Below are 57,671 nucleotides of genomic sequence, written 5' to 3'. Positions count from 1 at the left end.
GCCCGGATCGCGGCCGCCGCCGCGGCGATCCGCGCATCCCGCATCACCGGCAGGGGAATGCTGGCCAGCTCGAGCAGCCGCTCGATATCGGGTTCGGGGTGCCGGCACAGTGCGACCAGTTCGTCCTCGTCCCGGTGGGTGTATACGAAGTCGCCGCAGGACCGGGTCATTCCGCCCAGGCAACGGGTCAGCCGTGCGCTCGTCGGGTCGAAGAAGCAGAACAGCATCCGGCCCTGCGTGCCGGTCACGTGATGGGTCACCCGCGCCCGGAACAGGAAACTGCGTGCGGTGATATCCACCGTTTCCCCGGCGCGCACCCGGAAAGGCGCGTCCACTCCCACCCCGAGCGAGGGAAGGGCGGTGGAATGCGGGGCCAGACCCAACCCGGGACCCAGGTAGACGGCGTGCCCGGAACGCACCCACAGCCGCGCCGTGGTCGTGGGCGCGGCGCACGTTTCCGGAAGTGCCGAGGTGGTCATACGGGCGACGATACCGGCGTGTGCCCAACCGGTTCGCCGGACCAAACCACCACCGAACCCCAGGAGACAGCCCATGACGACCGAACGGATCGACCCCTCCGTGCATCCGGTGCCGGCGCCGTACGAGACCACTCTGGACGGCGCCCGGCTGCGTTACGCCGCAGCGGGTTCCGGCGATCCGCTGGTGCTGCTGCACGGGTGGCCGCAGTCCCATCGTGCTTGGCGAGAGCAGATCGGGCCGCTGTCCGAGAGCCGGCGGGTGATCGCGCCGGATTGGCTCGGCTGGGGTGATTCCGCGCGCGATACGGCGTTGCCCTGCGATTACGACAGCGAGGTCGACCGGCTGGCGCGGCTGCTGGACGCACTCGAACTGGACCGCGTCGACCTGGCGTGTCACGACTACGGCGGCTTCCTGGGGCTGGGCCTGGTCCAGCGCCATCCGGGCCGGGTCCGGCGGCTGGCGATCCTCAACTCGCGGGCACACGCGACCTTCGTCGCGCGCTACGCGCTGCTGTTCGGCGCGTTCACCACCGCCGCCCGCCGCGGGCCCGGCCGGCGTGTGCTCGCGTCACCCCCCATCCATGCCGTGCACCGCTGGGGCCTGCACCGGTATGTACGCAACGGCACCTTCTCGCCCGAGCGGCTCGAGCAGTACCTCGGCATGCTGCGCACCCCCGAGGGACGCCGCTGGTACGCGCATTTCTGGGCCGGATACCAGGTCCGGGTCCGTCCGGAACTGCGTGCGCGCCTCTCCGAAATCGACTGTCCCACCACCATCGTCTGGGGCACCCGCGATCCGGCGATCCCGATGACCACCGCGGAGGAACTCGCGCGCTACATCCCGAACGCCGAACTGGTGCGTATCGACGCCGATCATTTCCTGATGGAACAGCGACCGGAGGAGGTCACCGCGGCGCTGCGGCACTGGCTGCGGCGGCCCGCGCGGTGACGGCGGGCAGCGAATCCCTGAACGTGGCATGGGCTCTCGAATCGACCGATGAGGAAAAGGAACACGCCGGCCACGGGCGCGCGTGGCGGCCGGGCCACGGGCGTGATCCGGGCCGTCGCGCGCCCTGTCGGTACCGTCGAGAGCATGAGCGCAGACCTTCGGGGTAGCCGCCGTTCATGAAACCACGCAGGCATCGGGTCCGGGTGGGTCGTGGGCCGCGGCAGTGCCCGGCCCCGGGCGGGGCCACCCGACGAAAGCCATGGGACCACGCCGCACCGGGCCGGTGACTCGGCGATGACGCTGCGCATCGGCACCTCCGGCTGGCAGTACCGCGATTGGCGCGGGGTCCTCTACCCGGACCGGTGTCCGCAGCGGCTGTGGCTGGAGCACTATGCCGCGGGTTTCGCGACCGTCGAGAACAACAACGCCTTCTACCGGCTGCCCACCCGGGAGACCTTCGAGGCGTGGCGCGAACGGACACCCGCCGATTTCATCGTGGCGGTCAAGGCCAGCCGTTTCCTGACCCATATGAAACGCCTGCGCGACCCCGAGGAACCGGTCGCCCGACTGCTGCGCCACGCGGGCGGCCTGGGACCGCGGCTCGGGCCGGTGCTACTGCAATTGCCCGGGACGCTGCGCGCCGACCCGGGCCTGCTCGACACCTGCCTGCGCTGTTTCCCCCGCGATATCCGCGTCGCGGTGGAGCCCCGGCACGAATCGTGGTGGTCGCCGCGTATCCACGGCGTGCTCGAGGACAACGGCGCCGCGCTCTGCTGGGCCGACGCCGGTTCGCGCCCGGTGACGCCGCGCTGGCGGACCACCGACTGGGGATACCTGCGATTGCATCGGGGCCGCGCGACTCCCGCGCCCCGTTACGGGGCGCGCGCCCTGCGTACCTGGGCCGAGCGCCTCACCGGGACGTGGTCCGACGCCGAGGATGTCTTCGTCTATTTCAACAACGACCCCGGTGGCGCGGCCGTCCGGGACGCCGTCGCGTTCGCGGCGATCGCCACCCGGGCCGGCGCCACCGTGACACGCACGCCCGCCGGCGTTCTCCCTGCTCCCTCCGCCTGACCGCGCGCCGCGCCGACCGTTCCGTTTCCCGAACGGCCCACCGGGTATCGCGCCCGAGTCCGACGCCATCCCCGCCGCGAGACCGAACTCGCGGAGGGCATCGACGACTACAGCGTTCGGAGGAACCATGCAGATCGGTTACAAACTCGCCGCCGAGGGCTTCGGCCCGGCCGAACTGGTCCGGCAGACCGTCCGCGCCGAAGCCGCGGGATTCGATTTCGTCGAGATCAGCGACCATTACCACCCGTGGCTGGACAACCAGGGCCACTCCCCCTTCGCCTGGACCGTCCTCGGCGCCATCGCCGCCGAGACCGAGCGGATCGGTCTCGCCACCGGGGTCACCTGTCCGACCGTGCGGTACCACCCCGCGATCATCGCGCAGGCGGCCGCCACGCTCGCGATCCTGTCCGAGAACCGGTTCACCCTGGGTCTCGGCGCCGGGGAACGTCTCAACGAACACATCGTGGGTGAGGGGTTCCCGGTCGATGTCGCCGGCCGCCACCAATTGCTGCGGGAGGCGCTGGAGATCATCCGGTCGCTGTAGGAGGGCGGATACCGCTCCTACGACGGCAAGTTCTTGAAACTATCCGATGCCCGCGTGTTCGATCTGCCCGACGAGTTGCCGGTGATCGCGGTGGCCGCCGGTGGCAGCCACGCCGCCGAGATCGCCGGCGAACTGGGTGACGGACTCTTCGCCACCGAACCGAAGCCGCACCTGGTTTCGGCCTACGAGGCGGCGGGCGGCACCGGCCCCCGCTACGCCGAAGTGCCGATGGCGTGGGCCCCGGACGAGCACACCGCGGCCCGGGCCGCCCTGGATACCTCGCGCTGGGCACTCACCGGCTGGAAGGTGATGAGCGAACTGCCGAATCCGGTGAATTTCGAGGCGGCCTCGGCCACGGTCCGCGAGGAGGACATTCTGGAGAAATTCGCCTGTGGGCCGGACCCGCAGCGCTACCTCGATGTCGCGCAGCCCTTCGTGGACGCCGGGTTCGATCATCTGGTGATGCAGAACGCGGGGCCGGATCCGGACGGGTTCATCGATTTCTACCGGGCGGAGCTGGACGAACCGCTGCGCAAACTGAGTCCGCAGCCGGCCTGACCGCCGCCGGGAACCGGCGGCCCGGCCGCCGCTGCGACCGGTCGCGGTGATTTCGCCGACCCCGGATTCGAACCGCTGTGGCCGGGTACGCGCCCGCCGTGAATGGCATGAGTATCAGAGAAGTAGCGCAACGACCCGGACCGTTCGCCTCGCTGTACATCGACGCCGAACACGACACCGAGGACGCCGAACGGCAACGCGCTCTGCGCTGGCGGGCGCTCGCCGAGCGGCTGGCCACCGCGGGCGCTTCGGAGCAGATGATCACGGTGCTCGGCGCCGCGATCACCGGAGGCCCGCCCGAGCCGGGCGGGGCCGGCCGGTTCCTCGTCGCCGACGCCGAGTCGGTGCTCATCGACCGGCGGCTACCTGGGCGTCCGCAGCCGGAGATCGTCCGGGTGTCACCACTGCCGTACCTGCTGCCGCTCATCGAACACGAGGCCGGCGAGGTTCCGCATGCGGTGGCGGTCGTGGACCGGGTCGGCTCGGATATGTACGGCGTCGACGAGCACGGCGAGGTGGTCGAGGAATCCGTCGAGGGCAGCGGGCATCCGCTGCACAAGGTGCGCCACGGTGGCGGCTGGTCGCATCGCTCGATGCAGCGGCGGGTGGAGGAGACGGCACGGCGCAACGCCGGCGAGGTCGCCGAGGAACTCACCCGTGTGGCCCAGCGCGTCCACGCGCAGGTGGTGGTGTTGGCGGGTGAGGCCGACACCCGCTCCGCTGTCCACAAGGCGCTGGGTTCCACCGGTGCGCGGGTGGTGGAGGTCGAGACCGGCAGCCGCGCCGAGGGCTCCGATGACCACGCACTCGACGACGCGGTCCGCGAACTCGTCGCCGAACAGGCCGACCGGCAACGCGCGGAGATCACGGCGCGCTTCGACAAGGCCCACGGCCGCGACGAAGGCCTGGCCGTGACGGGTTTGTCCGAAACGGTCTGCGCCCTGCTGGCCGCCAACGCGGAGAACGTGCTGATCAACGCCGACGCACTGGGCGATCGCACCGTACGCATGGACCCCGGATCGCTACGCGACCCGGCCGCGCTCGGCGCACCGGGCACAGGTACCGACGCCACCTGCCGCGCCGACGAGGCGCTGCCGGTGGCGGCGCTGGTCCGCGGCGGCACTGTGACCCCGATCGGCGCGGAGACCGCACCGCAGGAGGGAGTGGGGGCGCTGCTGCGCTACGCCTGACCCACTCGCAAACGACGCAGGAGGACGATATGGAACGAGGAAGTAGTAAGCACGGCCCGGCCCGCGACGACGAGCTGGCCCACGAACTGCAGGGCACCCTGCGCGGTAACCGGTCGAGCCGGGCCGAGGAATGGCACGACCCGGAACCGCCGGCCGACGACGACAACCTGGCCAACGAGCGCGTGGATCGAACCGAACGCCGCGACCGCGGCAACACCTGACCGTATCCGCCGGCACCGCGCGACGCCGATCCCGGTCGCGCGGTGCCGCCGACGCGCCCGACCCGTACGACGACCGAACCGGCCGCCCGGAAGAGGGCGGCCGGTTCGCTGCATATCCGCGGGCCGGCCGCTCCGGCAACCCGTCGGGCCGGCCCGCCGTGGGCGGCGGGCGCCGCGGTCAGGACGGCATCTCGGCGGCCTGCGCGGTATCGATCACACCGAAGGTCTCCCCCTGCGGCGCGGTGAGTACACCCATCCGGCCGAAGGGACTGTCGTCGGGGCCCATCAGCAAGGTCGCGCCCAGACCGGTCGCCGACGCGAGGACGGCGTCGGTGTCCTCGACCTGGAACCAGCTCAACCAGTACGAGGGCCCGGCGCCCGGATTCTTGGTGGAGTCGTTCAGTCCGCCCACCGGTTCCCCGTCGGGCGTGAGCGCGAAGGTCGCGTAGTCGACGTTCACCCCGTCACCGATCTCGGTGAACGTCCAGCCGAACACCTGGGTGTAGAACTCCTGCACGCGCCGATAGCCGTCGGTGTGCAGTTCGTTCCAGCAGTAGGCTCCCGGCTCGTTGTAGACCGCCGCGCCGAAATGCTGCTTCGCCTGCCACACCCCGAACGCCGCCCCGGTGGGATCGGTGGCCACCAGCATCCGCCCTACATCCAGCACATCGAACGGTGCCATGACCACCGTGCCGCCGGCCGCCACGATCGCGGCGGAGGTGTCGTCGGCATTGTCGGTGGCGATATAGGTGGTCCATGCCGAGGGCATCGGTTGCCCGGGTGGTTTGGGGCCGATTCCGGCGACCGGGCGACCGTTGCGCAGCGCCATCAGGTAGCCACCGGCCTCCGGCGCGCTTTCGGCGATCTCCCAGCCGAACAGGTCGCGGTAGAACTCACGGGCGCGGTTCGTATCGTCGACCTGGCAATCGGTCCAGCACGGGGTGCCGGCCGGCCAGGGAGTTTCACGTATCGGCATTGCGTGTCCTCCGTGTTCGGTTTCGGGTTCGCGCGAGTCGAGCGATAGCAGGCCGAGATGGCCGATGGAACAGACCCGGATGGGACAGACACCGCACGGCTCGCGGCGGTTCGCGCGCCGCGGTCCGTGGTGCGCCCACCGTATCCAGCGGGCGGCGGACGGGCAACAACCGCGCAGCGCACGCGGCCGCCGCGGCGCGATGGTTGCCTATATCGTGAGTCTGTGCTCATAATGTGAATCCGCTGTGGCCTGCGTCACGAGAGGCCTCCCGTGCCGCCAGCACGGGAGCAAACGTCCGGCCCGGTGCGAACTCGATGGGATATGCACATGTCAGACCTTGCAACGATGATCAACACAGGTGCCGCGGTCCTCGCGGTGGTCGTGCTGATCATCCGATTCAGAATCAACCCGGCCGTAGCACTGGTCCTCGGGTCGGCCTACCTCGGACTCACCGCGGGTCTGGGTACCGAGAAGACGGTCGAAACGATCGCCACCGGTTTCGGCGACATCATGGCCGAGGTCGGGTTGCTGATCGCCTTCGGCGTACTCACCGGCGCGATGCTGCAGGAGACCGGGGCCATCGAACGCCTCGTGCGCGCCTTGATCCGGGTCTTCGGTGTCAACCGGACACCATACGCGCTCTCGCTCACCATCGCCACCGCGCTGCAGTCGATCTACCTCGATGTACTGCTGGTCATCTCGGCACCGCTGGCGCGTACCGCCGCCGCCAAGATGGACAAGAAGGGCACTGCCCGGATGGCCACGGCGCTGGCGATCGGCGGCGAATGCGGCATCGTGCTCATGGTGCCCGGCGTCGGCGCGCTGGCCCTGGCCGGACTACTCGGTGTGCCGCTCGGCAAGATGCTGCTGTTCGGCCTGTTGCTCGTGATCCCCACGGTCACCATCGCGGTCGCCGTCATGAGCTTCCTGTTCGACCGCGGCTGGTGGGACTCCGAACGCGACGAGCAGCCCTACTCCGATGCCGACCGGCCTGCCGGTGACGGGCAAGTCCGCTCCGGCGACGGGCAGCCCGGCGCCGCCGGCACCGAACTCCGAAACGGCGACGAACAGCCCATTGCCGGCGACGGGGCATCCGGCGCCGCCGGTGAGCCGGCCGGTTCCGGCGGGGTGGCCGTGACGGCGGCCGCGCGGCCCCGGCCCGACACCCCGCTTCCGCTGCTGATGGCACCGCTGATCACCGCCCTGCTACTCATCGCCGTCGGCGCCGTCCTGGATGTCGCCGAAATCCACAATACGGTGATCGAATTCCTCGCCACTCCGGTCATCGCCCTGCTCATCGGACTCGTCGGCACCAGCATCGTGGGCCGCCGCAGCGTCGGCATCGATCGGATCCAGCGCTGTATCACCACCGGCTTCCAGGAGAGCGGGCAGATTCTCATCTTGACCGGGGTCGGCGGGTCGCTGGCCGCCACCATCACGGCCACCGGTGTCGGCGATATCCTCGGCGACTACTTCACCGCGAGCACCGCGGCACCACTGCTGATGGTGTGGGCGATCGCGGCGGTCCTGCACATCGCGGTCGGTTCGGTGACGCTGTCGGCGATCACCGCGGCAGGCATCCTGGCCCCGGTGGCCCCGGCGCTCGGGCTCGACCCGGTGCTCATCGCCCTGGCCGCCGGCGCCGGATCGCTGTTCGCCGTACACGTCACGAGCAATACCTTCTGGCTACTGCAGTCGCTGATGGGGCAGACCACCCGCGGCACGCTGAAAACGTGCTCGGTGGGGGTGTCCGTCGCCTCGGTGGTGGCGATCCTGCTCATCATGCCGCTGAGTCTGGTCCTGTGAACGTCGGAAACGATAGGGAAGATATGCGCAACGAGGCCGTCCGGCCGCTCGCCGGCATCCGGGTCCTGGAACTCGGCAACTACATCGCCGCCCCGACCGCGGGCCGCATGCTCGCCGATTTCGGCGCCGAGGTGATCAAGGTCGAACGCCCGGTGACCGGCGACGAACTGCGCCGCTGGCGGCTCTACGGCGGCGAGACCTCCATGCTGTATCGCACGGTGAACCGCAACAAGAAATCCATTGTGGTCGATCTGCGGACCGAGTCGGGTCGCGCCCTGATCCTCGACCTGGTCCGCGAATGCGATGTACTGCTGGAGAACTTCCGCCCGGGGACGCTGGAGAAATGGGGGCTCGGCCCCGAAGCACTGCAGGAAGCCAACCCGGAGGTGGTGATCACCCGGATCTCCGCGTACGGGCAGACCGGACCGCAGGCCGCCCGCCCCGGTTTCGCGGCGGTGGCCGAAGCGGTAGGCGGGCTGCGCGAACTCATCGGCGATCCGGACCGGCCGCCGGTGCGTACCGGTGTGTCCATCGGCGATTCCATCGCCGGTATCTACGCCGCGTTCGGCACCGTGATGGCCCTGTTCCAGCGGGCCCGCAGTGATACCCCGATCCCGTTGCCGGAACGCATCATCGATGTGGCGCTCAACGAATCGATCCTGTCGGTGATGGAGTCGCTGGTCCCCGACTATCTCGCCTACGGCGTGCGACGCGAACGTGTCGGCGGCCGGATGGAGGGCATCGCGCCCAGTAACGCCTACCCGTGCAGCGACGGCACCAGCATCATCGTCGCGGGCAACGGCGACGCCATCTTCGGGCGCTATATGGAGACCATCGGCCGCCCGGACCTCGCCGCCGACCCGGAGCTGAGCGACAACGCCGGGCGCTGGGCCCGCCGCGACGAATTGGATGCCGCGATCGCCGACTGGACGAGCCGGCACACCCGCGCGGAGGCGCTACGGCTTCTCGACGCGGCCGGCGTCCCGTCCGGTCCGATCTACACCGCGGCCGATATCTGCGCCGACGAGCAGTACGCCGCCCGGAACATGATCCAGCACTTCGAGGTGGACACGGGCGCGGACGAACCCGCCACGGTGGGCTTCCCCGGCATCGTCCCAGTGATCGGCGGGGCCTCGCTGCCGATCCGTACAATCGGCCCCGACCTGGGTGAACACACACGCGAAGTACTCGCCACGGTACTGCGCCTCACCGACGACGAGATCGACGCCGTCACAGGCGCTTCGGAAACAGGGGTTACGGTATGACCTACACCTACGCACCGGCAGCGCAGCTGCGCGATGTGACACTGCGCGACGGGCTGCAGCTCACCGGCAAACCGCTGGACACCGAACGGAAGGTCGGGCTGGTCCGCGAACTGCTCGCGCTCGGTGTCCCCGAACTCGAGATCGGCTCCATGGCCCGCCCGGACCTGGTGCCGCCGCTGGCCGATTCGCTCGACGTGATCGCCGCGCTGACGCCGGACGAACTCGCGAAATGCTGGGTGTGGGTGGCCACGCCGCGGCATATCGAGAAGGCGGCCGCGGTGGGTGCGCGTAATTTCCAGTACTGCCTGTCGGCGTCGGACTCGCACAACAAGGCCAATATCGGGCGCACCACCGAGGACAGCGTCGCCGCCATGCCCGCGGCGATCGAGCTGGCCCGGGACTGCGGGGGCACCATCCAGCTGTGTATCGCGACCGCCTTCACCTGCCCCTTCGAAGGGATTGTCGATCCGGCGCGGGTGCTCGGAATCGCCGCGGATCCACGAACCGACGGCGCCGCCGATATCGTCCTCGCCGACACCCTCGGACAGGCCGTCCCGGCCCAGGTACAGCAGCTCGTAGCCGGGGTCCGCGCGAACACTGCGCCGCGCCGGATCGTCTACCACGGTCACGACACCTGGGGGCTGGGCGTGGCGAACACACTGGCGGCCATCGATGCGGGCGCCACGCTGGTGGACGGATCGCTGGGCGGTCTCGGGGGCTGCCCGTTCGCCCCCGGGGCCAGCGGTAACACCTCGACCGAGGACCTGCTGTTCGCCACCCGCCCGGACTGGCTCACTCCCGCCATCCTGGCGACAGTGGTCGAAACCGGTGAGTCGCTGCTCGCCGACCTGGGCGAACCCAACCGGTCCAAGACCGCACAGGGCGCCCGCTCGAAAGCCCATGCCTTCGACTGGGTGATCGGCGGGCAGTCGTGACGGCCGCGGATTTCCTCGTCACCACGCCCCTACCCGATCCCGGTATGCGGCTGCTGGAAGCCGCCGGAGCGGTCACCGTGGCCGGGACTCGGATGAGCCGTGAGCAATTGGCCGACGCCTGCGCGTCCGGGGAATACCGGGTGGTGGTGGCACAGTTGCGCGACGAATTCGACGCGGAGCTGCTGGCCCGGGCGAAGATCACCGGCATCAGCAATTTCGCGGTGGGGTACAACAATATCGATATCGCGGCGGCGACCGCGAACTCCATCGTCGTGGGCAACACCCCCGGCGTCCTGACCGACGCGACCGCCGATATCGCCCTGCTGCTGATCCTGGCGGTCGCGCGCCGGTGTGTGGAGGCCGACAGTTTCGTCCGGGCCGGGAAATTCCAGGGCTGGCAACCGGAACTGCTTCTGGGCCACGATGTCAGCGGCCGGACCCTGGGCCTGGCCGGCTTCGGCCGGATCGCCCGCGCCACCGCGCGGCGCGCGCTCGCTTTCGGAATGACCGTGGTGTTCGCGCCACGTCCGCCCGGCGACCGGGTGGTGAGCCAGGACGAACTCGGCGAGTTCGCCGGACGGGTGCGGCAGCTGCCGTGGCCCGAGCTGGTCGCCACCAGCGATTACCTCTCGCTACACGTGCCGCTGAACGCCGAGACCCGCCATCTCGTGGACGAATCCGTGCTCCGGTCGATGAAACGGTCGGCGATTCTTATCAATACCGCGCGCGGGCCGATCGTCGACGAGCGGGCACTGGTCGCGGCATTGCGCGAAGGCACCATCGCGGGCGCGGGATTGGATGTGTACGAGGACGAACCACGGCTGGCGCCGGGCCTGGCCGAACTGCCCAACACCGTGCTGCTCCCCCATATCGGCAGCGCCACCGTCCCGGTGCGCGCCGAGATGGCCCGCCGCTGCGCGGAGAACGCCGTCGCCATGCTCCGCGGTGAACTCCCGCCGTATCCGGTCAACCCGGAGGCGCGGGCGCACTGACCACGCCGGGGCCGGGGTCGGCGACCGGAATGCGGCCGCCGAGGGTGCGGGTGACCCGTTCGGCGTAGCCGACGAGCAGATCCACCCACGCCTCGCACTGCGTCAGCGGCATCCGCAGGGTGGGGCCGCTGATCGTCAGCGCCGCCACCACCCGTCCGGCCGCGTCGAATATCGGCGCGGACAGCCCCGATGCCGAATCCTCCCGTTCTCCGGCGCTGATCGCGTAGCCGTCGGCCTTCGCCCGGGAGATGAGCGCCCGCAGTTCCCGTGGGCTGGTGACGGTGCCCTCGGTCAGCGGTTCCAGTGGTGCCGCCAGCACGCGCTCGGCGAGTTCGGGATCCCAGGCAAGCAGGATCCGGCCCGCCGACCCGGCGTAGAGCGGAATGATCTTGCCCACGTACATGTCCCGGCGCAGCGCGTGCCGGGTCTCGGCGATGGCCACGCATACGCGGAAACCGTGTTCGGCGCGGAAGACACATGCCGTCTCCCCTGTCTCGTCCCGGATCTCGCGCAGCACCGGGTCGACGATCGCCAGCAGGTCCAGCCCCTTGACCGCGGTCGCCGCCCAGTAGCTCATCCGCAGTCCGACCCTGATCCGGTCCCCCGCCCGATCCAGCAGGCCTTGCGCCACCATATTGGTGACCAGCCGCTGCACCGTGGAGGTCGGTAACCCGGTGGCCTGCTGGATCTCGCCCAGCGTCAACGACGGCCGCGCCAGGGAGAAGGCATCGAGGATCTCGGTGATCTTCCCCAGTACCAGCAGCGGCTGGTGGTTCGCGGCCGCACTGCCGTCTTGCCTCGACATATCGCCGAATCTACGCCGCGCCCGGCCCGCTCCGGCGCCGGACACCGCCGGTGGTCACAGGCACAGACCGCCCAGGGATAGTCCGGGGCGCGCGGTGACCTCGATGCCCGCCGAGACCGGCAGCAGGTCGGGCAGGCCGTCGGCGTAGCCGGGGCCGAGACCGTTCGCCCCATTCGCCGACCTTCGCCCGCATGGTCTCTGCCTTTCTGTCGCCGGTCGTCCGCGCCCATCCTCGCATCACCCGGACGACCCCGCCGCTATCGCGTCATATCGACGACGATCCGGCATCGATCGCAGCGGTGATCGCGAGGCTCCCGACGCCGGCGGCGGAGCGACGCCCCGCGCCGGACGAACCGCGAGCGGGGCGATCAGACGTGCACGAGCCGCGATCCGGGCTGCTCGGTGTCGCCGGTCTCACCGGAAGCACCGGACCGGCTGGGCAGCAGGATCGCCGTCACGATCACCACCAGCGACAGCGCCGCCGACACCACGAAGGCCAGCCGCATCCCGTCGAGTTGCGCGGTCAGCGTATCGACACCCCTGTCCTGTAGCGCACTGGTCCGGCTCGCCATCACGGTGACCACCAGAGCGGTACCCAGTGCGGCGGCGACCTGCTGCAGGGTGCCCAGCATGGAACTGCCGTGCGAGTAGAGGTCCTCCGGCAGAGCCCCGAGTGCGAGGGTGAACACCGGCGTGAAGGCCGCGGCCAGCGACAGCATGAGCAGGATGTGCAGGGCCAGCAGCTGCCAGTACGGCATGGTGACCGAGATCTGGGTGAAACCGGCCAGCGCGGCGGTGATCCCGATCGCCCCCGGGATCACCAGGACGCGGCCGCCGAACCGGTCGAACAGGCGGCCGATCACCGGCCCGAGTACACCCATGGCCAAACCGCCGGGCATGACCAGCAGCCCGGTCTCCAACGGCGACAGGCCGCGCAGATTCTGCAGATACAACGGCAGCAGCATCATCGAACCGAGCATGGCCAGGAACGCGACCGCCATCAGGACCAGGCCCAGGCTGTAGGTGCGCGAGCGCAGGATCCGCAGATCCAGCAGTGGGGTGCCGTGCCGCTGCAACCACAGCTGCCGGGCCACGAATAGGCCGATCAGGGCGGCTCCGGCGAGGGTGATGAGAACCGGGGTGGCGACCGTGCCCGCTTCGAACCGGCTCAACCCGTACACCAGGCTGCCGAAACCGAGCGCGGCGAAAACCACGCTGAACCAGTCGATCGAACCGGTCTCCGGTTCCCCGATGTTCTCCAGCCGCCGCAACCCGAACCAGGTGACCACGCCCGCGATCGGCAGCACGAGCACGAACAGCCAGCGCCACGAGGCGATCTGCAGCACCAGACCGGAGATGACCGGCCCCATGGCCGGAGCCACCGAGATGGCCAGGGTGACATTGCCCATGACCCGGCCGCGGTCGCGTTCGGGCACCACGGTCATCAGCGTCGTCATCAGCAGCGGCATCATCACCGCGGTACCACCGGCCTGGACGATCCGCCCGGCGAGCAGTACCGCGAACGAGGGCGCCACCGCCGACAGCGCCGTACCCGCGAGGAAGACACCCATCGCCAGCGCGTAGGCCCGCCGTGTGGTGACCCGCTGCAGGAACCAGCCGGTGACCGGGATGACCGCCGCCATGGTGAGCATGAAGGAGGTCGACACCCACTGCGCGGCGCGCTCGGTGACGTCGAGGTCGTGCATCAGGCGCGGGATCGCGTTGATCATGATGGTCTCGTTGAGGATCACCACGAAGGTCGCGATCACCAGCAACCGCACGACGACCGGGGTACCTCCTCCGGTCCGGCGTACGGATAACAGGGCGGGCATCGGCTACCTCCGGCGGTCGTGAGCGATCTGGCGTGAGCCGGGCGGGCGGGTCGTCGATGACCGTTGCCCGGCGTACATGAGAACAGACGAGTGAGCGGCGCTCGGCTCATCGGTGATGCGCCAGTGTTTCTTACGGCTGTGCACGAGATCAATCGTTTTTCGGGCAGCCGTATTCCCGGTCACAGCCCGATCGCCCAGCTCGCGGCACCTCGGTCACGGCCGCTCCACGCGCCGATATGAGCGAGGTCACGCGAGCCCGCCGGTACGCATCGGCGAACGCGTTACCGCCGAGGTCAGCAGAGTCCCAGGTGCTGTCCCGCGATCTCGAGGTCCTTGTCGCCGCGCCCGGACAGACACAGCAGGACCACCGAACCGGCGGCCAGTTCACCGCGCTCGGCCAGCTCGAGCAGGCAACCCACCGCGTGCGCGGATTCCAGGGCCGCGATGATGCCCTCACTGTGCGCGAGGGCCTCCATACCGCGCAGCGCGAGAGCATCGGTGACCGGGACGGCGCTCAGGCGGCCGCTGTCCTCGAGATGGCTGAGTTCCGGCCCCACACCCGGATAGTCCAGACCCGCGGCGATACTGTGCGTCCCGGCTATCTGGCCGTCGTCGTCCTGGAGCAGGTAGCTGAATGTGCCGTCGATCTCGCCGGGACTGCCGGCGGTCAGCGACGCCGCGTGCGCGCCGGTCTCCATTCCACGCCCGGCGGCCTCCGCCCCGAGCAACCGCACTCCCGGATCTGCCACGAATGGGCGGAATGTCCCGAGGGCATTGCTACCGCCGCCGATACAGGCGATCACGTAGTCCGGTAGCCGGCCCTCGGCGGTCAGGATCTGGGACCGCGCCTCCGCCCCGATGGGGTGCTGGAAATCTCGGACGATACGCGGATAGGGCGCGGGCCCGGCCGCGCTGCCCAGCAGGTAGTGGGTGGTGTCCACCTGCGAGACCCAGTCGCGGACCGATTCGGTGATCGCCTCCTTGATCCGCCCGTTTCCCGTATCGACCGCGCGGACTTCGGCGCCCAGCAGCCGCATCCGGATCACATTCGCCCGCTGCCGTTCCATATCGACGGCGCCCATATAGATGGTGCAGCTCAAACCGAGCATCGCGCCGACTGTCGCAACGGCCACTCCATGTTGTCCCGCACCGGTTTCGGCAACGATGCGGCGTTTGCCCATGCGTCGGGCCAGCAATCCCTGCCCGAGGGCGTTGTTGATCTTGTGTGATCCGGTATGGGCCATATCCTCGCGTTTGAGATAGACCGTCGGCGCCGGCGTCCCCAGTCGCGCCGCGAACCGCGGGACCCGGTGCAACAGCGTGGGCCGGCCGACCCGGCTGCGCAGCAGGCCGGTCAGCTCACGGACGAACGCCGGATCGGCGCGGGCCGCATCATATGCGCGCTCCAGATCGAGCAACGCGGCCATGAGGCCCTCGGGGACGTATCTGCCGCCGAATCTTCCGAACCGGCCACGCTCATCCGGGAAATCCCCGGGGCGAAAAGTGTTCCGGGCGACCCCGTGATCGACGACCATCCAGCACTCACATTCCCTGTTCCCGACTCCGCCGCGAAAAGTCTGTCCGCCCGGCGCAAGCGCCGGGTCACCTCTCGGCAACGGATTAGTTAACAGTACTAAAGGGATGGATTCTCGCCGCGATCTCTCGTGACGCGCAATCGGAGCCTTCCCCGCCACGAGAACTCACCCCTATTGTAGGATTGTCGACAATATTGGCCCGGTTCGACCGGCCGCGACAGGGAGGAGCATCCACTGTGCTCACGGAAGCCACACTCACCGCCGCCGAACGGGAAGCCGTCGAGTCGGTACCCACCGGCCTGTTCATCGGCGGTCGAACGCGCGAAACCGCCACGACCATGCCCGTACTCGATCCGGCGACCGGACAACGGCTGTGCGAGGTCGCCGACGCCACCCCCGAGGACGGCCTCGCCGCGCTCGACGCCGCCGCGGCCGCACAGGCCGGCTGGGCGCGCACCGCACCCCGTGAGCGCAGCGAGATCCTCATGCGCGCCCATCGTCTACTCCTCGACGACGCCGACCGCCTCGCCCTGATCGCGACCCTCGAAATGGGTAAGCCGCTGGCGGAAGCCCGCGGCGAGGTCACCTATGCCGCGGAGTTCTTCCGCTGGTTCGCCGAAGAGGCCGTGCGCCTCGACGGTGGATACATGCCCGCGCCCGGCGGTGGTTCCCGGTTCCTGGTCACCAGGCAGCCCGTCGGACCGAGCCTGCTCATCACTCCCTGGAACTTCCCGATGGCCATGGGCGCCCGCAAGATCGGGCCCGCCCTCGCCGCCGGCTGCACCAGCGTGGTCAAACCCGCCGAACAGACCCCGCTGTGCACCCTGGCGCTGGCGCGAATCCTGAACGAGGCCGGCGTCCCGGCCGGGGTGGTGAACGTGGTGACCACCTCGGACCCGGGTGCGCTGATGACACCGCTCATCCACGACCCGCGCTCGCGCAAACTGTCCTTCACCGGCTCGACCGCGGTGGGCAAGAAGCTGCTCGAGCAGTGCGCGCGCACCGTTATGCGGACCTCGATGGAACTGGGCGGCAACGCACCGTTCCTCGTCTTCGACGACGCCGACCTGGACGCGGCGGTCGATGGGGCGATGGCGGCGAAGATGCGCAATATCGGGCAGGCCTGCACGGCGGCGAACCGGTTCCTCGTCCAGCGGGGGGTGGCCGCCGAATTCGCGGAGCGGCTGGCCGCGCGCATGGGAGAGCTACCGCTGGGCCGCGGCACCGAACCCGGGGTCGTGGTGGGCCCGCTGATCGATGCCGACGCGGTGGCCAAGGTGACCGAACTGGTCGCCGACGCCCGGGCCCGCGGCGCCCGCGTACTGCTGGGCGGTGAACCGCTCGACGGTCCCGGGCACTTCTATCCGGCCACCGTCCTGGTGGATGTCCCCGACGCGGCGCAGATCTGCCATACCGAGGTGTTCGGCCCGGTCGCGAGCATCGCCACCTTCGACACCGAGGACGAGGCCGTCACCCGCGCCAACGACACCCCCTACGGTCTGGTGAGCTACGTGTACACCGAGGGTCTGCGGCGTGGGCTGCGGATCAGCGAAGCGCTCGACACCGGAATGGTCGGACTGAACCAGGGTGTCGTGTCCAATCCCGCCGCGCCGTTCGGCGGGGTGAAAGAATCCGGTCTCGGCCGCGAGGGCGGCCTGGTCGGCATCGACGAATTCCTCGAGATCAAATACATCGGAGTGCCACTGTGACAACCTATCGGATCGCGACGATCCCGGGCGACGGTATCGGCGTCGACGTGACCACCGAGGCGGTGAAGGTTCTCGACCGGGTGCTGCCCGGAATCGAATGGACCGAATTCGACTGGTCGTGTGAGAACTATCTGCGCACCGGCGCGATGATGCCCGCCGACGGACCGGAGCAGCTCGCCGGGTTCGATGCGATCCTGCTCGGCGCGGTCGGTTTTCCCGGTGTGCCCGACCACATCTCGCTGTGGGGTCTGCTCATACCGCTGCGCCGGGCCTTCGGCCAGTACGTCAACCTGCGTCCGGTGCGGCTGCTGCCCGGCACCACCTCGGCCCTGCGCGACCGCACCGCCGCCGATTTGGACCTGCTCATCGTGCGCGAGAACTCCGAGGGTGAGTACTCCGAGATCGGCGGCCGGCACAATCTCGGCCGGGCCGACGAATTCGTCCTGCAGGAATCCGTTTTCACACGGGTCGGCTGCGAACGGATCATCCGGTACGCCTTCGACCGGGCCACCGAACGGGCGGGACGGGTCTGCTCGGCCACGAAATCGAACGGGCTCATCCACTCCATGCCCTATTGGGACGAGATCTTCGAACGGATCGCCGCCGAGTACCCGGCCGTGCAGACCCGGCAGATGCACGTGGACGCGCTGGCCGCCGAGATCGTGCTGCACCCGGACCGGCTCGATGTGATCGTCGGCTCCAACCTCTTCGGCGATATCCTTTCCGATCTCGCCGCAGCCGTCACCGGCGGACTGGGACTGGCGCCCTCGGGCAATATCAACCCGGCCCGGGATGCGCCGTCGATGTTCGAGGCGGTCCACGGTAGCGCGCCCGATATCGCGGGTCAGGGCATCGCCAACCCGGTGGCGCAGATCCTGGCGGGCGCCATGCTGCTCGACCATCTGGGCGAGCACGTCGCGGCGGCGGCAGTCGACCGGGCGGTCACCGATGTCCTGGGCAACGGCGGGCCGCGCACTCCCGATCTCGGCGGCACGGCCACCACCACCGAGGTCGGCACCGAGATCGCCGACCGCGCGTCGGCGCTGCTGCACGCCTGAGCGGACGGCCGGGCCGGCACCGTCCCACACCGGGCCGGCCCGGTGTGGACCACGCTGTCCTCGAACACGTCACGGCCGCGAAGGGGTCGTTTTTCGCCCAACTCGGGCGGCTTTCCAGCGGCCGGCCGAAGTATGGGCCACGACGCATCGAGTGAGAAGGGCGCATAATAGAACACGGAAAGGTCGTCATGCGAGCGATACAGGGCCTGCTCAACTCGGTGTTGGGAATCGTCACGGCCGTGCTCGGCGCGGTGGTCGGGTTGCTCGCGGCCGTGGTGTGGATCCTCGGTGCGGTGTTGTGCGCGACGATCCTCCTGATTCCGCTGGGGCTTCCCGTCATCGAGCTCGGCAGCCGTCTGTTCGGCCTTGCTCGAAAGTTGATGCGTCTCCCCTGACGCGCCTCCCCGACGTCCACGCCACAGGCAGCGCCGTCCCCGGCGTCCACGACGCGCGCCGACCGGGCGAGGGACGACTGCCGTCGGTGCCCGATAGAGTCGGCCACCATGAGCGTGTGCACGGTGCCGACCGGCCGGAGGAGGCAGCCGCCACCCGGCGGCCCAACCGGTGCCGGGCGGCCGGAGATCCGCGGGGTTCGGTTTCGTTCGGGTGCAGTGATGTGGATCTGCGGATTCCCGGCGGCCCTCGGGAACCCCGTTGCCGATCCGGCGCGGCCCGAAGGGGCGCGGGGACCTGTGGCGATCGGCGGGCGCGCGGCGTGACGATTCTGGTCTGCCCCGATAGTTTCAAAGGCACCTACACCGCCGCCGAGGTCGCCGACGCCATCGCCGGGGGCGCCGAGGAAACGGGCGCGACCGCGGTACGCCTCCCGGTCGCCGACGGCGGTGAAGGCACCCTCGCAGCCCTCACCGGCCCGCTGGGACTCCACCCGGTGACGGTCGCGACCCGCAATCCGTGGGGCGCCTCCGGCGAGGCCACCTTCGGGCTGTCCGACGACGGCGTCGCGGTGATCGAGATCGCCGCGGCCAGCGGTATCACCACCGCGCACAACGGTCCGCGCGATCCGGTCACCGCGAACACCTACGGCACCGGCATGCTCATCGCGGCGGCGGTGCGGCGCGGGGCGTGGCGGATCGTGGTCGCCGCGGGCGGATCGGCCACCACCGACGGGGGTATGGGAGCGATCGCGGCCATCGAGGACGCCGGCGGTCTCGGCGGGGCTTCGATCACTGTGCTCACCGATGTCACCACCCGCTATATGGACGCGGCCCGGGTGTTCGGACCACAGAAGGGAGCCGATCCGGCCACCGTCGAGCTGCTGACCCGGCGGCTCGCCGAGACCGCGCGTACCCTGCCCCGTGATCCGTCCGGAGTCGACGCGACCGGGGCGGCCGGGGGGTTCTCCGGCGGCATGTGGGCACAGTACGGGGCCGAATTGCGCTCCGGCGCGGAGTACGTGCTCGACAGCGCGGGATTCGATGCTCTTACCGCACAGGCGAGCACCCTCGTCGTCGGCGAAGGGCGGCTCGACGGGCAGACCCGGGCCGGCAAGATCATCTCGGCGATTCTCGGGCGGGCCGGAACCACCCCGGTGTACGCGGTGGTGGGATCGGTCGGTGACGATCTGGGTGACTACAGGTCCAGTTTCGCCGAGGTCATCGTGGCCTCCGACACCGAGGCCATGCGAGCGGCGGGGCGGCGGATCGGCACCGCCGCGCCCTGACGGCGCGGACCGACTCGAACGGGCCGCGGACCCGAAGGGCGGGCACGGACCGCCGCGGCCACCGGATCCGCGTTCAGCCGCCGGTATCGACCTCGGGTGGGAAGCCGCCCGTGGCGATCGGCCCCCAGCGCTCGATATCGATGCGGATGAGCGATTTACCCTGGCGCGCCATCGCGGCCCGGTATTCCGCCCAGTCCGGGTGCTCACCGGCGATACCGCGGTAGTAGTCGACCAGACCATCCAGCGCCTCGGGCATATCGACTATCTCGGCCCGGCCGTCCACCTGCACATAGGCGTCGTCGAACTCGTCGGAGAGCACACAGATCGATACCTGCGGTTCGCGGCGGATATTGCGGGTCTTGGCCCGGCTCGGGTATGTGGAGACCGCGACGCGGCCCTGCGGATCCAGCCCACAGGTCACCGGTGACATCTGGGGGCGGCCGTCGGCGCGGGTGGTGACCAGCACGCCGTGATGGCGCGAGCCCAGGAAGGCGAGCAGGTCGGCCTTGTCGACGATGGTGGCGGTCGCGATACGCGGCATGGAGACCTTTCGGGGTCGGATCGGTACTCGGGTGGTGTCCCAAAGCATAGGTCGGGCCTATCGCGGGGATCGCCCGAAACGGGGCGGCCCGGCCGGAACCCGCGGATCACCGTCGCGCACGCTGATTCGCCCGGCCCGCGGCGGGTATCGCGGGTCGGCGGCCGGAAAACCGCAGCGCCACCGGCCCCAGCACCCGTCACAGGAGCACGATCGCCATGCACGCCACCGACCCGCAGCGCCCTTTCCCGGGACCACATCCCGCGCCGGACCCGCAGCCCACGCCCCCGCTGCCCACGCCCCCGCCGGAACCCCGGCCGCGGGAACCGCAACCGCCGGTCCCCGGCCCCGAGCCGGAGCCACAACCGCCCGTTCCGGGCCCACCGCCGCAGCCGCAACCGCCGGTGCCGGGTCCCGCGCCGGAACCGCCCGCCCCGGCGCCGATTCCAGGACCGGCACCGGATCGCCCGCCCATCCCGGACCCCGGGCACCCGATTCCTTCACCTCCGCCCCCGGCCGGATGAATCGGCGCGAAACCCCGGCCCGCCCGGTGATTCAACCGAGACCGACCGGGTAATCGGGGCAATGTCCCTGGTCGCAGGCTCGACAGGAAGGACATGACCATGGTCGCCGGACACAACGATCCCAATAAGAGTCACCCGGTGAGTGAGCATCGTTTCCCCGACGACGCACGGACGACCCGTTCGCACGCCGGAGAAACCATCGAAGACACCCGCAACTGGCCGGGCATCATCCTGGGCGCGGTCGGCATCGTCCTGGTGGCGCTGACCCTCACCGCCGCCGGTTACGGCTTCGCAGGCTGGGCCGTCATCGCCGGAATAGTCGGCGTGATCTGCCTGATCGCCGGCGGGCTGATCGTGGTCGCCGAACACCGGCGCATCAAGATGAAAGAAGGCGCGACCCTGCGTGAGCCACGTGGCCACTGACCGCCGCATGGACCACTCACATACCCCGCTGCTCGACGCGCTGGGTGAATACCAGCGGCTGGGCCGGTACGGCTTCACACCGCCCGGCCATCGCCTCAGCCGCGGTGTGGACGAGCGGGTGGCAGCGATCATCGGCGCGGACGCGTTCCGCGCCGATGTGCTGGCCGCGCCGGGAATCGATGACCGCCTATCGCGTGGCGGCTATCTGTCCCGGGCCGAGGATTTGATGGCCGACGCTGTCGGCGCGGACCAGACCTTCTTCGCCACCTGCGGCAGCTCGCTGTCGGTGAAGGCGGCCATGATGGCCGTGGCGGGTGGTAACGAGAACGGCCTGCTGGTGGCCCGCGACAGCCACAAATCGATCGTGGCCGGGCTCATCTTCTCGGGTGTGCTGCCGCGCTGGATCACCCCGCGCTGGGATTCCGAGCGCCATCTGTCCCATCCGCCGTCACCGGAGCAGGTCGCCCAGGCGTGGGAGAAGTACCCCGACGCGGCGGGTGCGCTGATCGTCAGCCCCAGCCCGTACGGGACCTGCGCCGATATCGCGGGAATCGCCCGGGTATGCCACGAACGCGGCAAACCGCTCATCGTGGACGAAGCCTGGGGCGCCCATCTGCCGTTCCATCCCGACCTGCCGACCTGGGCGATGGACGTGGGCGCCGATATCTGTGTGGTGAGCGTGCACAAGATGGGCGCGGGCTTCGAACAGAGCTCGGTCTTCCATGTCCAGGGCGACCTGGTGGACCCGGTCCGCTTGCGCCACTGCGTCGACCTGCTCATGACGACGAGCCCGAATGTGCTGATCTACGCGGCGCTGGACGGATGGCGCCGCCAGATGGTCGAGCGGGGCAACGACCTGTTCGATGCGGCGCTGCGCACCGCTCGCCGCACCCGGACCGAGCTGAACGCCATCCCGGGCCTGCACGTCATGGAGGACGAGCTGCTCGGTGCGGAGGCCTCCCACGATCTGGATCGACTTCAGGTACTGGTGGATGTCTCCGGGACCGGTGCCACGGGGTATGCCGCCGAGGAGTGGCTGCGCCGGGAACGGTTGATCGATGTGGGGATGAGCGACCACCGCCGGATCCTCGCGACCCTGTCCTACGCCGACGACGACGAAACGGCCGGCACGCTGATCGAGGCGATCGGCGATTGGCGGGCGCAACTGACCGAAGCGCATTCCCCGCATGAGCTCTACCTGCCCACACCGCACGAACTGCAGCTGGAGACCGCTATATTGCCCCGCGACGCGTTCTTCGGTAACACCGAGATGGTGCCTGTGACGGAGGCGGCGGGCCGGGTCGCGGCCGAGCAGCTCACGCCCTATCCCCCCGGTATTTCCGTGGTGGTGCCCGGCGAACGACTCGACCAGGGCGTGCTGGACTATCTGCGCACCGGTCACGAGATCGGGCTGAATATCCCGGATGCGACGGATCCCGAGATGAAAACAGTCCGCGTGGTGGCGTGAGCGCGCCGGCCTGCGACAACGCGGTGGTTGAAGCCGCCGGGCCCGGGTAGGCGCGGAACATGGAACTACTCGTCATCCTCGCGATCGCGATACTGGTCGCCGTGGTGGTCGGATTCCGCTGGTTGAAGGGGCAGGGTCGGAGTACCCGCGACGCTCCGGACCACGAAGGCAACCCACACCGCGACGACGAGTGAAACGCGGGGCGCCGCTTTCTCGCCACGATATGCCCGGCCCCGGGGCCCGGGGCCGGGCATATCGTGGCTGAGGGCGTGACGTTCCGGTGGCGAGACGCGGCTCCTGAACCCGTAGAGGTCTCGGATCCCGTCGGCGCCGTCGCGGACGGGAACTTCTGGGCGAGGGTGGCGGCGGCATCCGAGCGCCTGACCCTGGTCTGCGAGCGCTGGGCGTACGGCGCTCACGGGTGCAGATGGTTCCGCGTGACCCCGGAGAGCACAGCCGAAGTGGCCCGACTACTGTGGCCACGCTCGCTGATCTGGGTGGCCGCCGAGCCGGAGCTGAACCCCGGCGCGGAGATCCTCGAAGACGACTTCACCGCTTTCGTGGCCCCGCTGCCGCACGGTGAACTGACCCACCGGAACTACCCTGGCGGAGCCGACACACTGTCCGAGGTCACCGATGATGGTTTCTCCCTCATGCTGGCCGATGCGGCGCTGGGCGACTGGTGCGCCGTCGTACCGGACGCGGACGGGGTGGCCAGGGGACAGTGGGGGAGTCCGGGTACGGCGGCTGTCCCGAGAACCTGAATCAAGGTCGTTGATCCACCGGCCATTACAGAGGCGCACGAAGTAGTCGCCGATGTAGCACACGAACTCTGGTTAGAGTGGCCGGAATGAGTGATGGCCACGGCCCGCGAACGATACTGGCGAGTGCGGGACACTGCATCGAAGACTGGTCACCTGTCACCACCGGCGAGTCGGGCGCCACAGTCTTTCGCGACGCGGACGCCACCCGATACGCCAAATGCGTCCCGGCCGCGGAGGCCGCTGTACTGAAGGCAGAGCACGACCGGGTGGAGTGGCTGGCCGACCAGGGCGTGCCGGGCCCACAGGTGCTCGACTGGCACTCCGGCGAGGCGGGAGCACTGCTGGTGACCAGTGCCGTTCCCGGCGTTTCCGCGGATCGACTATCGGCCGGGGACCTCCGCGCGGCCTGGGAACACATCGCCGACGCGGTGCGCGGGCTGCACGAACTACCGGCGCAACGGTGCCCGTTCGACCGAGGCCTGGACACGATGGTCGCCGTGGCGCGTGATGTCGTCGGCCGCAATGCCGTGAACCCGGAGTTCCTGCCTGTCGAGCAGCAGCACACGCCGCCCGACGAACTGCTGGCACGCCTCGAGCCCGAGATCGCGCGGATGCTGGCCCGGGAGGCCACGGACACGGTCGTCTGTCACGGAGACCTGTGCCTGCCCAATATCGTCGTGGACCGGAAAACACTGAAGGTATCCGGATTGATCGACCTGGGCCGTCTGGGGTCGGCCGATCGCTATGCCGACCTGGCGCTTCTGCTCGCCAACGCGCGGGAGACCTGGGTGGACGAGGAGCAGGCACTGGCCGCGGACACACTGTTCGCGGACAGGTACGGCCTCGCCCTGGACCGCGAGCGCTTGGACTTCTACCTTCACCTCGACCCCCTCACCTGGGGATGACAAAGCGCCGGACCGGACCGCGAGAGTAGCGATTCCACCGGTCCCGGAGCACGAGTGTTCAGGCCATATCCCACAGCAGGCGGTAGTAATCGATGCGCTCGGGGTCCGGCGCGATCCCGTACGCCTCGTACAGGATGCCGTCGTATCCCGGGCCGTAATTCCACTCCGTGCTCCATGCCGCGACCGCGAGGTCGGCCCACCGGTCGCCCACCCCCAGCGAGCCGAGATCCACATGCGCGGCGAACCCGCCGTCGTCGTGCACCAGCGTGTTGGGAACGCACGCATCACCGTGACAGACCACGAGCCGGTCGATCCCGGGCGGGTCGCCGATCCGCGCCCGGGCTTGCGCTACGTTCAGATGCCGATACTCCGGCGACCAGTCGGCCGGTCCCTGCCCTTCGGCGATACGCTCATCGGCGCGTACGAGTCGCGTTCGGACACTCCACTCGAACGGGCATCGGTCGACGGGTAGGCGGTCGTGCAGCCGGCGCAGCCCTGCTCCGATCGCGGCCGCCGCTGTCGTCGGTTGCGCGATCCACCGAGGCTCCACCGCGGAGCGTCCGGGGAGTTCCGCTGTCACCAACCACGCGCCCTCGGCGTCGGACCCGTGCTCGAGAACCCGGGGCACGGGCACCCACCGCTGCGCCCAGCCCAGGCGCTCCGCCTCGCCGCGCAGATCGATCTCCGGTGTGCCCGCAGCCACCCATTTGGCATACCTGACCATCTCGCCCTCGAGACGAAACGTCAAGCCCCCGAGCTCATTACGCCACACCGGAGTTATCGTGTCGGCACCGGCGAGCGCCTCGATCACCTCGGGCACATCCACGGGACCGATCGGAATCTCGGCGATAACAGGACGGCTCACCGGGTGATCGTCCCTTCCTGTCCACGCAGTGACAAATGAGCCAGAGCGCATCGGTCCCCCGGCGGTGGTGAGCTCGTCCCGCTCCGGGTGTAGCGGCTCACCGTTGTTCAGGAGGGTGGTGAGTTGCCGCGTCGAGGGGAAACAGAACGCGACTGATCGGTCGGGACCGGTCCGGGCGCGCGTCGCGGCGAGGGCAGTGCCATCGCGAGTTCCCCTCGTCGGGCCGCCCGCCACCACCGCTGTCCGGAGTCCATGGCACGCCGGACCTTGCGCGCAGCGGGTACCTGTGTGAGCAGGTGGAGCTGGTATCGCCACGGCACCTGCGGCCCGTGCCGAGCCGCCATCGCGTAGGCGAACTGTACGGCGCCACGGTCGAGATACCGGTCGGCGTGTTCGAACCACGTCATGCTGGCCCGGGCGGCGGCCTGGATCGGGCGCAGCGCGGCGCGCCGCTGCGCATCGTAGTTCTCCAGCGCGTCTGTGACCTCGGCATACTCGTACAGGTTCTGTGCGAGCGCGACAGCGTCGACGATGGCCAACCGGGTACCGGAACCGATGGTGAAGTGCGTCGTATGCGCTGCGTCGCCGAGCAACACGACGTTGTCGTGATACCAGGTCTTGTTGGTCACCTCGGGGAAGCGGCCCCATTTCGCGAACTCGCCTCGTGCCTTGCTGATCAACGGATGACCGTCGAGTGTGCCCGCGAAGACGTTCTCCAGAACACGCAGATTCTCCGGATCGTCCAGGGAATCGAATCCCAGTCCATGCCAAGTGTGCGGCTGGCACTCGACGATGCAGGTGCTGATCCTCCCGGCAACCGACGGGTAGGCATGGAACCAGATCCAACCGGCCGCGGTGCGTTCGAAGGCGAAGGTGAATCGGGTGAAGACCTGGTCCGTACCGAGCCAGATATATCGATTCGCGCCGAGTGTGATGGACGTGCCGAAACAATGATCACCCAGCTGCCGTACCCGGCTGTTCGCGCCGTCGGAGGCGACGATGAGATCGGTGTCGTCGAATCCGGACAGATCGTGGACCTCTCGCCCGTGCCGGACATCGACGCCCAGATCGCTCGCCCGCCGGGAAAGTACGTCGAGCAATGCCGCGCGCCCCATGCTGAACCCGTAACCCCCGAAATGCGCAGTCCGGTCGTTGCCCACATGGATTGCCTGCTCACGCCACAGGACCGACCCGGCGCGCACCGCCCGGGCGCTCTCGGGGTCGTTCCGGTACAGGATGTCGAGCAGGTCGTCCCAGTACACGACGCCCCAGCCATAGGTGGCCCCGGGGGGATCGCGGTCGATCACCGTGATGTCATGGGCCGGGTCGCGCCGCTTCATCGAAATAGCGAAGTACAGCCCGGCCGGCCCGCCACCGACGCACACGATCTTCATCTCGTCACCAGCTCCAGCCCGGCTGGTCGAACCTCACTTCACACGATCGGTACTCGATGCCACCGAGCCCGGACGATGCGCACGTCCGGGCACGGTCACCAGCGTTAGAAACTGCCCCAGCCACCCCAGCCGGGCCACCAATTGCCCCAGCCGGGACTCCAGCCCCAGCCATTTCCCCAACCCCAACCATTTCCCCAACCCCAGCCATTGCCCCAACCCCAGCCGCCGCCGCGACCCCAGCCGCCGCCATTACCCCAACCCCAACCATCGCCACGACCCCAACCGCCGCCATTACCCCAGCCAGGGCTGTCGACGAGTTGGCTTGCAGACGTGGACGTGGTTGCCTGCGCGGTAGGCGCTTGCTGTGCGGCTGCGACGACCGGAATCGCGGCAACTGCGGCTATACCGGCGGCGGCCGCCAACCGGGAGAACTTCGTGTGTGAATTCTTTCTCGTCATGATGGGCTCCAGAGACTGTCCCGACCCGCTTGAATTCTACGCGCCGACCTCTGAAATTTTTCGCGTTCATTCGAATACAATTCGCCGGTTTTCCCAAAATTTTTCGATCCGACAATGCCCGTCTACTCCTGGGGGTTCCGGCGATCGGCCGCGGCGGCCTCTCCAGGTGACAGGGGCGGTGGCGGAGCCGAGGCCGCTCGCGAAGGGGTCCGACATCCGATGATCGGCGTGCGCGGCAGATAGTCGGTCGCGACGGGCGGCCGGCAACCCGCGCCGCGGTAGACGAGCGCGGTCGGGTCGCTCGTGGACAGGCCTGTTCCTCGGCCATTCGGATCGGCGCCGCCGCCGGGCTGCTCGGCCGATACCTCGGCTTTCCTCGTTGGCCCCGCATCGAGTGTCATCAGCACAGCCCTTTCCCACTGACCATCCGGTCAGCGGATCAGGCCGGAAACACACTCGCGCTCTACAGTCCCCGGGTGTGGTCGGGCGAAGGCCGGACCGCCCCGAGCGGTAACCGACCGACACCGGAATCGGGGCCACCGTTGGTCGGACACTCCCCCGATTCGTCGATTTGTTCGTGTATGGCGTCGAACGCTACCCGGAGAACTCGGACAAGAATATCCGCACGCGGTGCGTTGTCGTGACAATACCGACAAGACCGATAACAATGCTGCCCATGACCGTGGCGGTCGGCAGGGAATTGGGTGATCGGCGTGCGGACCGGGGCGGTAATGCGGTGCCCCGAAGATGTTTTCGGCCCGATATCGAAGGACTGAGAGCAGTTGCCGTGGTGGCCGTCGTGCTTTTTCACGCGGGCATGCCCGGAGTGGGTGGCGGATTCGTCGGCGTGGACGTCTTTTTCGTCATTTCCGGTTTTCTCGTCACCGGAATCCTTTATCGCGAAACGGCGGCCACCGGCACTATCGGACTGGCCCGGTTCTACGGCGCGCGGGCCCGGCGGCTGCTTCCCGCAGCAGGTCTTGTCCTCGTCACCACCGCGATTGCCGCCGCCGTGCTGCTGCCGCCTCTGCAAGCCCGCCGGGTACTGGGCGACGGGATCGCCGGCGCGCTGTACGTCGGGAACTATCGGTTCGCACTGCGCGACACCGACTATCTTGCCGGCGATGTGCTCCCGTCTCCGTTTCAACACTTCTGGTCGCTGGGTGTGGAAGAGCAGTTCTATCTGCTGTGGCCTGTGCTGATCGCCGCGACTGCTTGGTTCGCGCGACGGCACCGAACCGGGTCGGCGGCACCGCGGCCGTATCTGATCGTTCTCCTGACCGTCGCCGTGTTCTCCTTCGCAACCTCACTGAGCTGGACAGGCACGCTCCCCTCGTGGGCGTTCTTCTCGCTGCCCACCCGGGCCTGGGAGTTGGCCGCCGGGGGCGTTATCGCGCTGTCGGCGGCGATGTGGTCCCGGCTGCCGGGAATTCCGGCCGCCCTCGCCGGCTGGGCCGGGTTGTTGCTGATCACCGCCGCTTGCACCTGGTACGACGAGCACACCCGATATCCCGGAACCGCCGCGCTGCTGCCCGTCGCAGGGACCGTACTGGTGATCATTTCCGGCTGTGCCACTCCACGGTTCGGTGTCGGGCGTGGGCTGGCACTCGGCCCGATACGGGCGATCGGCCGCGGGTCCTACTCGTGGTATCTGTGGCACTGGCCGGTGTTACTGCTTGCGCCCTGGGTGGTCGGCCATCCGCTCGGACTCGGTGGTTCGCTGGGCGCGGTCACGATAGCGGGTGGACTCGCCGTGCTCACGCTGTGGCTGGTCGAGAATCCGGCCCGCTTCGCCGTTCCCTTACGCGGTTCGGCCGCGCGCAGCCTCGCCTGTGGCGGTGCGATCACGGCGGTCGCCGGCGGCGTGGCACTCGCCCTGCTCGTACTCGTACCGGTCCCGGCCGGCCGCGGTACGGCGGCCCCCACCCTTGCCCTCACAGCACCCGCCGCACCGGTCACACCGGCCACGGACCCCGGCGAGGCAGCGGTCCGGCAGCAGGTCGCACAAGCGCAGGCCGCTATCGACGCCTCTGCCGCGACAGGCCCTGTCCCAGCGAATCTCACCCCCTCGCTCGCCGGCGCGGCCGGGAGCAAGGCAGATGTGTTCGTGAACGGCTGTGTACGGTCCTGGCGAGATGTGGGCCAGGCCGAGTGCGCCTCCGGCGATCCGGACTCGGCCACCACAGTGGCCCTGGTCGGCGATTCCCATGCCGCGATGTGGCAGCCGGCGTTCGAGCAGATCACCGCGGCGCGACACTGGCGGCTGGAGACCATGGCCAAGGTCACCTGCCCCCTGATGGACCTGCCCATCACCAGTCCTTACCTGGGCCGGGAGTACACCGAATGCGAGCAGTGGCGCGACGAGATCGTGGCCCGGCTGCAGGCCGAGCGACCGCGGTTGATCGTGGTGAGCATGTCCCGGCGATATGGTGCCGACTTCGGCTTCGTCTCCTACGACCCGGCGTGGATCGACAGCCTGCACCGTCTGGTCGCCCGGCTGCGGGCAACCGGTGCGGCCGTGCTCGTGCTGGGGTCGATCCCCGACCCGCATACCGATGTCCCGATATGTCTGTCCGCACATATCGACGATTCCGCGGCTTGTGCCCCGGCACGAGCGGATGCGCTCGACGATGCCGGTATCGCGGCCGAGCGGGCGGCAACCATCGGCGGTGGCGGCCAGTACGCCGATCTGACCTCGCTGTTCTGCACCCCCTCGGACTGCCCCCTTGTCATCGGGGACAACCTGGTCTTCCGCGACGACAATCACCTCACCGTCGATTACGCCGAAACGCTCGCACCGGTCATCGGCACACTCACCGACCACGCCCTTTCCCGCCACTGATCCGGGCGTGGCACCGATCCGGTCGTTCGTCGTCTGTCGTCGCCGCCGGACGAACCGTCTCCCGCGGTAGTCGCCCGCCGCGTCGGCGGTTCGACGGTCGCACGTCCTGCGGGAAAACCCGTCCGGGCGCGGCGAGGTCGCGATAGCCTCGCTGGAGGCCGGAACGGGAGGTCGGATCCTGGATACGTGGTGGAGCTTCGTCGTGGAACGGCGCCATCAGCTCTTCGTCGACTCCTGTCTGCACGTCTCGGCGGTCGTGCAGTCCCTGCTCATCGCGACGGTGGTGGCGGTGGCCGTGGGTGTCGCGGTGTACCGCAGTCCGATCGGCTCGGCGGCCGCGACCGCCGCGGCCGGAACCATTCTGACGGTGCCGTCCTTCGCCCTGCTCGGTTTGCTCATTCCCCTCATGGGCCTGGGTGTCGCGCCGACGGTGACCGCGCTGGTGCTCTACGCGCTGCTGCCGATCCTGCGCAACACTCTCGTCGGTCTCTGCGCGGTGGATATCGCGGTGGTGGACGCCGCACGCGGGGTGGGGATGAACCGGTTGCGGGTGCTCGCCGCGATCGAACTGCCGCTGGCCTGGCCGTCGATCCTGACCGGGATGCGGGTGAGCACCCAGTTGATCATGGGCATTCTGGCGCTGGCCGCGTACGCGAAGGGCCCGGGGCTGGGGAACCTGATCTTCTCCGGGCTGGCCCGCCTCGGCAGCCCCAACGCGGTACCGCAGGCGCTCACGGGCACCGTGCTGATCGTCGCACTCGCCCTGGTTCTCGACGGGATCTTCGTCCTCGTCGGACGTTTCACCATTTCGAGGGGGATTCGTGACTGATTCGGCGAACCGTTCCGCCGCGGCGGCGGTGTCCGGGGTCGAGATCGTGCTCGACTCGGTCACCAAACAGTATCCGGGACAGCGAGATCCGGCCGTCGACGCGGTATCGATGACGATACCGGCGGGTGAGATCGTGGTACTGGTCGGACCGTCGGGCTGCGGGAAGACCACCACCATGCGGATGATCAACCGGCTGATCGAACCCACCTCCGGCACGGTGACCATCGACGGCCGCGACGCCGCCGGGATCGACCCCGACCTGTTGCGCCGCGGGATCGGGTACTCCATCCAGCAGGCCGGGCTGTTCCCGCATATGACCGTCGCGCGCAACATCGCGACCGTGCCCGGGTTGATCGGCTGGGATCGCAAGCGCATCGCCGCCCGCACCGATGAGATGCTGGAACTGGTCGGGCTGGATCCCGGGACCTACCGGCGCCGGTATCCGCGCCAACTGTCCGGCGGGCAGCAGCAGCGGGTGGGAGTCGCGCGGGCACTGGCCGCCGACCCGCCGATCCTGCTGATGGACGAACCCTTCGGCGCCGTGGACCCGATCACCCGCGGCCTGCTCCAGGACGAACTGCTCCGGTTACAGGCCGAACTGGGCAAGACGATCGTCTTCGTCACCCACGATTTCAACGAGGCGGTGAAACTCGGTGACCGGATCGCGGTCCTGGGCGACCGCTCCCGGATCCTGCAGTACGACCGGCCGGCCGCGATCCTGGCCGACCCGGCGGACGAGACCGTCGCCGGATTCGCCGGCTCCGACGCCGCGCTCAAACAACTGACGCTCACCCGGATCCGGGAGGTTCCGCTCGGGGCATGCGCCACGGTCACCGAGGACGCTCCGGTGGAGGTGGCTCGGACGGCGATCGGGGACGGGGCCCGCGCCCTGGTGCTCGACACCGCGGGGCGGCCGCTGCGCTGGATCACCGCCGCCGACCTCGCCCATGCCGACTCGGTCGGCCGGGCCGGGACCGCGGCCGCGACCCTGTCCGCCGAATCGACTCTCCAGGAAGGATTGGCGGCGCTGCTCGGCGACCGGAACGCGACCGCGGTGGTCACCGGAGCGGACGGAAAGTACGCGGGACTGGTCACGATCGACACGCTGGTCGGCCACCTGGCCGGGCTGCGGACCGAGCCCGGCGCGGCGACGGATGTGCCGGCATGACCACCCCGGTGGCACCCACGACATCGGGGCGGCGCTCGGCGCAGTGGCGCGCAGAGCGGCTCCGGTTGCTGGTCCAGCCGGTGCTCGTCGTGCTGCTGACCGCGGGAGTCCTGGTATGGGCGTTCCGGCGCGACCTGACCGTCACCCAGCAGGCGAGCCTCGATGCCGGCAATATCGTCACCGTCACCTGGCAGCACATCCTGATCACCGCCACGGTGGTGGTGCTCGTCGTCGTGGTCGCGGTCCCGCTGGGAACCCTGCTCACCAGGCCCGGTTATCGCCGGCTGGCACCGTTCGCCGTCGGTGTCGCCAATATCGGCGCCTCGGCACCGGCGATCGGGCTGATCGTGCTGTTCTACCTCGTCACCCGTACCACCGGTTTCTGGATCGGGGTGGCGCCGATCGCGTTCTATTCGCTGCTGCCGGTCCTGCGCAATACCATTCTGGGCTATCAGGAAGTCGATCCGACGCTGGTGGACGCCGGGCGCGGACAGGGTATGTCGGCGGGGACTGTCCTGCGCCGAATCGAGTTCCCGCTCGCCGTTCCCTACATCCTCGCCGGGCTGCGCACCTCGCTGGTGCTGGCCGTCGGCACCGCCACGCTGTCGTTCCTGGTCAGCGCGGGCGGGTTGGGGATTCTGATCGATACCGGCTACAAACTGCGCGATAACGTCACGCTGGTGGTCGGCGCGGTGCTCGCGGTGGCCTTGGCGCTGCTGGTGGACTGGCTGGGCGCGGTGGCGGAACGGTTCCTCGGCCCGCGAGGGCTGCGATGAGAACCCTCCGAGCGTCACGGCTGCTGCTCTCGGCCGCGGTACTGCTGCTGGCCGGCTGCGGTCTCCAGGCCGGGAGCGCCGTCCCGCTACCGGTCGGGCCCGGCAGTATCCGCCCGATCCCGGAGCTGACGGGGGTTACCGTCACGGTCGGCTCCAAGGATTTCACCGAGCAGAACATTCTCGGCTACATCATCGAATACGCGCTGGTCGCGGCCGGCGCCGAAGTTCGCGACCTCACCGACATCCAGGGCTCCAACAGTCTGCGCGACGCCCAGGTCAACGGACAGATCGATATCGCCTACGACTACACCGGCACCGGCTGGGTCAACTATCTCGGCAACGAGAAACCGATCCCGGACGAACAAGGCCAGTTCGCGGCGGTACGCGACGCGGACATGGCCACGCACGACATGGTGTGGACGGCGATGGCGCCCATGAACAACACCTACGCACTGGCGACCGCGCGGCGCACCGCCGAACGCACCGGCACCTGGACCCTGTCGGACTACGCGCGCCTGGTCGCCACCGACCCCGCCGCGGCGAGTATCTGCGTGGGTACCGAGTTCAATGTGCGTCAGGACGGATTCCCCGGCCTGACCCGCGCCTACGGCATCGACGGCGGGCAGGTGCCCAAGCGCATCGTCCAGGACGCCGTGGTCTATCAGGCGACCGCGGACGCCACACAGTGCGGATTCGGCTCGGTCGCGGCCACCGACGGCCGTATCCCCGGACTCGACCTGGTGCTGCTGCGCGACGACCGCTCCTTCTTCCCGAAGTACAATGCCGCACTGGTGATGCGTGCGGATTTCGCCCGGGCGCATCCGCGGATCGCCGAGGTCATGGCACCCATATCCCGGTTGCTGACCAACGAGTCGATCACGGAACTGAACCGGCAGGTCGATGTCGAGGGCCGTGAGCCCGCGGAGGTGGCGCGCGACTGGATGATCGCGCAGGGGTTCGTCACCGAGGAGTGAACGATAAGGCGAGGAGACGGTGAATGGTGGCTGCGGGCGGTCCGACGCTTCCCTCACCGGCTCCGGCCCGCTCGGTGCTGTTCGGTCTGCCGCCTGCCGGGCGGCGGCTGCCCGGAGCGGTGCGCGCGGCTCTGGCATTCGGGGCGCCGGCGTTGGTCGCGGTGGCCCTGGGATACGAACAACAGGGACTCATGGCCGCGACGGGTGCGCTGGCGGTCATCTTCGGTGAGGGTCAGGTCTACCGGCGCCGGTGGCGGGTCGTCGGGGCGGCCGCGTCGGCACTCACGATCTCGGCGTTCGCCGGCGGCCTCACCGGGGAACTGATCCACCAGCGGCTCGACTCGGGTGGCACACACTGGTGGCTGCTGCTGGTGCTGCTGATGTCGGCGGTCGCGGTGACGGGCACCTTCGTGAACTCCGCGCTGCGACTGGGTCCGCCCGGTGGGTTCTTCTTCGTCCTGGCCGCCGGGGTCGGGGCACTGATCACCGGGCACGGCGTCCCACCCGCGCAGGTGGCACTGTGGACGGCGATCGGCGGGATCAGCGCCCTGCTGGTCGGTATGTCGGCGGCGCTGACACGGGCCCACCCGCCGGAGCGGCGAGCGGTGGCCGCCGCAGTCGCCGCGGTGGACGACTACGCCGCCCTCACCCCCGGCGCCGCGGACCTGGTGGACGCGCGTTACGCGACCGCGATGAAGGTGCAGACGGCATGGGCACTGCTCGACGACGCCCGGCGCACCGGCGCCGACGCGCTCGCCACCACGCTGATCGCTGCCCAGCGCACCTTCGCCGACGCCCTGCACCGCGACAGGGCCCCCGACGACGAATCGGATCTGCTCTTCGATACCGGCCGTCCCGCACCGACACCGCGCCCGTCGCTGCGCTACCGGCTACTGCGGTCACTGTCACCGGACAGCCATGCCGCGGTCTCGGCGAACCGGATCGGGGTCGCCGCGCTACTCGCCGGCTGTTCGGCCGTCGCGCTGGATCTGGGTCGCCCGGACTGGGCGGTCCTCACCGTCACGGTACTGCTGCACCAGGGCCCGGACCGGGTGCGCGGCACCTACCGCGGGGTGCATCGGATCGGCGGCACCGCGCTGGGACTGGTGCTGTTCGCCGCGCTCTACGCGCTGGAACCCAGGACCTGGGCGCTGGTGCTGATCCTGATGACCCTGCAGTTCGCGATCGAGATGTTCGTCGCCCGGAACTATGGGCTCGCCGTCGTCTTCATCACGCCGCTGGCCCTGCTGATGGGCGGGGGTGGGCAATACGGCGATATGTTCCCGGTACTGCGCGACCGCCTGCTCGAGAGCGTGATCGGTGTGGTGATCGGGTTGGCCGCGCTGTGGGCGGTCGATCGGCGGGCCCACCGGCGGGTCCTGCTGCGCAACGATCAGCGGGTGCTCGAGGTTGTCGGTCACCTCCTGGACCGGGTGGCACCCGGCCGGTCTCCGCGCGATGGTCGAGCGCACTCGCCGGATACGGCACTATCGCACCGGGTGGAGACACCACAGCAGAAGACGCTTTCCGGCTCGCGGCGCGAGACCGCACCCGGGGTCCGGGGGCTGCGGCGCGAATTGGAGTTCGAACTGATGGGTTCCACTCTCGGCGCGATCGACGCCGCCCACAACGAACCGGAATGGGCGCGGGGACACTGGACCCGGCATCAGCGCATCCGGCGGCTCGGCCACGAGGTTCTCGCCGCGACCCGCCAGGAGGCGGGGTACGAACCGGTCGATACCGCGCAGCTGAGCCGCTGGTCCCGCAGTCTCGCCGAGCTGGCATAGCCCCGCTCGGATACAGCCTCACCGGTACCGGGCGTCGGGTTCGTCGCCTGCCCATAAAGCGAATCCGGGCAGCGCATGTACTCGAGAACAGCACTATTCGGCGTCCCGGGAGCGGCCCGCCGCGGCGGCGGCATCGCCCCGCTGTCGGGGCATGATGGCTGTCAGGGCACGATCGGCCGGCTCAGTATCTCCTCGGCGGCGTCGGTGTCACCTGAGATGTGGACGCCCGCTTCGTCGGTACTCGCCCGGCCCCACAGCAGCAGTGCCAGACCTTCGGCCGGCCCCGATACGGTGCCGGCCGTGGATTCCGAGTCGCCCAGCACCCACTCGACCGGGTCGCCGAGGTCGGTGGCCACCAACCGCAGTGACGCCTCGAGCGGCTCCAGCCGGCCCATCCCCACCTGCCGCGGATAGAAGACCCCCACCACCTCGTCCACCGTATCCGCCCACACCTCGGGGACGGCCCGGATGAGGCCGCGGGCCGCCTTTCCCGCGATGGCCGCCCGCAAATCGTGCCCGTGGATCAGCGTTTCGTGCACCTGCCGGCGCCGCCAGAACGATGCGGGTCCCGGCGCCGTGGGCTCGGGGTGCGCCAGGATCCGGCCCTGGGCCTGCGGGTCCAGGGCGGCCAAGGTCTCGCGGAGTTCGGTTGCGCACGCGGCGTAGTGGGTGACGAGGTCGAAAGGGCCCTCCCCCAGCGGTTCGGCCTTCTCCGCGCGGGCGTTCGCGGCCGCCCAGTGATGGACGGACGCCAGATGCTCCACGAGTTCACGCACCGTCCAGTCACCACAATGCGGGATCAGCGCCGGCGGATCGGCATCCGGTATCGACGCCAGGAACTCACCCTGGAAATCGGCGAGCAGCAGCGGATAATCCAGACCGGAGATCGCGTCCATGGCGCAAAGCTACCGCGCCGCGCCGACGCCGGCGCGCTGGAACGGCACGCCGGTGGCGTAGGACATCCGGACGCTACCGGGCCCGCGGAGCCGTCCCCAGCAGGAACGGGAGCAGGAATTCGCGCAGCAGGGCGCGCTCCTCGTCCGCGGTCGCGGGCGGCAGTGTCAGCAGAGAGATCATCACCCGGACCGCCCACCGGCCCAGCCGATCCGCGGCCGCCGCCGACAGATCCGGACGCAGTCGCGCGACGAAAACCGCGACCAGTTCATCGATGACCTCCGACGAATCCGACAGTCGCGCCACGATTCCCGCGTTCGCGGGTTCGAACCAGACGGCCAGATGCGGGGTGTCGCGGGCCTGTGCCAGGGTCGCGGTCATCCCGTCGAGCAGGAGTTCGGCCCGGTCCGGGCCGTCCAGCCGCCGGTCGCGCCAGACGCGCGCGAGGAGCTGGGTGGCCTCCCGGCCGGCGAAGGCGACATACAACGCCTGCCGGTTGGCGAAGTAGCGATAGAGCGTCGCCCGCGAGCAGCCCGCCGCCTCGGCCACCTCTGCCATACCGACCGTGCCGGCGCCCTTGTCGATGACAAGGGCACGCACCGCGTCGAGGATCCGTTCCGCGGCGAGTTCGGTCCGCCCGCCGGCCAGCCAGTCCGTCATCGCGCGGCTCCGGCTCCGGCGCCGGTACCGGGTCCCCGGTCGCCGCTCAGTGCGCGGGGATCGTTCACGGCCGGGATGCGGTGCAGCGGGTCGTCGCGTCGATCGGTCACGCCGCGCACCGGAAGGGCACACTGATCGGCCGCCGGACGTACGGCCCGGGCGCGTAGGTGACCGCGTCGATATCGACGTGGTAGTCCGGGAAACGCGCCAGCAGTTCCTCCAGTGCCACCCGTGCCTGCATCCGGGCCGCGGCCGCGCCCAGGCAGTGATGCGAGCCGTGCCCGAAGGTCATGATGCGCTGTGGGTTGCGCTCGATATCGAGTTCGGCGGCATCGGCCCCGAAGACCCGTTCGTCGCGATTCGCCGAGCCGTACACGAGCAGCACCTTACGGCCCGCGGGAATCGTCACGCCGTCCAACTCCACCGGACGGGTGGTGGTCCGGGCCAGGCCCTGGACGGGAGAGGTGAGACGGGCGAACTCCTCGACCGCGGTCCGGATGCCGTCCGGGTCGGCGGCCAGGGCCGCGCGCTGCCGCGGGTAGCGCTGCAGCAACTGCACCGCACCGCCGAGCAGACCTGTGGTGGTGTCGTTACCGCCGGCGACCATGGTCCAGGTGTAGGCCAGGATCTGGACCAGGCCGTCCACATCGGCGTCGTCGGCGCCGATACCGGCCTGGACGAGCAGCGACACCGTATCGTCGCCTGGATCGGTACGGCGACGCTTGATGAGCTCGGCGAAATAACCCAGCATCTCCATCGACGCCGCCTGCGCGTCCGCCGTGCGCTGGGTGCTGGCCGCGACCACCGCGTCGGTCCAGCCGTCGAAACGGGAACGATCCTCCTCGGGAACTCCGAGATAGTGCGCGACCACCATGGTCGGCAGCGGCTTGAACACCTCGGCCACGATATCGCCACCGCCGTGGGCGGCCAGCCGGTCCAAGCGGTCCCGGACGAACCGGCGCACCATCGGCTCCACCTCGGTGACCTGGCGCGGGGTGAAGCCGCGGGCGACCAGTTTGCGGAACTCGGTGTGTTCGGGCGGATCCTGCATCACCATCGGCGGGTTCCCGGTGAGCCCGATCTGCTCGAGCTCACCGTATTCCACCGTCAGCCCCGCGCCCGAGGAGAAGGTGGCGGTGTCCCGGGCGGCGGCGTACACGTGCTCGTGCCGGGTGAGCACCCAATAGTCGTTGTCCGGGCGGTCGGCGGGGACGACGCGGTGCACCGGGTCGTGGTCGCGCAGCGCGGAGTACATGGACCACGGTTCGCGCCAGGACTCGCCGGAGCGCAACTCGAAACGGACCCGATCCTGATACGTATCTGCCACCATGTATCGACGATAAGACATATTGCCAGTTTTGTCTTGTCATACCTAGACGGGTTTCCGGCGAAACCGCCCCGGTCCGCGGCCCTGGAGTCTCGTAGGCTCGGCGCCATGAGCGTTATCCGGTCGATCCTGCTGTTCGCTGTCGCCGCGCTCGCCGAGATCGGCGGCGCCTGGCTGGTGTGGCAGGGCGTGCGCGAACATCGCGGCTGGGCCTGGATCGGCGCGGGCGTGCTCGCACTGGGGCTGTACGGATTCGTCGCCACCTTGCAACCCGACGCGAACTTCGGCCGGATCCTCGCCGCGTACGGCGGGGTGTTCGTCGCCGGTTCGCTGCTGTGGGCGATGGCGCTCGACGGGTTCCGGCCGGACCGCTGGGATTTCACCGGGGCGCTGTTCTGCCTGGCCGGGGTCGCGATCATCATGTACGCACCGCGCGGTGCGGCGGCCGGATGAGCGCGCCGGACCGAACGGCGGAAGGCATCGCGCGGGGCCCGCCACCACGGCATGATTGGAATCTGCGCGAACAAAACTGTGGCCATTTCCCGATGGCCGCCCCTAGCGTGAACGGGCCGCAGCGGCGCATCCGGCCGCGGCAGGCCGGAAAAGCGTGCTGCCCGAAGCAATTCGCTGCGTCCGGCGCGATCGTCCCGTTCCTCACATACAGGAGAACCCCGCGATGAGCGAAACCACCCCGCCGGCCGACCCATCCGCCGGTTGGAGCTTCGAGACCAAGCAGATCCACGTCGGACAGGACCCCGACGCGAGCACCAACGCCCGGGCCCTCCCGATCTACCAGACCACCTCCTACACCTTCCGTGACACCGCGCACGCCGCGGCACTGTTCGGACTGGCGGAGCCGGGCAATATCTACACCCGGATCATGAATCCGACCCAGGACGCGGTCGAACAGCGGATCGCGGCGCTCGAAGGCGGGGTGGCGGCGCTGCTGGTGTCCTCGGGGCAGGCGGCGGAGACCCTGGCGATCCTGAACATCGCCGGTGCCGGTGACCACGTCGTCTCCAGCCCCCGGCTCTACGGCGGCACCTACAACCTCTTCCACTACACGCTGCCCAAGCTGGGTATCGAGGTCTCCTTCGTCGAGGATCCCGACAACCTCGACCAGTGGCGTGCCGCGGTCCGGCCGAACACCAAGGCCTTCTACGGCGAGACGGTGTCCAACCCGCAGAACCACATCTTCGACATCCCCGGTATCGCCGAGGTCGCGCACGGCGCGGGCCTGCCGTTGATCGTCGACAACACGGTCGCGACCCCCTATCTGATCCAGCCGCTGGCGCACGGCGCCGATATCGTCGTCCACTCGGCGACCAAATATCTCGGCGGCCACGGTGCCGCGATCGCGGGCGTGATCGTCGACGGCGGCACGTTCGACTGGACGGTCCGCGGCGCCGACGGCCCCCGCTTCCCGGGTTTCACCGAGCCCGACCCGAGCTACCACGGCGCCGTATTCGCCGACCTCGGCGCCCCGGCCTACGCACTCAAGGCGCGGGTCCAGCTGCTGCGCGACCTCGGTACCGCGATCGCGCCGTTCAACGCGTTCCTCATCAGTCAGGGCCTGGAGACGCTGAGCCTGCGGGTGGAACGGCACGTCCAGAACGCGCAGGCGGTCGCCGAGTTCCTCACCGAGCGGCCGGAAGTCACCTCGGTGTCGTATGCGGGCCTGCCGTCCTCCCCCTGGTACGAGCGGGGTAAGCGGCTGGCGCCCAAGGGCACCGGCGCGGTCGTCGGTTTCGAACTGGCCGGCGGCGTCGACGCGGGCAAGAAATTCGTGGACGCGCTGACCCTGCACAGCCACGTCGCCAATATCGGCGATGTCCGTTCGCTGGTCATCCATCCCGCCTCGACCACCCACTCGCAGCTGACCCCGGACGAGCAGCTCAGCTCGGGCGTCACGCCGGGGCTGGTGCGCCTGGCGGTGGGCATCGAAGGGATCGAGGACATCCTCGTCGATCTGCGGACCGGGTTCGCCGCCGCGGCGGAGTAATTCGCGAGACCGGGTGCCTCTGGGCCGGATCCGCCACTCGGCGGGTCCGGCCCTTGCTCTCTCCGGCCCCGCGTTCGTCCCCCCGATTCCCGCCGCGCGTAACAACTATCGATAGCCGATCGATCTGCGAGTGATCCACACCACTTCACCGAAGGTCGAGAGGATGCTCATGAAGACACTCTGCGTGTGCGTGATCGTGGCGGCCGCAACGGTACTGGCCGCCTGTGGCTCCCCCGAACCGGATACGGAGTCGTACACGGCCGTCGCGTCGGCCGTTCCGGTCCGGATCACCACCGTCACACTCACCGCGCCCGCGCCGCAATCGGCCGCGACCGATACGGCACCCCCGGTCGCGAATACCGCGGCCCGCGTACCGATGCCCTCGGTCGTGTGCATGAATCTGCAGGCGGCACAGGACCTCATCCAGACGGCCGGGGTCTTCTACTCCCGCAGCGAGGACGCTACCGGCCGGGGTCGCGCGCAGGTGGTGGACCGCAACTGGGTGGTGGTCTCACAGCAACCGGCGCCGGGCACACCCATCGGTGAAGGCGATGCGGTGCTCTCGGTGGTCAAAGTGGGCGAACCGACCGATTGCTGGTGAGGAACGCGCGCCGCGGGTCTGCCGCTTCCGGTCGGGAGTGGCAGACCGGCGGCGCTCCCGGCGCCATCAGATGGGTACACACGGCGTGCCCGACGAATACACGTGCAGGACGCACCGCACGGCCAAGATGACCGCCTGGACGAGTTCGAGCGGTTGATAGGCGAACGGGTGCATGAGCGATCCTCCGTTGTCCGTGCCGGGGCAGATCCGATCAGACGGGCGTGGCGAACACCTGCGCTTTCCCTACAGCGTGCGCCTTCGGCGCCGTGTCGCGGGCAGGTTCGCGCATACAGCTGCCGCCCATAGACGTCATACACCGTCCTGCCCCGCGGTCGACCGGGCAGGACGCACCTCTCGGTAGCGGGATCAACCGTTCGATGACCGGCTTCCCGGTAGGGACGCACATAGCGGATCACAACAGTTCGCCGAGGGGACGCTACCGGTGGCGATCCACGTCACAACAGGCCGGCAACACGCGCAAGGAAGGCGTCAATGCAGGCACGCGGCGCGTAAAGGACCCGTCAACGTGTGCGGACCACAGACCGCGCGGCTCGTAGTTTCGATCCGGTTCGGCAGCAGCGGCCGATCGGCCGTGTCGCGCTGCCCCAGGTTCTCGGAACGGAGGCGAAGTGTCGATCCTGGCCTTTCTCGTGGTCACGGTCGCGGTGTTCGGTGTGCTCGGGTTCGTGCAGCGAATGGTGGAGCGCCTGTGAATATCGTCAATGCCGTAGGGCTGGTCCTGGCCGTTGCGGTGACCGCGTTCCTCGTGGCCGCCCTGCTGTTCCCCGAGAGGTTCTGAGTGAGTACCACCACCGCCGGGCTGCTGTTCGTCGCCGCCCTGGTGATCGCGCTGGCTCTCGTGCACGTTCCCCTCGGGGACTACATGTATCGCGTCTACACCCGCACCGGGCATTCCCGCGTAGAACGTGGGATCTACCGGATCATCGGCGCCGACCCCGACCGTGAGCAGACCTGGGGCGGGTACGCCCGCAGCGTCCTGGCCTTCTCCGCGGTCAGCGTGATCCTCCTGTTCGTCCTACTACTGGTCCAGGACAAGCTGCCGCTGGTCCCCGCCGACCCCGCCACCCCCATGACCGCGGCGCTGGCGTGGAACACCGCCGTCAGTTTCGTCACCAACACCAACTGGCAGAACTACGCGGGCGAATCCACGCTGGGCCATCTGGTCCAGGCGGCCGGTCTGTCGGTGCAGAACTTCGTCTCGGCCGCGGTCGGTATGGCCGTCGCCATGGCGTTCGTCCGCGGTTTCGCACGCTCGCGGGCCGGTGAACTCGGTAATTTCTGGGTGGATCTGGTGCGCGGCACGCTGCGTATCCTGCTGCCGATCGCGGGTGCTGCGGCCGTGGTGCTCATCGCCGGTGGTGTCGTCCAGAATTTCCACCTGCACGATCAGGTCGCGACCACCCTCGGTGGAACCACGCAGACCCTGCCCGGCGGACCGGTCGCCGGTCAGGAGGCCATCAAGAATCTCGGCACCAATGGTGGCGGGTTCTTCAACGCCAACGCCGCGCATCCCTTCGAGAATCCGGTCGCGTGGACGAACTGGCTGGAGATCTTCCTGCTGATGGTCATCGCCTTCTCGCTACCGCGCACCTTCGGCCGCATGGTGAACAGTCCCAAGCAGGGGTTCGCCGTCACCGCGGTCATGACCGTGCCGGCACTGCTGAGCATCGGTCTGGTCAACCTCTTCCAGCTCCAGCACCACGGCACCGTGCCGGCCGCGGTCGGCGCAGCCTCGGAGGGTGTCGAACAGCGCTTCGGGGTGGCGAATTCGGCGACCTTCGCGGCGGCCACCACACTGACCTCCACGGGCGCCGTCGATTCGGCGCACGATTCCTACACCGGCCTCGGCGGCATGACGCTGATGTTCAATATGCAGCTGGGTGAGGTCGCGCCCGGCGGCGTGGGGTCGGGCCTGTACGGAATGCTGATCCTGGCGGTGATCACGGTGTTCGTCGCCGGGCTGATGGTCGGGCGCACACCGGAGTACCTCGGTAAGAAGATCACCCCCCGCGAGATCAAACTCGCCGCCGGCTATTTCCTCGTCACCCCGGTGATCGTGCTGACCGGAACCGCCGCCGCCATGGCCCTGCCCGGGCAGCGCGCGTCGATGCTCAATTCCGGGCCACACGGGCTGTCGGAAGTGCTCTACGCCTTCACCTCGGCCGGAAACAACAACGGCTCCGCGTTCGGCGGCCTGACCGGTAACACCGAATGGTTCAACACCGCGCTGGGTCTGGCCATGCTGTTCGGCCGCTTCCTGCCGATGATCCTGGCCCTGGCCCTGGCCGGTGCACTCGCCAGGCAGGGCGCCGCCCCCGTATCAGAGGGCACCCTGCCGACCCATCGACCGCAGTTCGTCGGCCTCGTCATCGGCGTGACCGTGATCCTGGTCGCTCTCACCTTCCTGCCCGCGCTGGCGCTCGGGCCACTCGCCGAAGGGCTCCACTGATGTCCACTCCTACTCTCGAACACGCCGGCCTCCCGGCCGGACCGCAGTCCGGGAAGAAACCGGTACACGGCGGACTGCTGGATCCACAGATGCTGCTGACCTCGCTACCACAGGCGGTGCGCAAACTGGATCCGCGGACGCTGTGGCGCAATCCGGTGATGTTCATCGTGGAGATCGGCGCCGTCTGGGCGACCGTGCTCGCGATCGCCGAGCCCGGTTTTTTCGCCTGGGCGATCGTTGTGTGGCTGTGGCTGACCGTGGTGTTCGCCAACCTGGCCGAGGCGGTCGCCGAGGGCCGCGGAAAAGCGCAGGCCGACAGCTTGCGCAAGGCCAAAACCGATACGGTCGCCCGCCGGCTCCCCGACTGGTCATCGGGCGCGACCGTTACCGAGGAACCGGTCCCGGCGCCGGAGCTGCGGCGCGGCGACTACGTGGTGGTGGAGGCCGGGCAGGTCATCCCGGGCGACGGTGATGTGGTCGAGGGGATCGCCTCGGTGGACGAATCGGCCATCACCGGTGAATCCGCCCCGGTCATCCGGGAATCCGGCGGCGACCGGTCGGCTGTGACCGGGGGTACCACAGTGCTGTCGGATCGGATCGTCGTCCGGATCACCCAGGAGCCCGGCCAGAGCTTCATCGACAAGATGATCGCCCTCGTGGAGGGCGCGGCCCGGCAGAAGACGCCGAACGAGATCGCGCTCAACATCTTGCTGGCGGCCCTGACCATCATCTTCGTGGTCGCGGTGGTCACCCTGCAGCCGCTGGCGATCTACTCCAGGAACAACAACCCGGGCGTGCCGGACGGCCCGGCGCTGGGCAGCTACGGAATCACCGGGACAGCGCTGGTCTCGCTGCTGGTATGCCTGATCCCGACCACCATCGGCGCGCTGCTCTCGGCCATCGGGATCGCGGGAATGGACCGGCTGGTGCAGCGCAATGTACTGGCCATGTCGGGGCGCGCGGTCGAGGCCGCCGGCGATGTGAACACACTGCTGCTGGACAAGACCGGGACCATCACGCTCGGCAACCGGCAGGCCGCGGATTTCGTCCCGCTCGCCGGGATCACGGCCGACCGGCTGGCCGACGCCGCGCAACTTTCCAGCCTCGCCGACAAGACCCCGGAGGGCCGGTCGATCGTAGTGTTCGCCAAACAGGCGTACGGACTGCGGGAACGCACCGCCGGTGAACTCACCCACGCACAGTGGGTCGCGTTCGGCGCCGCGACCCGGATGTCCGGAGTGGATGTGGACGGACACCGGTTGCGCAAGGGCGCGGCCAATTCGGTCGCCGAATGGATCCGCGGCCACGGCGGCGCGGTGCCCACCGAACTGGGCACCATCGTGGACGGGATCTCCGCCGCGGGCGGCACTCCCCTGGTGGTCGGCGAGATCGTCGACGGCGACGCCCGGGTGCTCGGCGTCATCCACCTCAAGGATGTGGTGAAGCAGGGCATGCGGGAGCGTTTCGCCGAGATGCGCCGGATGGGTATCCGCACCATCATGATCACCGGCGACAACCCGCGCACCGCCAAGGCGATCGCGGACGAGGCCGGGGTGGACGATTTCCTGGCCGAGGCCACCCCGGAGGACAAACTCGAGCTGATCAAACATGAGCAGGCCGGCGGCCGGCTGGTCGCCATGACCGGTGACGGGACCAACGATGCGCCCGCCCTGGCCCAGGCCGATGTCGGGGTCGCCATGAACACCGGCACCTCGGCCGCCAAAGAGGCCGGGAACATGGTGGACCTGGATTCCGATCCGACGAAGCTGATCGAGATCGTGGAGATCGGCAAACAGCTGCTCATCACCCGCGGGGCACTGACGACCTTCTCGATCGCCAACGATATCGCCAAATATTTCGCGATCATCCCGGCGCTGTTCGTCGGCCTCTTCCCCGGACTCGACCTGCTGAACATCATGCGGCTGGCCAGTCCGCAGTCGGCGATCCTGTCGGCGGTGATCTTCAACGCCCTCGTCATCGTGGCACTCATCCCGCTGGCGTTGCGCGGTGTCCGGTACACACCTGGCAGCGCGGCCGGCCTGCTGCGCCGCAATCTGTCGATCTACGGGCTCGGCGGGATCATCGCGCCGTTCGTCGGGATCAAAATCATCGACCTCTTCGTCCGATACCTCCCCGGGATGTCCTGATATGTCTTTTTCCGATCTGATCCGGCAGCATCTGGCGGCACTGCGCGCGCTGCTGGTGCTGACCCTGGTGACCGGTCTGCTCTATCCGGCCGGCGTCTGGGCGGTGGGCCGGCTTCCCGGGCTGAGCGACAAGGCCGACGGTTCGCTCATCGAAACCGACGGCCGTATCGCCGGCAGTTCGCTGATCGGCCAGTCGTTCACCGATGCGGACGGAACGCCGATCGCCTGGTATTTCCAGAGCCGGCCCTCCGCCGCCGGCTACGACGGACTGGCCTCGGGCCCGGGCAACCTCGGCCCGGAGGACGTCGTCGACACGCCCGCCGATCCGGCGTCGCTCGCCGCCGACGCCGATCCGGAAACAGCCGGTTTCGCGCCGAGCCTGCTGACGCAGGTGTGCACCCGTAGCCGGGAGATCGGCGAGCGGGAGGACGTGGACGGGGCACGGCCGTTCTGTACCCCGGAAGGCGTCGGGGCGGTACTGGCCGTGCTGGGAACCTTCCACCACGACGGCACGGTGACACCCGAACGAGTGGTCAGCGTGAACGAACCCTGCCCCACCCGCCGGGGTGCGGCACCCGTGGTGTTCATGGCCGAATACCAGGGCGTCCGGGTCGAATGTGCCCGCTACGGCGAGGACTACTCGGCCGGGCGCATCGTGCCGATCGCCGGTAACGCTCCCGCGGAACCGGCGGTCCCCGCCGACGCGGTGACCGGCAGCGGTAGCGGCCTGGACCCGCACATCTCCCCCGCCTACGCCGATATCCAGGTCCGCCGGGTCGCCGCGGCGCGGGGCGTCGACCCGGCCGCGGTGCGCGAGGTCGTGGCGGCTCATACCGCTGGTCGCGCACTGGGATTTCTCGGCGAACCCCGGGTGAACGTGCTCGAACTCAACCTCGACCTGGACCGCCGCTATCCCGCTTCCGCCGCGGGCGGCGCGTGATGCGGGCGTGGGATGACATGATGCCGACGTGAGCACGACACCCGACCGCACCCCGGGTGAGCTGCGCATCTATCTCGGCGCCGCCCCCGGGGTCGGGAAAACGTATGCGATGCTCGGCGAGGCGCATCGCCGGCTCGGCCGCGGCGAGGACGTGGTGGCCGCGATCGTCGAGACCCATGGGCGCGCGCAGACCGCGGAACTGCTCGAAGGCCTCGAGCAACTGCCCCGCATCGCGATCCCCTATCGCGGGACGGTGCAGTACGAACTGGATGTGGACGCGGTGCTGCGGCGGCAACCGGAGCTGGTGCTGGTGGACGAACTGGCCCACACCAACACCCCGGGCAGCCGGAACCGTAAGCGCTACGAGGACGTGCAGGAGTTGCTGGCCGCCGGGATCGATGTCGTCTCGACGGTGAACATCCAGCACTTGGAGGGCCTCAACGATGTGGTCGAGCAGATCACCGGCGTCGTTCAGCGCGAGACCGTACCGGATTCGGTGGTCCGGGCCGCCGACCAGATCGAACTGGTCGATATCGCCCCGGAGGCACTGCAGCGGCGGATCGGCCTCGGCAATGTCTACGCAGCGGACAAGGCCGACGCCGCACTCGCCCACTACTTCCGGCGCGGCAACCTCACCGCGCTACGCGAACTGGCGCTGCTCTGGCTGGCCGACCAGGTGGACGCGGCCCTCGCGAAGTACCGTGCCGACCACCGGATCACCGACACCTGGGAGGCCCGGGAGCGAGTGGTCGTAGCGGTCACCGGCGGCCGGGAATCGGAGACGCTGGTCCGGCGGGCCGCGCGGATCGCGGCCAAGTCCAGTGCCGAACTCCTCGTGCTCCATGTGGTCCGCGGCGACGGGCTGACCGGTGTGGCGGCGCCGCAGATGGCGGCGGTCCGGGAACTCGCCGCTCATCTGGGAGCCGAACTGCACACGGTGGTCGGTGACGAGGTCCCCGCCGCGCTGCTCGATTTCGCGCGCACGGTCAACGCGACCCAACTGGTGCTGGGCACCTCCCGGCGCTCCCGCTGGGCGCGGATGGTGGACGAGGGCATCGGCGCGGAGGTGGTGCAACGCTCCGGCAAGATCGATGTGCACATGGTGACCCACGAGGCGGCGGGACGGCGACGCCGCAGGCGGCGGCCGCGGCCCCGGTTGCGGCGCACGGCGGCCTGGGTCGCCGCGTTCGTGGTGCCCTCGGCGATCTCGGCACTGCTCGCGGCCTGGCTCGACCGCTACCTGGATCTGGTGAGCGAGAGCGCGCTGTACTTCGTCGCGGTGCTGGCGGTCGCCCTGTTCGGCGGCGTCCTGCCGGCGATCGCCGCCGCGCTGCTCGCCGGCCTGCTGCTCAACGTCCTGTTCACCGATCCCCGCTACAGCGTCACCATCCAGGAACCGAACAGTTTCCTGCCCGCGGTGCTGCTGCTGGTCGTCGCGGTCGCGGTGGCGGTTCTCGTCGATACCGCCGCCCGGCGGGCCGAACAGGCCGGTCAGGCGTCCCGGGAAGCCGAACTGCTGACACTGTTCGCGGGTTCGGTACTGCGCGGCGCCGATCTGACCGCGCTGCTGGACCGCTTGCGCCGGACCTACGCCCAGCGGGCGGTGAGCCTGCGGCACCATACCGACGGGGTGATCGCCGCGGTCGGCACCGATCCGCCCGAACGCGCCGATACCGCCGATACCGCGGTGGAGGTGAGCGACGGCGACTACTGGCTGCTCCTGGGTGGACCGACCCTGCGCGCCCGGGACCGGCGGGTCCTGGAGGCGGTCGCCAACCAGGCCGTGGGGCTGGTGCAGCGGCAGCAGCTCGCCGCGGAGGCCAATCAGGCGGCCGCGCTCGCGGAGGCCGACCGGCTACGGCGTGACCTGCTCTCCGCGGTGAGCCACGACCTGCGCACGCCGTTGGCCGCGGTCAAGGCCGCCGTGTCGAGCCTGCGCTCCGACGATGTCGAGTTCTCCCCCACCGACCGTGCCGAACTTCTGGCGACGGTGGAGGAATCGGCGGATCAACTCACCTCGCTGGTCGGCAATCTCCTCGATTCGTCGCGGCTGGCCGCCGGGGTGGTACGGCCACGGATGCAGCCGGTCTATCTGGACGAGGTCGTGCACCGGGCGCTGGTCAGTGTGGGGGTCAGCCCGCGCGGGGCCCGCCGCAGTTCCCTCGACCGGGTGACGGTCCAGGTGGGATCGCTGGCGGTGCGGGCCGACGCCGACCTGCTGGAGCGCATCCTGGCCAATCTGGTCGACAACGCGCTGCGCTACGGCGCGGAGTCCCCGGTGAAGGTGGACGCCACCGCGGCCGACGGGCGGGTGATCGTCCGGGTGGTCGACCACGGACCCGGTCTGCCGGGCCTCGATACCGAGCGGGTGTTCGACCAGTTCCAGCAGGTGGGCGACCGGGACAACGCGAGCGGTCTGGGGCTCGGGCTCTCGGTGGTCCGGGGTTTCGCGGTCGCCATGGGCGGCGTCGTCACCGCCACCGACACTCCCGGGGGTGGGCTGACGGTCACCGTCGACCTGGCGGTCGCGCCCGGTAACGTCGGCGAGGACATACCGGCGACGGAGGTGCGGTGATGAAGACTCCCCCGGAGCAGGATGCCGGACCGAAGGCGGACACGACCGTCCTCGTGGTGGACGACGAACCACAGATACTGCGCGCCATGCGGATCAACCTGTCGGTGCGCGGATACGAGGTGGTCACCGCGTCCACCGGTGCGGGCGCGCTGCGCGCGGCCGCCGAACGCCGCCCCGACGCGGTGGTCCTGGATCTGGGGCTTCCCGATATCGACGGTATCGAGGTGCTGGCCGGGTTGCGTGGCTGGTCGCGGGTGCCGGTGCTCGTGCTCTCCGCCCGCACCGATTCGGCCGACAAGGTGGATGCGCTCGACGCCGGCGCCGACGACTACATCACCAAACCGTTCGGCATGGACGAGTTCCTGGCCCGGTTGCGCGCCGCCCTGCGGCGCGCGGCGGCCTCGGCCGAAACCGACGAACCGGTGGTGGTGACCGATTCGTTCACCGTCGACCTGTCGGCGAAGAAGGTCGTCAAGGGCGGCGCCGAGGTGCATCTGACCCCCACCGAGTGGGGGGTGCTGGAGATGCTGGTACGTAACCGCGGCAAGCTGGTCGGCCGCACCGAGCTGCTGCGCGAGGTGTGGGGGCCGGCCTATCAGACCGAAACCCACTATCTCCGCGTCTATATGGCCCAGTTGCGGCGCAAACTCGAAGACGACCCGGCGCGTCCACGGCATCTGCTGACCGAACCGGGCATGGGCCACCGGTTCCGGTATTGACGTCCTCTTCGCCTCGCACGAGGGTCGGACTCCACCGATCAGGGCGTGACGATCGGGAACTGCGGATCCGGAGTGTCCAGCAACCCGATGAACGTGTCGAGCAAGCTCCGGTCACCGGTGATCCGCACGCCGTCGAAACCCCTACCGCTCACCGCGTTCAGAAGTTGCTCCTTGGTGAGCGTCAGCGTGAGGTCCGCGGGCCCGACTGCGGGCGCGTCGGGTGTGGGGGCGCGATGGGTGAGCGCGCCGTGGGACAGGGTGATGCGGTGGACGGCGTCCTCGTCGGTCAGCTCCCAGTCCATGGTGAATCCGGTCGTGGCGGCGCGCAGGCCGTCGATCCGGACCGCGAGCGAGTCGATGATCATCTCCGGTGTCAGCGCGGTCATCATCTCGGGACCGGCCAATTGGATCGGGGTGGGAGTCGGGCCTTTCCGCAATTCCTGGGCGCCCGTCAGGTAGAAGTTGCGCCAGGTCCCGTTCTCGGCGCCATGGCCGAGCCGGTCGTAGACCTGGGCCAGGGTCTCCTTGGCGTCCTCGTGGCCGGGCTCGGCGAACACAGCGTGGTTGAGCAGGGTCGCCGCGAACCGGAGGTCGCCGGCATCGGCGTATTCCCGCCCCTTGGCGACGAGCGCCTCGACACCGCCGTAGTCGGCCGCGTACCGCTGCGCCAGCGCGACCGGCGGATGCTCCCACAGATGCGCCGGATTGCCGTCGTACCAGCCCATGTACCGCTGGTAGACCGCTTTGACGTTGTGGCTGGTGGAGCCGTAGTACCCGCGGTTGGTCCAGACCTTGTCGAGCTCGGGCGGGAATTCGAACTGTTCGGCGATCTCCGGCCCGGTGTAGCCGGCGTTGGTCAGGCGCAGCGTCTGGTCGTGTAGGTAGGCGTACATATCGCGCTGGTTCGCCAGCCACGTGGTCCAGTGCTCCCGGCCCCAGGTGGGCCAGTGGTGCGAGGCGAACGCCACATCGGCCTTGTCGGCGAACCGGGCGATGGCCTCGTCGAGATACTGTGCCCAGATCCGGGAGTCGCGGACCACCGCGCCGCGCAGGGTCAGCACATTGTGCATATTGTGGGTCGCGTTCTCGGCCATACAGAGTGCGCGCCGATCGGGGAACAGGAAGTTCATCTCCGCCGGGGCCTCGGTACCCGGGGTCAGCTGGAAGATCATCCGGACCCCGTCGATCTCCTCTTCCTGCCCGGTGTGCGTGATATCGAGGGTGGGCGGTATCAGGGTGATGGTCCCGGCGGAGGTCGTCATCCCCAGTCCGGCACCGATCTGGCCGTCGGGCGCTTTCGGGAGCACCGCCCCGTACATGAAGACAGCCCGCCGGTTCATGGCGTTGCCCGCGTAGACGTTCTCGCTCACCGCGTGTTCCAGGAATCCGGTGGGCGCCAGGATGGGCACCGGCGGATGGCCGGCCGGCACCGCCGCCCGCGCCCCCGCGAAATGGTCCGCGTGCGAATGCGTGTAGATCATGCCGGTAACCGGCCGGTCACCGCGTTGCGCGCGGTACAGGGCCAGGCCCGCGGCCGCGGTCTCCACCGACAACAAGGGATCGATCACGATGACACCGTCGCGCCCTTCGACCAGCGTCATATTCGACATATCCAGATTACGGACCTGATAGATGCCCTCTGTCACCTCGAACAGCCCCTGTTTGCTGCACAGCTGGCCCTGGCGCCACAGGCTGGGGTGGGCGGTGTCCGGGCAGTCGCCGTCGAGGAATTCGTAGGCGCCGATGTCGTAGACCACCGAGCCGTCCGCGGCCGTCACCACCGGTGGATCGAGTTCGGCCATGAACCCGCGCGTCGCATTGCCGAAATCGGCGGTGTCGTCGAAGTCCAGTTCCGTGGTCATCGTTACCTCGCGATCTGTCGGCTGGCTCGGTTTCCGGCGCGGCCGGACTCCGGCGGGCGCGCGCGGCCGGGATCCGCGCTCGATCGGCGGTGTCGCGCACCGGCACGCCCACGCTAGGCACCCGCGGCGACCCGCCGTATCACCTACGACGGGTGAACTGCCTACTCGGACAAGGACCGCAACTCTCTCGACGGAGGCGGGCGGGCAGGTCCGGCCCGCCGCGCGGGGCGCGATAGGCCGGGTGTACGGCCGCGATCCCGCACGTGATGCGGTCGCGCGGCCGCACCACCGCGTGCGGCGAACGTCGCCGTCGACGGTGCCGGGTCATCCTCGGCGGGTGATGCCCACGGCCCGGCCGCGACGGAGACTGCACAGTGTTGCGACCGACTGCCGAGCGGAGGACGTGATGACCGACCGCCAACCCAAGCCCTCGCTGCTGTCCCGGATCACCGTGAACCAGTGGCTGGCCCTGGTTCTCACCGTCATCGCGGTGATCTTCGTCATCGAGAACCGCGACCAGGTGGAGATAAATTTCCTGCCCATCACCGTGACTTCGCCGATGTGGCTGATCCTGCTGGTCATGTTCCTGATCGGGCTGGTGGCCGGGCTGCTGATCCGCCGGCGCGGCCGGCGCTGACATCCGGGTCGGTGAAACGCCGATGCCGGGGCCGGATATGCCCGGCCCCGGCATCACGCGCGGTATCAGGTCTGTGGCCGCCAGGTCGCGATCGCCCAGATCACGACAACGTTCAGGGCGATGACCAGAACCGACCACCACGGGTAGTAGGGCAGCCACAGGAAATTCGCCAGGATGGACAGCGCGGCGATACCGATCGCCAGGCCGCGACCCCAGGTCGTTCCGGTGAGCAGGCCGAGCGCGCTGATGATCAGCACGATCCCGAGGACGAGGTGGACCCAGCCCCAGGTGGTGATATCGAATTCGTAGGCATAGTTCACGCCGACCACGAACAATTCGTCTTCGGCGACAGCCGCGATTCCTTCCAGTACCGACAGTGCGCCGACGGTCAGCAGCAGAATCGCCGCGGCGATCGAGGTACCGGCCGCCACGCCCTGATGTACCGGGGACCGGCCGGAGGTGGTGCTCGTCATCGGCTCCCGTGCAGTAGTCATCTCCACTCCTTCAAGCGCAGGTGTGCGTCGACTCTCGCCCGGGCACGGGCGGTACACCTCACCCGTCGCGGGTGAAAACCGGGTTCACGACGTCGGCCCGGCGGCCGGCTCCTCGTCGCCCGGTTCGGTATCGGGGGGCCGGTCGCTGATCAATACGTCCATCCACCGCGTCGACGGATCGATATCGAACAGCAGCGCCTTGGCCAGCAGTGTGAGCGGAATGGCCAGCAGCGCCCCGAGCGCGCCCAGCACCCAGGACCAGAACACCAAGGACAGGAAGGTGACCGTGACACTCAGACCGACCGCGTCGCCCACGAACTTCGGCTGGATCACCGACTGCACCACCACGTTGAACACGCAGTAGAGCACGATCACCCACACCATCCGGGTGAAACCACCGTCGAGCAGGGCCAGCAGCGCGGGCGGGATCAGACCGATGACGAAGCCGATGTTCGGGATGTAGTTGGTGATGAACGACAGCAGTCCCCACAGCACCGGGAACGGGACCGCGAGCAACCACAGCGCCACACCGTCGAGCACCGCCACGATGAGCCCGAATACCGTCGAGACGATCAGGTATTTGCGGGTGCCGGCGGCGAAGGTGCTCAACGCGTGCGAGATATCGGGCCGCATTCCGGCCACCACGCTCATCCGGCGTCCGATGGTCATCCCGTCGAACGCCATGAACAGCAGCAGGGCCAGCACGAACAGCAGATTGGAGAAAACGCCGGCGAGTTCGCGTAGCGCGCCCTCGACCACCTCGACCAGTTTGCCGAAATCGAAACCGCTCAGCGCCTGCTGTATCCGATCCTGGTCCACGTCGAACCGTTCCAGAAGCGAGCGGACCTGATCGAACAGTGCGGAGAATTGATCGGAATAGTCCGGGAGCGCGGTCGCCAACTGGGCGGCCGACAACGCCATCGCGGCGACCAGGCCCAGGAGCACCAGATACACCACTGCCAGGGCCGCGATCATTCCCACCCAGGCCGGTTTGCCGCGGCGCTGCAGCCGGGTCTGGATGGGCTGCGCCGCGATCGCGAACATCAGCGCCAGGAATACCGGGCCGAGCACCCCGGAGAACGCCTTCGCTCCGGTGACGGCCACCACCGTCGCCGCCGCGACGAGCAGCACAATGAGGCCACGGGGGATCGCCCACCGCTCCGGACGGGAGCTATCCGGTACCCGCCCGGCGCCTTCCGGTCCCGGCGCCGCGCCCGCACGTGCCGGCTCCTGCCCCTGGGGTCCCGGGCCCGCATCCTCCGCGCCCGGCCGGGCATCATTCGATACGGGATCGCCGGAGCCCGGAGCGGTTCCGGTCACGACATGGCCTTGGCCTTGAGCCGTTCGAATTCGCTCTCGGTGATCGTGCCCTCGGCCAGCAGCCGCTTCGCCTCGGCGATCTGGGCGGCCGGACTGGTACCGGCGGTCTGCTGGATATATTTCTTCTGCGCCGCCTCGACCTGCTCGGCTTCCACGGCCGCGCGTTCGGTCATACCCCGGCCGCGCACGATCAAGTACACCAGGGAGGCCAGCAGCGGCAGCACGATCAGCAGCACCACCCAGATCGCCTTGATCCAGCCCGAGGTGTGCTTGTCCCGGAACAGGTCACCGATGATGTAGAAGAGCAGCAGCAGATAGGCGACGAACGCGAAACTCACCACGATCAGCCAGAGCACTTCCCAGAAGGACATGACCCACCTCGCTCGCTTTCGGATGCAGGGTCCCCGGTGCCGGCGACCTGTCCACGCTATGGCTGCCACCCGCTCCCCGGCTCACCCGCTGCGGATGATTTCGACCGGATACGCCCTGGTAACAGGTTGGTTCACGACCGGCTGGGAGTCCTGTTCGCTCCGGTAGGCTGCGGCCGAGTGCGTGCTAGTGCTGTTTCGGACGACGTCTTCGGGAGGCACCGTGACCACTTCGCCGACACTGGATCTGACGGGTCGCCCGGTATCGCGGGCCCGGGCCCGCTCGCCCATTCCGGTACTGCCCTTCACACCGGTGTCCCGGCCACGATTGCACTCGGCGCTGGATACCGTGGCCGACAGCGGCAACGGCGGAGTTCTGCTGGTCTGCGGCGCGGTGGGGATCGGCAAAACCGTGGCCGTCGCCGACTGGGCCGCACGACAGCTACCGCGAACCCATCACGACACGCGGATCGCCTGGGTCACGATCGGTGAGCAGACCTCGCTGTGGGCGGAGCTCCGCACACGCCTGGGCAGTTCCGGGCCGGGCGCCGGACAGCCCGCGACGGGAGTCGGCGAGGCCGAGGCGGTGATCGCCGCGCTCGCCGACGATTGCGCGCCCACCGTCCTGGTGATCGACGACGCCCACCTGATCACCGACCCGCTCGCGCTGGCCGGGCTCGAATACTTCCTGCAACACGCGCCACCGACGGTGACGACCGTGGTATGCGCCCGATTCGAACCCCCGATCCGGTGGCATCTGCTGGAACTGCATTCCCGGCTGACCCGGTGGAGCGGCCCGGACCTGGCCTTGTCGCCGGAGGAGGCCGCCGGGCTGTGCGCCGAACACGGATGCGCGCTGGACCCGGAGTCGCTGGGCATACTGATGTCGCTCACGCAGGGCTGGGCCGCGCTGGTCCGGATCGCAGCCATTTACCTCGCCGCCCACGACGGCGCGCACCGCGACGCCCTGACCGCGCTCGCCCGGCCGCCGCACGCGTTCACCGACCTGCTGGTGGGCGAGCTCATCGACACCCTGTCCCCGGCGCTGCGCCAGTTCCTGACCTGCACCAGCATCGTGGAGGAGTTCACCGAGGAACTCGCCGACGCCATGGTGGGTGGTGGTTCGGCGCACTGGCTCTACGAACTGGACCGGATCAACTTCCCGATGACCTCGCTGACGCGGGGCGGCAAGGTCTGGCACACCTACCATCCGATGTTGCGCGCGTACTTCCGCGCCGAAGCGAACCGGCTCGGTACCGATTTCTGCTCGGATCTGCGACTGCGCGCCGCGCGTCAGCTGATGTCGGCCGGGGAATTGCGCGCGGCGCTGCCCCATCTGCTCACGGTGGCCGATCACCGGCCACTGGCCGGGTTCCTCGCCGAGCACGCGCTGGCCCTGGTCTTCGCCGGTGACGGTGCGGCGCTGTTCGATTCGCTGGCCGATACCGCCCCCGATGTCCTGGCCGATCCGTATCTGCGGTTGCTGCAGGTCACCGATGCGCTGCTGCACGGGGACAGCGGCTCGGCCCAGGCCTACCGCGACAGTGCCCGGCTGCTCGCCGACGAGGATCCGCTCTCGCTGGCGGGACCGCACCGGCTCGAGGCACTGGCCACCGCGGTGGACGCGGAACTGGCGGTGGCGACGGGCAGCGCCACCGAAAACGGTGTGTTCCCCGACCGGATGCCGCCCGCCGACCGGCCCGATCTCGACGGCTACCTCGCGGTCACCACCGGGACGGCGCTGGCGTTGCGCGGCGAACTGGCCCGCGGCGAGGAACGATTACGGATAGCGCTGAGCCGTACCCGGTCCCGCTGCCATCCCCGGCTCCGGCTCATCGCGGTGACGCGGCTGGCGGTCACCGCGGGCCTGGCCGGATCGATCACGACCATGCGCCAGCGCGCCGAACGTGCCTGCGCCATCGCCCGCGACCACGATCTGCTGGACCTGCCCGAAACCGTGCACGCCACCGCCCTGGAGGCCTACGGCGCCTATCTGCAGGGCACCGAACCGCATCCCGGGCACATCCGGATCCTGTGCGCCGAACACATCCGGCGCGACGGAACGCCGGGGCCGGTGGCCGGCTGGCTCCCGCATGTGGTGGGCAGTCTGCTGGACTGCCGGCATGCGGCCGACCGGGGCGCCGCCGCGGATCGGCTGCGCCGCAGTATCGGCCGGCTGCTGGACGCCGACCCGCCCCCCGCGCTCAGTGGAGGTCTGGTCGGGGCCGCGGTATGGGCGCTGCTGGAGGCGGGGGAAACCGCCACCGCGCAGCATCTCACCGAACGTGCCCGCGCCGTGCTGGGCCGCACCCCCGATACCGTCCTGTCCGGCGCCGCCCTCACCGCCGCCTCCGGTAACCATCACGGTGTCGTACTCCAGGTCGAACCCTTGCTGACGGCCACCCCGAATCTGCATCCGGTCACCCAGCTGACCGGCTGGCTGCTCTACGCCCGCGCCCACCACCAGCTGGGCAATGATTCCAAGACCCGCGAAGCTGTGGACAACGGCCTGTGCATCGCCGCCACCCACCGGATCACCCGGCCGTTCTTCGATGTGCCGGGCACCATCGAACTGCTCGACTACTACGCGGGCTGCTTCGGCCACCGCAGCGCGTTCGCCGATTCGGTACGCGCCGGCCATCCGGCCCGCCGGCGGGCCGGCCATCCCGCGCTCACCGCGACCGAGCTGACGATCCTGCGCCAGCTGCCGTCCGGCCGGACCACCCAGCACATCGCCGACGACCTCGGCGTGTCCATCAATACCGTGAAAACCCATATGCGCGGGATCTACGCCAAACTCGGCACCAGCTCCCGGATGGAAACTCTGCAGGAAGCGCGGCGCACCGGCCTGCTCTGAGGCGGGCAGCGGGGTTCACCCGGTGCGGACGAGGTGGCGCACCGTGCGACCGGCGCACACTCGAATCCGCTGCGACGGCACCGCCGCCGCACCGGCCCGGACGAGTCAGGAGACGGCGATGCGATACCAGTTCACCATCGACGGCGAACTCTCCGAGCGCGCGCTGGCCGCCTTCCCGGAACTCGACGGCGATCGAGAACACGGCACCACGGTGCTGTCGGGCCCGGTCACCGATCCGACCGGGGTCCGCGCGGTCCTGGCCCGGATCGACAATCTCGGACTCACCGTGCTCGAGATGCGCCGGCTCCCGGACTGAGGGACCGGCCGGCGAAGATCGTGCGGCGACCGGGTGCGAGCCGATGTTCTGATGTTGTCAGCAACTGCGCGCATCGTAGTCCTCGCGGTGCGCGAGAACCTCCGCCATGTGGTTCTGCGCCCAGTGCCTGAGCCCGCGTGTCGTGTCGTAGAGCGAGT

Annotated in this window: 51 protein-coding genes and 1 pseudogene (2 of these 52 cut by a window edge); 36 read left to right on the top strand and 16 right to left on the bottom strand. The window is 69.2% G+C overall.

Annotated elements, in window-relative coordinates; all coding sequences use genetic code 11:
• Positions 1-479, bottom strand: partial view of an AraC family transcriptional regulator gene (locus tag NS4_RS09385; protein ID WP_063059175.1) — the 5' portion only. It extends 298 nt beyond the left edge of the window; only the first 479 of its 777 coding nucleotides appear in the window; it begins with the start codon at positions 477-479; the stop codon falls past the left edge of the window.
• Positions 480-552: 73 nt separating this feature from the next.
• On the opposite strand from NS4_RS09385, the gene NS4_RS09380 reads away from it, so the two are divergent.
• The 5 genes and pseudogenes from NS4_RS09380 to NS4_RS09360 all read left to right on the top strand — a co-directional run bounded on the left by NS4_RS09380 (position 553) and on the right by NS4_RS09360 (position 5,015).
• Positions 553-1,428: an alpha/beta fold hydrolase gene (locus tag NS4_RS09380; protein WP_063059127.1), complete on the top strand. Its 876-nt coding sequence runs from the start codon at positions 553-555 to the stop codon at positions 1,426-1,428.
• Positions 1,429-1,722: 294 nt separating this feature from the next.
• The gene (locus tag NS4_RS09375; RefSeq protein ID WP_063059126.1) at positions 1,723-2,502 is read left to right on the top strand and encodes a DUF72 domain-containing protein; all 780 of its coding nucleotides are present in this window, start codon (positions 1,723-1,725) and stop codon (positions 2,500-2,502) included.
• A gap of 127 nt (positions 2,503-2,629) precedes the next feature.
• A pseudogene (locus NS4_RS09370) lies at positions 2,630-3,604 on the top strand (TIGR03557 family F420-dependent LLM class oxidoreductase).
• A gap of 107 nt (positions 3,605-3,711) precedes the next feature.
• Entirely contained in the window at positions 3,712-4,794 is a 1,083-nt protein-coding gene (locus NS4_RS09365; protein ID WP_157105963.1) for an Rv2629 family ribosome hibernation factor, read from the top strand.
• Positions 4,795-4,823: 29 nt separating this feature from the next.
• On the top strand, positions 4,824-5,015 hold the full coding sequence (locus tag NS4_RS09360; RefSeq protein ID WP_063059124.1) for a hypothetical protein: 192 nt from the start codon (positions 4,824-4,826) through the stop codon (positions 5,013-5,015).
• Between the two features lie 178 nt (positions 5,016-5,193).
• Here the strand turns inward: NS4_RS09360 and NS4_RS09355 are convergent, their stop codons facing one another.
• Positions 5,194-5,991 carry a VOC family protein gene (locus tag NS4_RS09355; protein ID WP_063059123.1) on the bottom strand — a complete coding sequence of 266 codons (798 nt, stop codon included), beginning with the start codon at positions 5,989-5,991 and terminating at the stop codon, positions 5,194-5,196.
• A 327-nt stretch (positions 5,992-6,318) separates the two neighbouring features.
• On the opposite strand from NS4_RS09355, the gene NS4_RS09350 reads away from it, so the two are divergent.
• The 4 genes from NS4_RS09350 to NS4_RS09335 are packed head-to-tail and all read left to right on the top strand — an operon-like array spanning position 6,319 to position 10,989.
• Positions 6,319-7,797, top strand: a complete 1,479-nt coding sequence (locus tag NS4_RS09350; RefSeq protein WP_063059122.1) for a GntP family permease — start codon at positions 6,319-6,321, stop codon at positions 7,795-7,797.
• 23 nt (positions 7,798-7,820) lie between these two features.
• Positions 7,821-9,062, top strand: a complete 1,242-nt coding sequence (locus NS4_RS09345) for a CaiB/BaiF CoA transferase family protein (RefSeq protein WP_063059121.1) — start codon at positions 7,821-7,823, stop codon at positions 9,060-9,062.
• Positions 9,059-9,997, top strand: a complete 939-nt coding sequence (locus NS4_RS09340) for a hydroxymethylglutaryl-CoA lyase-like TIM-barrel protein (protein WP_063059120.1) — start codon at positions 9,059-9,061, stop codon at positions 9,995-9,997. The genes NS4_RS09345 and NS4_RS09340 overlap by 4 nt, the downstream gene beginning before the upstream one ends.
• A gap of 44 nt (positions 9,998-10,041) precedes the next feature.
• The gene (locus NS4_RS09335) at positions 10,042-10,989 is read left to right on the top strand and encodes a 2-hydroxyacid dehydrogenase (RefSeq protein ID WP_063059174.1); all 948 of its coding nucleotides are present in this window, start codon (positions 10,042-10,044) and stop codon (positions 10,987-10,989) included.
• Here NS4_RS09335 and NS4_RS09330 read toward each other — a convergent pair.
• The 3 genes from NS4_RS09330 to trpB all read right to left on the bottom strand — a co-directional run bounded on the left by NS4_RS09330 (position 10,964) and on the right by trpB (position 15,161).
• Entirely contained in the window at positions 10,964-11,794 is an 831-nt protein-coding gene (locus NS4_RS09330; RefSeq protein WP_063059119.1) for an IclR family transcriptional regulator, read from the bottom strand. The genes NS4_RS09335 and NS4_RS09330 overlap by 26 nt on opposite strands.
• Before the next feature lie 368 nt (positions 11,795-12,162).
• Complete coding sequence (locus tag NS4_RS09325) at positions 12,163-13,626, bottom strand: MDR family MFS transporter (RefSeq protein ID WP_063059118.1); 1,464 nt, start codon at positions 13,624-13,626, stop codon at positions 12,163-12,165.
• A 293-nt stretch (positions 13,627-13,919) separates the two neighbouring features.
• The gene (gene trpB / locus NS4_RS09320) at positions 13,920-15,161 is read right to left on the bottom strand and encodes a tryptophan synthase subunit beta (protein ID WP_063059117.1); all 1,242 of its coding nucleotides are present in this window, start codon (positions 15,159-15,161) and stop codon (positions 13,920-13,922) included.
• Positions 15,162-15,499: 338 nt separating this feature from the next.
• Here trpB and NS4_RS09315 point away from each other — a divergent pair, with 338 nt between their 5' ends.
• The 4 genes from NS4_RS09315 to NS4_RS09300 all read left to right on the top strand — a co-directional run bounded on the left by NS4_RS09315 (position 15,500) and on the right by NS4_RS09300 (position 19,609).
• A complete protein-coding gene (locus tag NS4_RS09315) occupies positions 15,500-16,870 on the top strand; it encodes an NAD-dependent succinate-semialdehyde dehydrogenase (RefSeq protein WP_084487060.1) in 1,371 nt (456 codons plus the stop codon).
• Complete coding sequence (locus NS4_RS09310) at positions 16,867-17,928, top strand: tartrate dehydrogenase (protein ID WP_063059115.1); 1,062 nt, start codon at positions 16,867-16,869, stop codon at positions 17,926-17,928. The genes NS4_RS09315 and NS4_RS09310 overlap by 4 nt, the downstream gene beginning before the upstream one ends.
• 188 nt (positions 17,929-18,116) lie before the next feature.
• Positions 18,117-18,323 carry a hypothetical protein gene (locus tag NS4_RS09305; RefSeq protein WP_063059114.1) on the top strand — a complete coding sequence of 69 codons (207 nt, stop codon included), beginning with the start codon at positions 18,117-18,119 and terminating at the stop codon, positions 18,321-18,323.
• 320 nt (positions 18,324-18,643) lie between these two features.
• Positions 18,644-19,609 carry a glycerate kinase gene (locus NS4_RS09300; RefSeq protein WP_063059113.1) on the top strand — a complete coding sequence of 322 codons (966 nt, stop codon included), beginning with the start codon at positions 18,644-18,646 and terminating at the stop codon, positions 19,607-19,609.
• 73 nt (positions 19,610-19,682) lie between these two features.
• Here NS4_RS09300 and NS4_RS09295 read toward each other — a convergent pair whose 3' ends face one another.
• Positions 19,683-20,150, bottom strand: a complete 468-nt coding sequence (locus NS4_RS09295) for a PPOX class F420-dependent oxidoreductase (RefSeq protein ID WP_063059112.1) — start codon at positions 20,148-20,150, stop codon at positions 19,683-19,685.
• Between the two features lie 659 nt (positions 20,151-20,809).
• Here NS4_RS09295 and NS4_RS09290 point away from each other — a divergent pair.
• The 5 genes from NS4_RS09290 to NS4_RS09275 all read left to right on the top strand — a co-directional run bounded on the left by NS4_RS09290 (position 20,810) and on the right by NS4_RS09275 (position 24,231).
• On the top strand, positions 20,810-21,094 hold the full coding sequence (locus NS4_RS09290) for a hypothetical protein (protein ID WP_245665206.1): 285 nt from the start codon (positions 20,810-20,812) through the stop codon (positions 21,092-21,094).
• Positions 21,095-21,101: 7 nt separating this feature from the next.
• Positions 21,102-22,562: an aminotransferase class I/II-fold pyridoxal phosphate-dependent enzyme gene (locus tag NS4_RS09285; RefSeq protein WP_063059110.1), complete on the top strand. Its 1,461-nt coding sequence runs from the start codon at positions 21,102-21,104 to the stop codon at positions 22,560-22,562.
• A 59-nt stretch (positions 22,563-22,621) separates the two neighbouring features.
• A complete protein-coding gene (locus NS4_RS33625; RefSeq protein WP_281218839.1) occupies positions 22,622-22,756 on the top strand; it encodes a hypothetical protein in 135 nt (44 codons plus the stop codon).
• Positions 22,757-22,999: 243 nt separating this feature from the next.
• Entirely contained in the window at positions 23,000-23,326 is a 327-nt protein-coding gene (locus NS4_RS09280) for a hypothetical protein (RefSeq protein ID WP_157105962.1), read from the top strand.
• A gap of 86 nt (positions 23,327-23,412) precedes the next feature.
• Complete coding sequence (locus NS4_RS09275) at positions 23,413-24,231, top strand: APH(3'') family aminoglycoside O-phosphotransferase (RefSeq protein ID WP_063059108.1); 819 nt, start codon at positions 23,413-23,415, stop codon at positions 24,229-24,231.
• A 58-nt stretch (positions 24,232-24,289) separates the two neighbouring features.
• Here the strand turns inward: NS4_RS09275 and NS4_RS09270 are convergent, their stop codons facing one another.
• A complete protein-coding gene (locus NS4_RS09270; protein ID WP_063059107.1) occupies positions 24,290-25,096 on the bottom strand; it encodes an aminoglycoside 3'-phosphotransferase in 807 nt (268 codons plus the stop codon).
• Between the two features lie 107 nt (positions 25,097-25,203).
• Positions 25,204-26,490, bottom strand: coding sequence for an FAD-dependent monooxygenase (locus NS4_RS09265; RefSeq protein ID WP_063059106.1), 1,287 nt, complete (start codon positions 26,488-26,490; stop codon positions 25,204-25,206).
• Between the two features lie 1,134 nt (positions 26,491-27,624).
• Between NS4_RS09265 and NS4_RS09260 the strand changes: the two genes are divergently transcribed.
• The 6 genes from NS4_RS09260 to NS4_RS09235 all read left to right on the top strand — a co-directional run bounded on the left by NS4_RS09260 (position 27,625) and on the right by NS4_RS09235 (position 35,324).
• Positions 27,625-29,790, top strand: a complete 2,166-nt coding sequence (locus tag NS4_RS09260) for an acyltransferase family protein (RefSeq protein ID WP_063059173.1) — start codon at positions 27,625-27,627, stop codon at positions 29,788-29,790.
• 178 nt (positions 29,791-29,968) lie between these two features.
• Positions 29,969-30,619 carry an ABC transporter permease gene (locus tag NS4_RS09255; protein ID WP_063059105.1) on the top strand — a complete coding sequence of 217 codons (651 nt, stop codon included), beginning with the start codon at positions 29,969-29,971 and terminating at the stop codon, positions 30,617-30,619.
• The gene (locus NS4_RS09250) at positions 30,612-31,787 is read left to right on the top strand and encodes an ABC transporter ATP-binding protein (protein WP_063059104.1); all 1,176 of its coding nucleotides are present in this window, start codon (positions 30,612-30,614) and stop codon (positions 31,785-31,787) included. The genes NS4_RS09255 and NS4_RS09250 overlap by 8 nt, the downstream gene beginning before the upstream one ends.
• The gene (locus NS4_RS09245; protein WP_063059103.1) at positions 31,784-32,563 is read left to right on the top strand and encodes an ABC transporter permease; all 780 of its coding nucleotides are present in this window, start codon (positions 31,784-31,786) and stop codon (positions 32,561-32,563) included. The genes NS4_RS09250 and NS4_RS09245 overlap by 4 nt, the downstream gene beginning before the upstream one ends.
• Complete coding sequence (locus NS4_RS09240) at positions 32,560-33,537, top strand: glycine betaine ABC transporter substrate-binding protein (protein WP_063059102.1); 978 nt, start codon at positions 32,560-32,562, stop codon at positions 33,535-33,537. The genes NS4_RS09245 and NS4_RS09240 overlap by 4 nt, the downstream gene beginning before the upstream one ends.
• Positions 33,538-33,560: 23 nt before the next feature.
• The gene (locus NS4_RS09235; protein ID WP_084487048.1) at positions 33,561-35,324 is read left to right on the top strand and encodes an FUSC family protein; all 1,764 of its coding nucleotides are present in this window, start codon (positions 33,561-33,563) and stop codon (positions 35,322-35,324) included.
• 161 nt (positions 35,325-35,485) lie between these two features.
• Here NS4_RS09235 and NS4_RS09230 read toward each other — a convergent pair whose 3' ends face one another.
• The 3 genes from NS4_RS09230 to NS4_RS09220 all read right to left on the bottom strand — a co-directional run bounded on the left by NS4_RS09230 (position 35,486) and on the right by NS4_RS09220 (position 38,208).
• Positions 35,486-36,220, bottom strand: a complete 735-nt coding sequence (locus NS4_RS09230) for a maleylpyruvate isomerase family mycothiol-dependent enzyme (protein WP_063059100.1) — start codon at positions 36,218-36,220, stop codon at positions 35,486-35,488.
• 73 nt (positions 36,221-36,293) lie between these two features.
• A complete protein-coding gene (locus NS4_RS09225; protein ID WP_063059099.1) occupies positions 36,294-36,878 on the bottom strand; it encodes a TetR/AcrR family transcriptional regulator in 585 nt (194 codons plus the stop codon).
• A gap of 106 nt (positions 36,879-36,984) precedes the next feature.
• Positions 36,985-38,208 (bottom strand): cytochrome P450, encoded by a 1,224-nt coding sequence (locus NS4_RS09220; protein WP_063059098.1) that lies wholly within the window; start codon positions 38,206-38,208, stop codon positions 36,985-36,987.
• Between the two features lie 105 nt (positions 38,209-38,313).
• Between NS4_RS09220 and NS4_RS09215 the strand changes: the two genes are divergently transcribed.
• From NS4_RS09215 to NS4_RS09175, 9 genes are all read left to right on the top strand, one after another.
• Positions 38,314-38,658, top strand: a complete 345-nt coding sequence (locus NS4_RS09215) for a YnfA family protein (protein WP_063059097.1) — start codon at positions 38,314-38,316, stop codon at positions 38,656-38,658.
• Between the two features lie 223 nt (positions 38,659-38,881).
• Positions 38,882-40,207: a bifunctional o-acetylhomoserine/o-acetylserine sulfhydrylase gene (locus NS4_RS09210; RefSeq protein WP_063059096.1), complete on the top strand. Its 1,326-nt coding sequence runs from the start codon at positions 38,882-38,884 to the stop codon at positions 40,205-40,207.
• A gap of 169 nt (positions 40,208-40,376) precedes the next feature.
• Positions 40,377-40,808, top strand: a complete 432-nt coding sequence (locus NS4_RS33305) for a PASTA domain-containing protein (RefSeq protein ID WP_245665205.1) — start codon at positions 40,377-40,379, stop codon at positions 40,806-40,808.
• A 709-nt stretch (positions 40,809-41,517) separates the two neighbouring features.
• Positions 41,518-41,607, top strand: coding sequence for a K(+)-transporting ATPase subunit F (kdpF, locus tag NS4_RS32105; protein ID WP_063036007.1), 90 nt, complete (start codon positions 41,518-41,520; stop codon positions 41,605-41,607).
• Positions 41,608-43,278 carry a potassium-transporting ATPase subunit KdpA gene (gene kdpA, locus NS4_RS09195; RefSeq protein ID WP_063059095.1) on the top strand — a complete coding sequence of 557 codons (1,671 nt, stop codon included), beginning with the start codon at positions 41,608-41,610 and terminating at the stop codon, positions 43,276-43,278. It begins immediately after the preceding gene.
• Positions 43,278-45,425: a potassium-transporting ATPase subunit KdpB gene (gene kdpB, locus NS4_RS09190; protein WP_063059094.1), complete on the top strand. Its 2,148-nt coding sequence runs from the start codon at positions 43,278-43,280 to the stop codon at positions 45,423-45,425. The genes kdpA and kdpB overlap by 1 nt, the downstream gene beginning before the upstream one ends.
• Before the next feature lies 1 nt (position 45,426).
• A complete protein-coding gene (locus tag NS4_RS09185; RefSeq protein ID WP_063059093.1) occupies positions 45,427-46,365 on the top strand; it encodes a potassium-transporting ATPase subunit C in 939 nt (312 codons plus the stop codon).
• A 28-nt stretch (positions 46,366-46,393) separates the two neighbouring features.
• The gene (locus NS4_RS09180) at positions 46,394-48,940 is read left to right on the top strand and encodes a sensor histidine kinase (protein WP_063059092.1); all 2,547 of its coding nucleotides are present in this window, start codon (positions 46,394-46,396) and stop codon (positions 48,938-48,940) included.
• Positions 48,940-49,659 (top strand): response regulator, encoded by a 720-nt coding sequence (locus tag NS4_RS09175; protein ID WP_063059091.1) that lies wholly within the window; start codon positions 48,940-48,942, stop codon positions 49,657-49,659. Before NS4_RS09180 ends, NS4_RS09175 begins: the two co-directional genes overlap by 1 nt.
• Positions 49,660-49,697: 38 nt before the next feature.
• Here the strand turns inward: NS4_RS09175 and NS4_RS09170 are convergent, their stop codons facing one another.
• A complete protein-coding gene (locus NS4_RS09170) occupies positions 49,698-51,521 on the bottom strand; it encodes an alkyl/aryl-sulfatase (RefSeq protein ID WP_063059090.1) in 1,824 nt (607 codons plus the stop codon).
• Between the two features lie 406 nt (positions 51,522-51,927).
• Here NS4_RS09170 and NS4_RS09165 point away from each other — a divergent pair, with 406 nt between their 5' ends.
• Positions 51,928-52,158 carry a lipopolysaccharide assembly protein LapA domain-containing protein gene (locus NS4_RS09165; RefSeq protein ID WP_063059089.1) on the top strand — a complete coding sequence of 77 codons (231 nt, stop codon included), beginning with the start codon at positions 51,928-51,930 and terminating at the stop codon, positions 52,156-52,158.
• 65 nt (positions 52,159-52,223) lie between these two features.
• Here NS4_RS09165 and NS4_RS09160 read toward each other — a convergent pair whose 3' ends face one another.
• The 3 genes from NS4_RS09160 to NS4_RS09150 form a co-directional block, all read right to left on the bottom strand.
• A complete protein-coding gene (locus NS4_RS09160; protein ID WP_439955768.1) occupies positions 52,224-52,652 on the bottom strand; it encodes a DUF7144 family membrane protein in 429 nt (142 codons plus the stop codon).
• 84 nt (positions 52,653-52,736) lie between these two features.
• Positions 52,737-53,801, bottom strand: coding sequence for an AI-2E family transporter (locus NS4_RS09155; RefSeq protein ID WP_063059171.1), 1,065 nt, complete (start codon positions 53,799-53,801; stop codon positions 52,737-52,739).
• Between the two features lie 167 nt (positions 53,802-53,968).
• Positions 53,969-54,343 carry an SHOCT domain-containing protein gene (locus NS4_RS09150; protein WP_063059087.1) on the bottom strand — a complete coding sequence of 125 codons (375 nt, stop codon included), beginning with the start codon at positions 54,341-54,343 and terminating at the stop codon, positions 53,969-53,971.
• Positions 54,344-54,563: 220 nt separating this feature from the next.
• Here NS4_RS09150 and NS4_RS09145 point away from each other — a divergent pair, with 220 nt between their 5' ends.
• The gene (locus tag NS4_RS09145; protein ID WP_063059086.1) at positions 54,564-57,197 is read left to right on the top strand and encodes a winged helix-turn-helix domain-containing protein; all 2,634 of its coding nucleotides are present in this window, start codon (positions 54,564-54,566) and stop codon (positions 57,195-57,197) included.
• 118 nt (positions 57,198-57,315) lie between these two features.
• The gene (locus tag NS4_RS09140) at positions 57,316-57,513 is read left to right on the top strand and encodes a DUF8691 family protein (RefSeq protein ID WP_063059170.1); all 198 of its coding nucleotides are present in this window, start codon (positions 57,316-57,318) and stop codon (positions 57,511-57,513) included.
• A 57-nt stretch (positions 57,514-57,570) separates the two neighbouring features.
• On the opposite strand, the gene NS4_RS09135 is transcribed toward NS4_RS09140, so the two are convergent.
• Positions 57,571-57,671, bottom strand: partial view of a winged helix-turn-helix transcriptional regulator gene (locus tag NS4_RS09135; RefSeq protein WP_063059085.1) — the 3' end only. 334 nt of this gene lie beyond the right edge of the window; the window shows 101 of its 435 coding nt (coding positions 335-435); the start codon falls outside the window, past its right edge; its stop codon occupies positions 57,571-57,573.

The organism is Nocardia sienata NBRC 100364 (genome assembly GCF_001613205.1).
Taxonomy (GTDB): domain Bacteria; phylum Actinomycetota; class Actinomycetes; order Mycobacteriales; family Mycobacteriaceae; genus Nocardia; species Nocardia sienata.
This window is presented reverse-complemented; position numbering and strand designations above follow the sequence as displayed.

Bases quoted from the DNA above. Each gene is read 5' to 3' on its own strand.
- NS4_RS09380 (WP_063059127.1), top strand. From the start codon at position 553: ATGACGACCGAACGGATCGACCCCTCCGTGCATCCGGTGCCGGCGCCG.
- NS4_RS09375 (WP_063059126.1), top strand. From the start codon at position 1,723: ATGACGCTGCGCATCGGCACCTCCGGCTGGCAGTACCGCGATTGGCGC.
- NS4_RS09365 (WP_157105963.1), top strand. From the start codon at position 3,712: ATGAGTATCAGAGAAGTAGCGCAACGACCCGGACCGTTCGCCTCGCTG.
- NS4_RS09360 (WP_063059124.1), top strand. From the start codon at position 4,824: ATGGAACGAGGAAGTAGTAAGCACGGCCCGGCCCGCGACGACGAGCTG.
- NS4_RS09355 (WP_063059123.1), bottom strand. From the start codon at position 5,991: ATGCCGATACGTGAAACTCCCTGGCCGGCCGGCACCCCGTGCTGGACC.
- NS4_RS09350 (WP_063059122.1), top strand. From the start codon at position 6,319: ATGTCAGACCTTGCAACGATGATCAACACAGGTGCCGCGGTCCTCGCG.
- NS4_RS09345 (WP_063059121.1), top strand. From the start codon at position 7,821: ATGCGCAACGAGGCCGTCCGGCCGCTCGCCGGCATCCGGGTCCTGGAA.
- NS4_RS09340 (WP_063059120.1), top strand. From the start codon at position 9,059: ATGACCTACACCTACGCACCGGCAGCGCAGCTGCGCGATGTGACACTG.
- NS4_RS09335 (WP_063059174.1), top strand. From the start codon at position 10,042: ATGCGGCTGCTGGAAGCCGCCGGAGCGGTCACCGTGGCCGGGACTCGG.
- NS4_RS09330 (WP_063059119.1), bottom strand. From the start codon at position 11,794: ATGTCGAGGCAAGACGGCAGTGCGGCCGCGAACCACCAGCCGCTGCTG.
- NS4_RS09325 (WP_063059118.1), bottom strand. From the start codon at position 13,626: ATGCCCGCCCTGTTATCCGTACGCCGGACCGGAGGAGGTACCCCGGTC.
- trpB (WP_063059117.1), bottom strand. From the start codon at position 15,161: ATGGTCGTCGATCACGGGGTCGCCCGGAACACTTTTCGCCCCGGGGAT.
- NS4_RS09315 (WP_084487060.1), top strand. From the start codon at position 15,500: ATGCCCGTACTCGATCCGGCGACCGGACAACGGCTGTGCGAGGTCGCC.
- NS4_RS09305 (WP_063059114.1), top strand. From the start codon at position 18,117: ATGCGAGCGATACAGGGCCTGCTCAACTCGGTGTTGGGAATCGTCACG.
- NS4_RS09295 (WP_063059112.1), bottom strand. From the start codon at position 20,150: ATGCCGCGTATCGCGACCGCCACCATCGTCGACAAGGCCGACCTGCTC.
- NS4_RS09285 (WP_063059110.1), top strand. From the start codon at position 21,102: ATGGACCACTCACATACCCCGCTGCTCGACGCGCTGGGTGAATACCAG.
- NS4_RS33625 (WP_281218839.1), top strand. From the start codon at position 22,622: ATGGAACTACTCGTCATCCTCGCGATCGCGATACTGGTCGCCGTGGTG.
- NS4_RS09275 (WP_063059108.1), top strand. From the start codon at position 23,413: ATGAGTGATGGCCACGGCCCGCGAACGATACTGGCGAGTGCGGGACAC.
- NS4_RS09265 (WP_063059106.1), bottom strand. From the start codon at position 26,490: ATGAAGATCGTGTGCGTCGGTGGCGGGCCGGCCGGGCTGTACTTCGCT.
- NS4_RS09260 (WP_063059173.1), top strand. From the start codon at position 27,625: ATGACCGTGGCGGTCGGCAGGGAATTGGGTGATCGGCGTGCGGACCGG.
- NS4_RS09245 (WP_063059103.1), top strand. From the start codon at position 31,784: ATGACCACCCCGGTGGCACCCACGACATCGGGGCGGCGCTCGGCGCAG.
- NS4_RS09240 (WP_063059102.1), top strand. From the start codon at position 32,560: ATGAGAACCCTCCGAGCGTCACGGCTGCTGCTCTCGGCCGCGGTACTG.
- NS4_RS09235 (WP_084487048.1), top strand. From the start codon at position 33,561: ATGGTGGCTGCGGGCGGTCCGACGCTTCCCTCACCGGCTCCGGCCCGC.
- NS4_RS09230 (WP_063059100.1), bottom strand. From the start codon at position 36,220: ATGGACGCGATCTCCGGTCTGGATTATCCGCTGCTGCTCGCCGATTTC.
- NS4_RS09225 (WP_063059099.1), bottom strand. From the start codon at position 36,878: ATGACGGACTGGCTGGCCGGCGGGCGGACCGAACTCGCCGCGGAACGG.
- NS4_RS09220 (WP_063059098.1), bottom strand. From the start codon at position 38,208: ATGGTGGCAGATACGTATCAGGATCGGGTCCGTTTCGAGTTGCGCTCC.
- NS4_RS09215 (WP_063059097.1), top strand. From the start codon at position 38,314: ATGAGCGTTATCCGGTCGATCCTGCTGTTCGCTGTCGCCGCGCTCGCC.
- NS4_RS09210 (WP_063059096.1), top strand. From the start codon at position 38,882: ATGAGCGAAACCACCCCGCCGGCCGACCCATCCGCCGGTTGGAGCTTC.
- NS4_RS33305 (WP_245665205.1), top strand. From the start codon at position 40,377: ATGAAGACACTCTGCGTGTGCGTGATCGTGGCGGCCGCAACGGTACTG.
- kdpB (WP_063059094.1), top strand. From the start codon at position 43,278: ATGTCCACTCCTACTCTCGAACACGCCGGCCTCCCGGCCGGACCGCAG.
- NS4_RS09185 (WP_063059093.1), top strand. From the start codon at position 45,427: ATGTCTTTTTCCGATCTGATCCGGCAGCATCTGGCGGCACTGCGCGCG.
- NS4_RS09175 (WP_063059091.1), top strand. From the start codon at position 48,940: ATGAAGACTCCCCCGGAGCAGGATGCCGGACCGAAGGCGGACACGACC.
- NS4_RS09170 (WP_063059090.1), bottom strand. From the start codon at position 51,521: ATGACCACGGAACTGGACTTCGACGACACCGCCGATTTCGGCAATGCG.
- NS4_RS09165 (WP_063059089.1), top strand. From the start codon at position 51,928: ATGACCGACCGCCAACCCAAGCCCTCGCTGCTGTCCCGGATCACCGTG.
- NS4_RS09160 (WP_439955768.1), bottom strand. From the start codon at position 52,652: ATGACTACTGCACGGGAGCCGATGACGAGCACCACCTCCGGCCGGTCC.
- NS4_RS09150 (WP_063059087.1), bottom strand. From the start codon at position 54,343: ATGTCCTTCTGGGAAGTGCTCTGGCTGATCGTGGTGAGTTTCGCGTTC.
- NS4_RS09140 (WP_063059170.1), top strand. From the start codon at position 57,316: ATGCGATACCAGTTCACCATCGACGGCGAACTCTCCGAGCGCGCGCTG.